The organism is Mycolicibacterium lutetiense (assembly GCF_017876775.1).
GTDB classification, from domain to species: Bacteria; Actinomycetota; Actinomycetes; order Mycobacteriales; family Mycobacteriaceae; genus Mycobacterium; species Mycobacterium lutetiense.
In genome coordinates, this window is the sequence record NZ_JAGIOP010000002.1 from 2910480 (window position 1) to 2967268 (window position 56789).

Annotated in this window: 57 protein-coding genes (2 of these 57 cut by a window edge); 38 read left to right on the top strand and 19 right to left on the bottom strand. The window is 65.6% G+C overall.

Features of this window, described 5'->3' with window-relative positions; genetic code table 11:
- Positions 1-241: the beginning of a cytochrome P450 gene (locus JOF57_RS23360; protein ID WP_209920584.1), read on the bottom strand. It extends 1097 nt beyond the left edge of the window; only the first 241 of its 1338 coding nucleotides appear in the window; it begins with the start codon at positions 239-241; its stop codon lies beyond the left edge, outside the window.
- A 156-nt stretch (positions 242-397) separates the two neighbouring features.
- Between JOF57_RS23360 and JOF57_RS23365 the strand changes: the two genes are divergently transcribed.
- The gene (locus JOF57_RS23365) at positions 398-1009 is read left to right on the top strand and encodes a TetR/AcrR family transcriptional regulator (RefSeq protein WP_209920586.1); all 612 of its coding nucleotides are present in this window, start codon (positions 398-400) and stop codon (positions 1007-1009) included.
- Between the two features lie 107 nt (positions 1010-1116).
- Here JOF57_RS23365 and JOF57_RS23370 read toward each other — a convergent pair whose 3' ends face one another.
- The 3 genes from JOF57_RS23370 to JOF57_RS23380 all read right to left on the bottom strand — a co-directional run bounded on the left by JOF57_RS23370 (position 1117) and on the right by JOF57_RS23380 (position 3654).
- Complete coding sequence (locus tag JOF57_RS23370) at positions 1117-1560, bottom strand: FHA domain-containing protein (RefSeq protein WP_209920589.1); 444 nt, start codon at positions 1558-1560, stop codon at positions 1117-1119.
- Between the two features lie 64 nt (positions 1561-1624).
- The gene (locus JOF57_RS23375) at positions 1625-3280 is read right to left on the bottom strand and encodes a SulP family inorganic anion transporter (protein WP_209920592.1); all 1656 of its coding nucleotides are present in this window, start codon (positions 3278-3280) and stop codon (positions 1625-1627) included.
- On the bottom strand, positions 3277-3654 hold the full coding sequence (locus JOF57_RS23380; protein WP_209923662.1) for an ArsR/SmtB family transcription factor: 378 nt from the start codon (positions 3652-3654) through the stop codon (positions 3277-3279). Before JOF57_RS23380 ends, JOF57_RS23375 begins: the two co-directional genes overlap by 4 nt.
- A gap of 74 nt (positions 3655-3728) precedes the next feature.
- Between JOF57_RS23380 and JOF57_RS23385 the strand changes: the two genes are divergently transcribed.
- The 7 genes from JOF57_RS23385 (at position 3729) to JOF57_RS23415 (ending at position 11535) form a co-directional block, all read left to right on the top strand.
- Positions 3729-4148 carry a DUF5313 domain-containing protein gene (locus JOF57_RS23385; RefSeq protein ID WP_209920594.1) on the top strand — a complete coding sequence of 140 codons (420 nt, stop codon included), beginning with the start codon at positions 3729-3731 and terminating at the stop codon, positions 4146-4148.
- Positions 4149-4286: 138 nt separating this feature from the next.
- Complete coding sequence (locus JOF57_RS23390; protein WP_209920597.1) at positions 4287-4502, top strand: hypothetical protein; 216 nt, start codon at positions 4287-4289, stop codon at positions 4500-4502.
- A 57-nt stretch (positions 4503-4559) separates the two neighbouring features.
- Complete coding sequence (gene lysE, locus JOF57_RS23395) at positions 4560-5159, top strand: L-lysine exporter (protein WP_209920600.1); 600 nt, start codon at positions 4560-4562, stop codon at positions 5157-5159.
- 91 nt (positions 5160-5250) lie between these two features.
- Positions 5251-6171 (top strand): alpha/beta fold hydrolase, encoded by a 921-nt coding sequence (locus JOF57_RS23400; protein WP_209923664.1) that lies wholly within the window; start codon positions 5251-5253, stop codon positions 6169-6171.
- Positions 6172-6444: 273 nt separating this feature from the next.
- Positions 6445-8484, top strand: a complete 2040-nt coding sequence (locus JOF57_RS23405) for a toprim domain-containing protein (protein ID WP_209920602.1) — start codon at positions 6445-6447, stop codon at positions 8482-8484.
- A 16-nt stretch (positions 8485-8500) separates the two neighbouring features.
- The gene (locus JOF57_RS23410) at positions 8501-10645 is read left to right on the top strand and encodes a DNA gyrase subunit A (RefSeq protein ID WP_209920605.1); all 2145 of its coding nucleotides are present in this window, start codon (positions 8501-8503) and stop codon (positions 10643-10645) included.
- A gap of 80 nt (positions 10646-10725) precedes the next feature.
- The gene (locus tag JOF57_RS23415; RefSeq protein ID WP_209920608.1) at positions 10726-11535 is read left to right on the top strand and encodes a DUF1906 domain-containing protein; all 810 of its coding nucleotides are present in this window, start codon (positions 10726-10728) and stop codon (positions 11533-11535) included.
- Between the two features lie 128 nt (positions 11536-11663).
- On the opposite strand, the gene JOF57_RS23420 is transcribed toward JOF57_RS23415, so the two are convergent.
- Entirely contained in the window at positions 11664-13295 is a 1632-nt protein-coding gene (locus tag JOF57_RS23420; RefSeq protein WP_209920610.1) for a 4Fe-4S binding protein, read from the bottom strand.
- A gap of 639 nt (positions 13296-13934) precedes the next feature.
- Between JOF57_RS23420 and JOF57_RS23425 the strand changes: the two genes are divergently transcribed.
- The 3 genes from JOF57_RS23425 (at position 13935) to JOF57_RS23435 (ending at position 17425) form a co-directional block, all read left to right on the top strand.
- On the top strand, positions 13935-15851 hold the full coding sequence (locus JOF57_RS23425) for a flavin-containing monooxygenase (RefSeq protein WP_209920613.1): 1917 nt from the start codon (positions 13935-13937) through the stop codon (positions 15849-15851).
- Between the two features lie 2 nt (positions 15852-15853).
- Positions 15854-16879: an alcohol dehydrogenase catalytic domain-containing protein gene (locus JOF57_RS23430; protein WP_209923666.1), complete on the top strand. Its 1026-nt coding sequence runs from the start codon at positions 15854-15856 to the stop codon at positions 16877-16879.
- A 123-nt stretch (positions 16880-17002) separates the two neighbouring features.
- Positions 17003-17425: an organic hydroperoxide resistance protein gene (locus tag JOF57_RS23435; RefSeq protein WP_209920616.1), complete on the top strand. Its 423-nt coding sequence runs from the start codon at positions 17003-17005 to the stop codon at positions 17423-17425.
- A gap of 20 nt (positions 17426-17445) precedes the next feature.
- Here the strand turns inward: JOF57_RS23435 and JOF57_RS23440 are convergent, their stop codons facing one another.
- Positions 17446-17760 carry a heme-binding protein gene (locus tag JOF57_RS23440; RefSeq protein ID WP_209920618.1) on the bottom strand — a complete coding sequence of 105 codons (315 nt, stop codon included), beginning with the start codon at positions 17758-17760 and terminating at the stop codon, positions 17446-17448.
- 38 nt (positions 17761-17798) lie between these two features.
- A complete protein-coding gene (locus JOF57_RS23445) occupies positions 17799-18098 on the bottom strand; it encodes a hypothetical protein (RefSeq protein WP_209920621.1) in 300 nt (99 codons plus the stop codon).
- 173 nt (positions 18099-18271) lie between these two features.
- On the opposite strand from JOF57_RS23445, the gene JOF57_RS23450 reads away from it, so the two are divergent.
- The 7 genes from JOF57_RS23450 to aac(2')-Ib all read left to right on the top strand — a co-directional run bounded on the left by JOF57_RS23450 (position 18272) and on the right by aac(2')-Ib (position 23162).
- Entirely contained in the window at positions 18272-19222 is a 951-nt protein-coding gene (locus tag JOF57_RS23450; RefSeq protein ID WP_209920635.1) for an ABC transporter substrate-binding protein, read from the top strand.
- Positions 19223-19234: 12 nt separating this feature from the next.
- The gene (locus JOF57_RS23455) at positions 19235-19939 is read left to right on the top strand and encodes a queuosine precursor transporter (protein ID WP_209920637.1); all 705 of its coding nucleotides are present in this window, start codon (positions 19235-19237) and stop codon (positions 19937-19939) included.
- Positions 19940-20013: 74 nt separating this feature from the next.
- Complete coding sequence (locus JOF57_RS23460) at positions 20014-20685, top strand: 5-oxoprolinase subunit B family protein (RefSeq protein WP_209920640.1); 672 nt, start codon at positions 20014-20016, stop codon at positions 20683-20685.
- 17 nt (positions 20686-20702) lie between these two features.
- Complete coding sequence (locus JOF57_RS23465) at positions 20703-21587, top strand: 5-oxoprolinase/urea amidolyase family protein (protein ID WP_209920643.1); 885 nt, start codon at positions 20703-20705, stop codon at positions 21585-21587.
- A gap of 159 nt (positions 21588-21746) precedes the next feature.
- Positions 21747-22025 carry a transposase gene (locus JOF57_RS23470; protein WP_209920646.1) on the top strand — a complete coding sequence of 93 codons (279 nt, stop codon included), beginning with the start codon at positions 21747-21749 and terminating at the stop codon, positions 22023-22025.
- 5 nt (positions 22026-22030) lie between these two features.
- A complete protein-coding gene (locus JOF57_RS31065) occupies positions 22031-22447 on the top strand; it encodes a hypothetical protein (protein ID WP_234938232.1) in 417 nt (138 codons plus the stop codon).
- Positions 22448-22571: 124 nt separating this feature from the next.
- The gene (aac(2')-Ib, locus tag JOF57_RS23480; protein ID WP_209920649.1) at positions 22572-23162 is read left to right on the top strand and encodes an aminoglycoside N-acetyltransferase AAC(2')-Ib; all 591 of its coding nucleotides are present in this window, start codon (positions 22572-22574) and stop codon (positions 23160-23162) included.
- A gap of 468 nt (positions 23163-23630) precedes the next feature.
- On the opposite strand, the gene JOF57_RS23485 is transcribed toward aac(2')-Ib, so the two are convergent.
- Entirely contained in the window at positions 23631-23846 is a 216-nt protein-coding gene (locus JOF57_RS23485; RefSeq protein WP_209920652.1) for a YbaB/EbfC family nucleoid-associated protein, read from the bottom strand.
- A gap of 135 nt (positions 23847-23981) precedes the next feature.
- Here JOF57_RS23485 and JOF57_RS23490 point away from each other — a divergent pair, with 135 nt between their 5' ends.
- Positions 23982-24179, top strand: a complete 198-nt coding sequence (locus JOF57_RS23490) for a hypothetical protein (protein WP_209920655.1) — start codon at positions 23982-23984, stop codon at positions 24177-24179.
- Positions 24180-24211: 32 nt separating this feature from the next.
- On the opposite strand, the gene JOF57_RS23495 is transcribed toward JOF57_RS23490, so the two are convergent.
- A complete protein-coding gene (locus JOF57_RS23495; protein ID WP_209920658.1) occupies positions 24212-24439 on the bottom strand; it encodes a hypothetical protein in 228 nt (75 codons plus the stop codon).
- A 667-nt stretch (positions 24440-25106) separates the two neighbouring features.
- On the opposite strand from JOF57_RS23495, the gene JOF57_RS23500 reads away from it, so the two are divergent.
- From JOF57_RS23500 to JOF57_RS23515, 4 genes are all read left to right on the top strand, one after another.
- A complete protein-coding gene (locus JOF57_RS23500; protein ID WP_407666597.1) occupies positions 25107-26531 on the top strand; it encodes a nitrate/nitrite transporter in 1425 nt (474 codons plus the stop codon).
- Positions 26532-26565: 34 nt separating this feature from the next.
- Positions 26566-27717, top strand: coding sequence for a uroporphyrinogen-III synthase (locus tag JOF57_RS23505; protein ID WP_209920660.1), 1152 nt, complete (start codon positions 26566-26568; stop codon positions 27715-27717).
- Positions 27714-28409 (top strand): sirohydrochlorin chelatase, encoded by a 696-nt coding sequence (locus tag JOF57_RS23510; RefSeq protein ID WP_209920663.1) that lies wholly within the window; start codon positions 27714-27716, stop codon positions 28407-28409. The genes JOF57_RS23505 and JOF57_RS23510 overlap by 4 nt, the downstream gene beginning before the upstream one ends.
- Positions 28410-29081: 672 nt before the next feature.
- A complete protein-coding gene (locus JOF57_RS23515) occupies positions 29082-29333 on the top strand; it encodes a transcriptional repressor (RefSeq protein ID WP_209920666.1) in 252 nt (83 codons plus the stop codon).
- On the opposite strand, the gene nirD is transcribed toward JOF57_RS23515, so the two are convergent.
- From nirD to JOF57_RS23530, 3 genes are all read right to left on the bottom strand, one after another.
- Positions 29318-29689: a nitrite reductase small subunit NirD gene (gene nirD, locus JOF57_RS23520; protein ID WP_209920669.1), complete on the bottom strand. Its 372-nt coding sequence runs from the start codon at positions 29687-29689 to the stop codon at positions 29318-29320. The genes JOF57_RS23515 and nirD overlap by 16 nt on opposite strands.
- Positions 29686-32286 (bottom strand): nitrite reductase large subunit NirB, encoded by a 2601-nt coding sequence (nirB, locus tag JOF57_RS23525; RefSeq protein ID WP_234938234.1) that lies wholly within the window; start codon positions 32284-32286, stop codon positions 29686-29688. The genes nirD and nirB overlap by 4 nt, the downstream gene beginning before the upstream one ends.
- Positions 32287-32399: 113 nt before the next feature.
- Positions 32400-33812 (bottom strand): aminotransferase-like domain-containing protein, encoded by a 1413-nt coding sequence (locus JOF57_RS23530; RefSeq protein ID WP_209920672.1) that lies wholly within the window; start codon positions 33810-33812, stop codon positions 32400-32402.
- On the opposite strand from JOF57_RS23530, the gene JOF57_RS23535 reads away from it, so the two are divergent.
- The gene (locus JOF57_RS23535; RefSeq protein ID WP_209920676.1) at positions 33811-34719 is read left to right on the top strand and encodes a DMT family transporter; all 909 of its coding nucleotides are present in this window, start codon (positions 33811-33813) and stop codon (positions 34717-34719) included. The two genes, JOF57_RS23530 and JOF57_RS23535, sit on opposite strands and share 2 nt — an antisense overlap.
- A gap of 30 nt (positions 34720-34749) precedes the next feature.
- Here JOF57_RS23535 and JOF57_RS23540 read toward each other — a convergent pair whose 3' ends face one another.
- Together JOF57_RS23540 and JOF57_RS23545 are read right to left on the bottom strand one after the other, a co-directional pair.
- Positions 34750-35238 (bottom strand): hypothetical protein, encoded by a 489-nt coding sequence (locus JOF57_RS23540; RefSeq protein ID WP_209920679.1) that lies wholly within the window; start codon positions 35236-35238, stop codon positions 34750-34752.
- Between the two features lie 111 nt (positions 35239-35349).
- Positions 35350-36108 (bottom strand): isocitrate lyase/PEP mutase family protein, encoded by a 759-nt coding sequence (locus JOF57_RS23545; protein ID WP_209920682.1) that lies wholly within the window; start codon positions 36106-36108, stop codon positions 35350-35352.
- Between the two features lie 198 nt (positions 36109-36306).
- Here JOF57_RS23545 and JOF57_RS23550 point away from each other — a divergent pair, with 198 nt between their 5' ends.
- The 12 genes from JOF57_RS23550 (at position 36307) to JOF57_RS23605 (ending at position 46965) form a co-directional block, all read left to right on the top strand.
- Positions 36307-36603 (top strand): Rv0250c family protein, encoded by a 297-nt coding sequence (locus JOF57_RS23550; protein ID WP_209920685.1) that lies wholly within the window; start codon positions 36307-36309, stop codon positions 36601-36603.
- Between the two features lie 52 nt (positions 36604-36655).
- The gene (locus JOF57_RS23555; protein WP_209920689.1) at positions 36656-37477 is read left to right on the top strand and encodes a succinate dehydrogenase subunit SdhC; all 822 of its coding nucleotides are present in this window, start codon (positions 36656-36658) and stop codon (positions 37475-37477) included.
- 62 nt (positions 37478-37539) lie between these two features.
- Positions 37540-39447, top strand: coding sequence for a fumarate reductase/succinate dehydrogenase flavoprotein subunit (locus tag JOF57_RS23560; RefSeq protein ID WP_209920692.1), 1908 nt, complete (start codon positions 37540-37542; stop codon positions 39445-39447).
- Positions 39448-39449: 2 nt separating this feature from the next.
- Complete coding sequence (locus JOF57_RS23565; protein ID WP_209920696.1) at positions 39450-40199, top strand: succinate dehydrogenase/fumarate reductase iron-sulfur subunit; 750 nt, start codon at positions 39450-39452, stop codon at positions 40197-40199.
- Positions 40200-40386: 187 nt separating this feature from the next.
- On the top strand, positions 40387-41391 hold the full coding sequence (locus tag JOF57_RS23570; RefSeq protein ID WP_209920699.1) for an AAA family ATPase: 1005 nt from the start codon (positions 40387-40389) through the stop codon (positions 41389-41391).
- Positions 41392-41400: 9 nt separating this feature from the next.
- Positions 41401-42291: a DUF58 domain-containing protein gene (locus tag JOF57_RS23575; RefSeq protein ID WP_209920702.1), complete on the top strand. Its 891-nt coding sequence runs from the start codon at positions 41401-41403 to the stop codon at positions 42289-42291.
- The gene (locus JOF57_RS23580) at positions 42291-42764 is read left to right on the top strand and encodes a hypothetical protein (RefSeq protein ID WP_209920705.1); all 474 of its coding nucleotides are present in this window, start codon (positions 42291-42293) and stop codon (positions 42762-42764) included. The genes JOF57_RS23575 and JOF57_RS23580 overlap by 1 nt, the downstream gene beginning before the upstream one ends.
- Positions 42755-43828 carry a hypothetical protein gene (locus JOF57_RS23585; RefSeq protein WP_209920708.1) on the top strand — a complete coding sequence of 358 codons (1074 nt, stop codon included), beginning with the start codon at positions 42755-42757 and terminating at the stop codon, positions 43826-43828. The genes JOF57_RS23580 and JOF57_RS23585 overlap by 10 nt, the downstream gene beginning before the upstream one ends.
- A complete protein-coding gene (locus tag JOF57_RS23590) occupies positions 43825-44862 on the top strand; it encodes a vWA domain-containing protein (protein WP_209920711.1) in 1038 nt (345 codons plus the stop codon). The genes JOF57_RS23585 and JOF57_RS23590 overlap by 4 nt, the downstream gene beginning before the upstream one ends.
- Entirely contained in the window at positions 44859-45890 is a 1032-nt protein-coding gene (locus JOF57_RS23595; RefSeq protein ID WP_209920713.1) for a hypothetical protein, read from the top strand. Before JOF57_RS23590 ends, JOF57_RS23595 begins: the two co-directional genes overlap by 4 nt.
- Positions 45887-46738 (top strand): hypothetical protein, encoded by an 852-nt coding sequence (locus JOF57_RS23600; protein ID WP_209920726.1) that lies wholly within the window; start codon positions 45887-45889, stop codon positions 46736-46738. The genes JOF57_RS23595 and JOF57_RS23600 overlap by 4 nt, the downstream gene beginning before the upstream one ends.
- A gap of 65 nt (positions 46739-46803) precedes the next feature.
- Positions 46804-46965 carry a hypothetical protein gene (locus JOF57_RS23605; RefSeq protein ID WP_209920729.1) on the top strand — a complete coding sequence of 54 codons (162 nt, stop codon included), beginning with the start codon at positions 46804-46806 and terminating at the stop codon, positions 46963-46965.
- Between the two features lie 36 nt (positions 46966-47001).
- Here JOF57_RS23605 and JOF57_RS23610 read toward each other — a convergent pair whose 3' ends face one another.
- Positions 47002-47487, bottom strand: a complete 486-nt coding sequence (locus tag JOF57_RS23610) for a flavin reductase family protein (RefSeq protein WP_209920732.1) — start codon at positions 47485-47487, stop codon at positions 47002-47004.
- 77 nt (positions 47488-47564) lie between these two features.
- Here JOF57_RS23610 and JOF57_RS23615 point away from each other — a divergent pair, with 77 nt between their 5' ends.
- Positions 47565-48227: a GAP family protein gene (locus JOF57_RS23615; RefSeq protein ID WP_209923669.1), complete on the top strand. Its 663-nt coding sequence runs from the start codon at positions 47565-47567 to the stop codon at positions 48225-48227.
- 12 nt (positions 48228-48239) lie between these two features.
- Here JOF57_RS23615 and JOF57_RS23620 read toward each other — a convergent pair whose 3' ends face one another.
- The 4 genes from JOF57_RS23620 to JOF57_RS23635 all read right to left on the bottom strand — a co-directional run bounded on the left by JOF57_RS23620 (position 48240) and on the right by JOF57_RS23635 (position 55727).
- The gene (locus JOF57_RS23620; RefSeq protein WP_209920735.1) at positions 48240-49994 is read right to left on the bottom strand and encodes an AMP-binding protein; all 1755 of its coding nucleotides are present in this window, start codon (positions 49992-49994) and stop codon (positions 48240-48242) included.
- A 48-nt stretch (positions 49995-50042) separates the two neighbouring features.
- Positions 50043-51179: an acyltransferase PE gene (gene pe / locus JOF57_RS23625; protein ID WP_209920738.1), complete on the bottom strand. Its 1137-nt coding sequence runs from the start codon at positions 51177-51179 to the stop codon at positions 50043-50045.
- Positions 51180-51248: 69 nt separating this feature from the next.
- Positions 51249-54239 carry an MMPL/RND family transporter gene (locus JOF57_RS23630; protein ID WP_209920740.1) on the bottom strand — a complete coding sequence of 997 codons (2991 nt, stop codon included), beginning with the start codon at positions 54237-54239 and terminating at the stop codon, positions 51249-51251.
- 66 nt (positions 54240-54305) lie between these two features.
- Positions 54306-55727: a condensation domain-containing protein gene (locus JOF57_RS23635; RefSeq protein WP_209920746.1), complete on the bottom strand. Its 1422-nt coding sequence runs from the start codon at positions 55725-55727 to the stop codon at positions 54306-54308.
- 283 nt (positions 55728-56010) lie between these two features.
- Here JOF57_RS23635 and JOF57_RS23640 point away from each other — a divergent pair, with 283 nt between their 5' ends.
- Positions 56011-56789: the 5' portion of a type I polyketide synthase gene (locus tag JOF57_RS23640; protein ID WP_209920762.1), read on the top strand. Its footprint extends 10261 nt past the window's final position; only the first 779 of its 11040 coding nucleotides appear in the window; it begins with the start codon at positions 56011-56013; its stop codon lies beyond the right edge, outside the window.

Consider the following 56789-nt stretch of genomic DNA (forward strand, 5'->3'; position numbering starts at 1 on the left):
GGCCGGTCACCGTGTTGCACGACGAGAACGATTCATGGTCGCCGAGCACGGCCAACGCCTCGTCGTATCCGGTGACGACCACGACGTCTTGTGACGGTTCGTGCAGCACGGGGTTGGCGGTCCGCATGCGCTCAAGGACCGGGTAAGGGTCCTTGACCAGCGTGGAGTCATGGAAGAAGTCGACGCCCTCGAGTGGGGACGTCTCGTGCGAAGTCTGCTGCGGTGCGGTGTTCAACGGCATGGAGTGCTCCTCGACTGGGCTGAGGCAAGCTGACCCACTTGGCACAGATTTACTGACCAAACGTACAGCTGGTTACTGACCAATCGTACAGGCATATACTTTACGAATGGTCAGCCTGAGGGAAATTGTTAGCAAAGCTACATTTAGGGCGCCCCGGTGAACGGTCCCGCACCGGGCGCCGGCGGCACGACCCGCCAGAAGTTGATCGACGCCGCCATCGAGCTGTTCAGGCAACACAGCGTCGCCGGTACCTCGCTGCAAATGATCTCCGATGAGCTCGGTCTGACGAAATCCGCTATCTACCACCATTTTCGTACTCGCGACGAGCTGTTGAGCACCATCATGGAGCCTGTCATCGGTGAGCTCGTCGAACTCGTGGAGACTGCCGAAGCCCAACGCGGGAGTCGCGCACAAGCCGAATCGATGCTCGCCGGCTATGTGGCCCTCGCGGTATCGCACCGCGACCTGTTCCCCATCCTCACCGGCGACCCCGGCGTTGCCGAACTCCTACGCCAACAACCGCAATGGCGCGCGATCGTGAAACGCCAAGCGAATCTGCTCGCCGGCGCCGAACCCGGTGCGGGCGGCCAGGTGCGCGCCGCCATCGTCATGGCCGGCATCTCGGCGGCCGTCGGCGTGGACTTCGACGGCGTCGATGACCGCGAGCTCTACGACCAACTGGTCACCGCGGCCAGGCGCACACTCAACCTCCGACCACCAAGGCCGGGGACGCCGAGCGACACAACGCCAGGTCCGACTTCCCGCTGAAGTGGGACGCGGCGCCAAACATCATCTGCCGCTGTCAATTGTCAAACTCGATGGCGGACAAGCTTTTCCATCCAAATGGCGAACCTGAGAACGAGACGATTGCAGCACTATGTGGGTAGGTCAGGTTGCGGTTGGCAGGTGAAAGTGAGCCGGAATTTGCCGATCTGTATTTCATCACCGCTGGATAGAGGTCGGGATTGGATCTGGACGCGGTTGACGTAGGTGCCGTTGAGGCTGCCGACGTCGACCACCCAATATTCGCCGTCGAGCCAGCGGAATTCGGCGTGGCAGCGGCTGACCGTGATGTCGTCGAGAAACACCGAAGCGTCGGGGTGACGGCCGGCAACGGTGACGGGATGGGGCAGCTCGAACCGGCCGCCCATCTGGGGACCGCGGGTCACCACCAGCGCACCCGAGCCGAGGCCGGCCCCCGATTCTGCTGTCGCCGTGGACACGGCGGGGCCCGCGGCCGGGCCGTCGGGGGCGCGGTAGACAGCGGCGGTGTGTACGTCCGCGTCCTCGGAGGCGGAGGGGTGATCGGTATCGTTCATCGAGGGTTCCTTTGTCCTGGTCGGTGAGGTCGCGATCGGCTGGGTGGGCGCCGACCCAGTGACCTCAGGTGGGCGACGTGGGCTGGACATTGGTGTGGGTGCGGGCGTGGGCGATGGCGTCATCGAGGGTGTCGATGAGGTGTTTCTCGTGGCGCAGCGATTCGATGATGCCGACGTTGGTGAGCAGGTCTCGATGCTCACGTTGCACACCTTTGATGATGACGGTGATGCCACGGGCTTCGAGGTCCTCGGCGATCTGCGCCAAGGTGTGGGCGCCGGTGGCATCGAGCATGCCCAGTTGGGACAGCCGGATGATCACCACCGTGGTGTCGGAATGGTGGGCATCGACGATGGAGGCCGAGATACGTTCTGCGGCACCGAAAAACATGGCTCCGTCAAGCCGAAGCACGGCGATCTGCTCATCACCGGGCAACGGTGGACCGGGTAAGTCTTCGCGGACAACGCTGCTGCGGCGTGCCAGGGTGCGCAACGCGAACAGCGCAGTGGCCGCGATACCGATCTCGACGGCCTGGATCAAATCGAAACACACCGTGACTGAGGCAGTCAGCACAAAGGTCGCCGCGCCGGAGCGGCTGGACCGCAGGATCTGCATCACCGTGTGCCACGAGATCATCCGGCACGACGTCACCATCAACACCGCCGACAGCGCAGCCAACGGGATCGCCCCGACCGGGCCGCTGACCAGGTAGACGACCGCGAGCAGCAGTATCGAGTGCACGATGGCCGCCGCCCTGGTTCGCGCCCCGGATCGCACGTTGACCGCGGTACGCGCGATCGCGCCGGTCGCGGGCATCCCCCCGAACACCCCGGAGGCTACCGAGGCCAGTCCCTGACCGATCAGTTCGCGGTTGGGGTCATAGGGCCCGGTCGATGACATGGTGGCTGCCACCCGCGCCGAGAGCAGCGATTCGATCGCGGCCAGCGCGGCAATCGCTAACGCGGCACCGAACAGCGTATGCAGCACAGCCAGATCGGCGTGCGGCCACACCGGCACCGGCAACTGTGACGGCAGCGCGCCGATAGCGGTGGCCGGCAGGCCGAAGCCGGCTACCAGGACGGTGGCCGCGATCACGGCCAGCAGCGACGACGGCGCCGCCGGGTGCAGCCGCGGTAGGACCAGCATCAGCGCCACCACCAGGGCCACGACGACCAGTGCCGGTCGCGCCGCTACCCAGGTTGCGTCGGAGGCGACCGCGGCCGCGGCGATCAGCGGGGACTCCCCTTGCGGAACAGGCTGCCCGAGGGCGGACGGGACCTGCTGCAGGAAAATGATGATAGCGATGCCGAGAGTGAAGCCTTCGATCACCGGCCACGGGATGAAGGTCACCGTCCGGCCCAGGCCCGTGATGCCGGCGATCACCACGATCACCCCGGCCAGCACCGTGACCAGCGCGACACTGCCCAGCCCGTAATGGGTGACGATCGGTGCCAGCACCACGGCCATCGCTCCGGTCGGGCCCGATACCTGCACATGCGAGCCGCCGAACACCGCGGCCACCACCCCGGCCACGACTGCGGTGACCAGTCCGGCGGCCGCTCCCACTCCGGAACTGATACCGAACGCCAGGGCCAACGGCAGTGCCACTACCCCGACCGTGAGACCGGCCATCGCGTCGCGGCGCCACGATCGGGCCAGGCCCGTGTAGTCCGCGCGCCTGGGCAGAAGCCGGACGACGCTGTCACGGGCAGCGCCCATCATTGCGGTGTTCCGATAGGTGGTAGTGAACCGACGGCCTCGAGCTGATCACGCTGAGCCGCAAGGGTATCGGCCAGGAACGAGCGGGCGATGAGTAGCAGTTCGGCGATCTTCGGGTGCGCAAGGGTGTAGTACACCGCGTTGCCGACGCGGTGCCCGCTGACCACGTGATGACGTTTGAGAACCGCCAGATGCTGCGAGAGCAGGGTCGGTTCGATATCGCTGGCAGCCAGGATCGCACTGACCGGGGTCGGGTCCTCGCTCATAGACAGGATCTCCAGCACCCGGATCCGCGCCGGGTGCGCCAACGCTTTGAACAGGTTGGCCTTGATCTCGTACAACGGCCGCTCGCGACCATCCAGAACACTGCCGACCACCACAGCACCCCTACTCACGATTGATGGATTGAGGAGATTCGCAATCCATCATAGATGGGCGTTACTCTTCGGCCATGTCCCGTGGTGACACTCAACGAACGAAGCCGGGCCCGCTGCAGTACATCGGGTATTGCTACGGCAAGCGGCTACCCGACTCGATGCGCGATTGGGTGGCCAACGACCTGGCGGGTCCAGGGGCCACGGTCCGGATGATGGCCCGCGTCGCGATCCCCGCGATCCTCGTGCTGGCGCCTATCTGGTTCATCCCGATGTCGCTCTACCTGCACGCCAGCATGACCGTGCCCATCTTCATCCCGTTCGTCTACTTCTCCCACGCGCTGAACAAGATTTGGCGGCGTCACATGCTCGTCAAGCACGGCCTCAACCCGGCCCTCATCGACGAGCTCTCACGCAAGAAGAATGCGCACATTCACCAGGCCTACGCCGAACGCTACGGACCCCGCTCCGGCCCGCACAGCAGCGGCCACATCTGAGGTCGCAAAATTGCGCGGCCCGTCGCAGGCTCGGGCTGGCATCGCAACCTGTCTGGCTGACGGCCCTGGGCATGTGTGCAGGTTCAAGTTCAGTGACGTCGTGGCACGTTCGGTGTCGGCGGTGACGGAGTGCACAAGGTGACGATGCGCGGGAAGGTGGCAGCGGTGGTCGCGATTCGGGTTGTGGTGGCAGATGATTCGCCAGCGCGGGCAGTGCGGGCCGAGGCCCTGCGCGGTAGTGGGATGCGGCTGGTGGGAGAGACCTCCGACGGGTTGGCCGCGCTCGAGCTCATCCGGGCACATCGTCGACGAATCTCGACGGTGACCATCAGCGGCATCCATAAGCACTGCTAATGCACATGAAGAATCATTAGCTGTACTTGATCTCCGCGCGTCCATAGCCTCGAACGCATGGCTTCACCTGTGCTCATCGGATTCCTCAGCACTATGGCGTTGATCGCCGCGATCGGCGCACAGAACGCCTTCGTGTTGCGTCAGGGCATCCGTGGGGAGCACATCGTCGCTGTCATCGCGTTGTGCACGGTCTCCGACCTGATCCTGATCGCCGCCGGCATCGCCGGCGTCGGCGCCCTGATCACCGCACACCCCGACGCCATGGCGGTAGCGAAGTTCGGCGGCGCGGCCTTCCTGATCGGCTATGGCGTGCTCGCCGCGCGTCGCGCGTTCCGGCCGTCGACGCTCAATCCGTCCGAGCGCACCCCGACTCGCCTGGCCGAGGTGCTGGTCACCTGCGTGGCACTGACCTGGCTGAACCCGCATGTGTACCTCGACACCGTGGTGCTGCTCGGATCGCTGGCCAACGAACATCACGACCAGCGCTGGCTGTTCGGTGCGGGCGCGGTGGCGGCGAGTGCGGTGTGGTTCACCGGACTTGGTCTTGGAGCCCGCCGACTGGCCGGACTGTTCGCCACGCCGATGACCTGGCGCATCCTCGACGGGCTGATCGCGGTGATGATGATCGCGCTCGGGACGAGCCTCGCGGTGTCCTGAGCGCCGTTCGCCGGTGCCCCTCGAATCACGATTCGCCGGGGCGGGTCTCGATCCGTTTCCGGCGATGAGACAGAATCAGCAGGTGAACCGTATGTTCCGGCGTGGAGTGCCCTCAGAGGTCCCCCACCCGACGGCCAATGCGCCGACGTGGTTCACCGCCGCGCTGGAACAGACGGCCGAACACTCGACAATCGATGTCGACGGCTGCGCCATCCATGTGCGGACCTGGGGCGATCCGGATAATCCGCCGCTGGTGTTCGTCCACGGGGGTGGCGCCCACTCCGGCTGGTGGGATCACATCGCCCCGTTCTTCGCCGCCACCCATCGAGTAATCGCTCCCGATCTCAGCGGGCACGGCGACAGCGGCGCCCGCACCGAATATGCCCTGTCGATCTGGGCGCGGGAGGTCCTCGCCGCATCGGAAGCCTCCGGATCCTCGGCGCGGCCCACGATCGTCGGCCACAGCATGGGCGGCTGGGTCGGCGCCTCGGCCGCCACCCGCTACGGCGCACAGATCGACAGCATCCTGGTCATCGATTCGCCGCTGCGCGATCGCGCCCCGGAGGAGGTCCGGTTGCGCAACCGTCGCCGCGACACCGCCGGGTACTCCACCGAAGACGAGATCCTGGCCCGATTCCGGGCGGTACCGAAGCAGGATGTGACGCTGCCCTACATCGGTCACCACATCGCCGTGCAATCCGTGCGCAAGACCGACGACGGGTGGGTGTGGAAGTTCGACCCGGACATCTTCGGCGGCCATCTCATGGACGAGACGTCCACCGACGAGGAGCTCCTGGAGAACACCTTCGCCCGAATCCCCTGCCGGGTCGGGTATTTGCGGTGCGAGGACGGGGTGGTTCCGCCCCAGATGGCCGCCCAGATCCGGTCGATGCTGCAACTACGCGGCCCGTTCGTCGAACTCGCCGAGGCCGGCCACCACCCGATGTTGGATCAACCGCTCCCACTGGTGGCGACCATCCGGACCCTGTTGGAGTTCTGGTCGATCACGTAGCACCCAGCGAACCGGCAGCCGAGGTGGCTGCCACCGATCAAGTCCGACGATGATCATGAATTACAGTCATCTCAATCCCAGATGACTTTTGTCAGTGCGCGGATCAGCCCGGCACAATCCCCGAGGCATCGAGTGATGATTCGGCGCCCATTCTTTCGGCCGTGGCTGTCGGAGGCTGTCTGCCTCCCAGGGGAGAATGTTTAGGCCGCCCGCCCACAGCGAGCGGTTGGAACCGATCGCTCCGGCATCGGCCCTGGTGGGAAAGGACCAGCAGTGAGTTACAACGCCGCAGACATCACCGAGCTCGACGATGTCCAGCACACCCGCCTGCGGCCGGCGGTGAACCTGGGTCTCGACGTGCTCAACACGGCGTTGCGCGAACTGGTGGACAACGCGATCGAAGAGGTCGCCGATCCCAGCCACGGCGGGTCCACGGTCACCATCACCCTGCACGCCGACGGCTCGGTCAGCGTCGCCGACGACGGTCGCGGCCTGCCCGTCGACTCCGACCCCACCGGCAAGAACGGCATCGTCAAGACCCTGGGCACCGCGCGAGCCGGTGGCAAGTTCTCCGCGCACACCGACGCCACCAGCACCGGCGCCGGTCTGAACGGCATCGGCGCCGCGGCCGCGGTGTTCATCTCCGCGCGTACCGACGTGACCGTGCGCCGAGCCGGAAAGACCTACCTGCAGAGTTTCGGCGGCGGCTACCCCGGTGTGTTCGAGGGCTCCGGGGGCCAGGGGTTCGACCCGAACGCGGAGTTCACCCGCTCGGACACCCAGAAACTGCGCGGCACCGGCAATCGCAAGCCCGACGCCCACGGCACCACGGTGCGCATCCTGTTCGACCCGACGGTGGTGCCGGACTCGACCGTCGACATCGGCGAGGTGCTGCTACGCGCCCACGCCGCGGCACGGATGTCGCCCGGTGTGCACCTGATCGTCGCCGACGAGGGCTGGCCCGGCACGGAGATTCCAGCGGTCCTGCTCGAACAGTTCAACGGCCCGTGGGGTACCGACACCCTGCTGGATCTGATGTGCACCACCACAGGCAACCCGGCACCCGGCGTGCGTGCCGTCGTGGAGGGCCGCGGTGAGTACACCACCGGCCGCGGCCCGACCCCGTTCCGCTGGTCGCTGACCGCGGGTCCGGCCGAGCCGGCCACCGTGGCCGCGTTCTGCAACACCGTGCGTACCCCGAACGGCGGCTCGCACCTCACGGCCGCGATGAAGGGACTGTCCGAGGCCCTGGCCGATCGTGCCTCCCGCATCCGCGACCTCGGTCTGGCCAAGGGCGAGGACGGCCCGGAACCACAGGACTTCGTCGCTGTCACCGCCCTGGCCGTGGACACCCGCGCACCGGACGTGGCCTGGGACTCACAGGCCAAGACGGCGGTGTCCTCGCGGTCGCTGAACGTGGCAATGGCCCCGGATGTCGCACGCAGCGTGACCATCTGGGCGGCCAACCCCGCCAACAACGACGCCGTGTCGCTGTGGACGAAGCTGGCGTTGGAGTCCGCCCGGGCCCGGCGCAGCGCCGAAGGCGCGAAGGCCCGGTCCCGCGCGGCATCGAAAGCCAAGGGGCTGGGGACGAACCTGTCGTTGCCGCCGAAGCTGCTGCCCAGCCGGGAGACCGGCCGCGGCTCGGGCGCCGAATTGTTCCTGTGCGAGGGCGATTCCGCGCTGGGCACGATCAAAGCGGCGCGCGACGCCACGTTCCAGGCGGCCTTCCCGCTGAAAGGCAAGCCGCCCAACGTCTATGGGTTCGCCCTGAGCAAGGCGCGGGCCAAGGATGAATTCGACTCGATCGAACGCATCCTGGGCTGCGGCGTGCGTGATCACTGCGATCCGGAACTGTGCCGCTACGACCGGGTCCTGTTCGCCTCCGACGCCGACCCCGACGGCGGCAACATCAACTCGAGCCTGATCTCGATGTTCCTCGACTTCTACCGGCCCCTCGTCGAGGCCGGGATGGTCTACGTGACGCTGCCGCCGCTGTTCGTGGTCAAGGACGGTCAGGAGCGGATCTACTGTCAGGACGAGTCCGAGCGTGACACCGCCGTGGCGAAATTGAAGGCCACCTCCAAACGCAAGGTGGAGGTGCAGCGCAACAAGGGTCTCGGTGAGATGGATGCCGACGATTTCTGGAACACCGTCCTGGATCCGCAGCGCCGCACCGTGATTCGGGTAAATCTCGACGACGGTGAAGCCAAGCTGCACCACACCCTGTTCGGCGGGCCCCCGGAGGGCCGGCGCACCTGGATGGCCGACGTTGCCGCCCGCGTCGACACCGCAGCGCTCGACTTGACCTAGGACGTAGGAAAACACTGTGACTGCCACCCTGGACCTCCCTGAGCAGAATCCCGACCTGGTGCTCGACCAGAGCGCCGATGACTACTGGAATCACTACCAGCTGACGTTTGCGCTCTACAGCGTCAGCGACCGCGCCATCCCCTCAGCCTTCGACGGGCTCAAGCCGGGTCAGCGCCGCCTGCTCTACCAGATGCACGAATCGAAACTGCTGCCCGGCAACAAGCCGCAGAAGTCCTCGAAGATCTGTTCGGCGGTCACCGGTAACCTGCACCCGCACGGCGGCGCGTCGATGTACGGGGCCGCGGCGCTGATGGCCGCCGAGTTCCAGCGTGTGAAAGTCATTGACGGACAAGGTGCGTTCCCGCGGATCCAGGGTGACATTCCCGCCGCAGACCGCTACACCGAGATGCGACTGTCGGCTCCCGGTGCCGCACTGACCGCCGAACTCGACGACCACGCCGTACCCATGGTGCAGACGTTCGACGGCGAGTGGACCGAGCCGACGATGCTGCCGGCCCAGTGGCCGGTACTGCTCTGCAACGGCGCCATGGGTATTGCCGAGGGCTGGGCCACCAAGGTGCCCGCGCACAATCCGCGTGAGGTGATGGCCGCCTGCCGGGCCCTGCTGGCCCGGCCGAACACGACCGACGACACGTTGATGAAGCTGATCCCCGGCCCCGACTGGGGCTGCGGAGCCACCGTTATCGGCACCAGCGGCCTGCGGGAGTACATCACCACCGGCCGCGGCCTGTTCACAGTGCGCGGCACGGTGTCGGTCGAAGGCAAGAACTGCATCATCACCGAGCTGCCACCCGGCGTCGCGAGTAACACTGTGCAGGACCGGATCCGGGCAATGGTCGAGTCCGGCGAGCTGCCCGGAGTGGCCGACATGTCGGACCTGACCGACCGTCGCAACGGGCTGCGCATCGTCGTCACCGCCAAACGCGGCCACAGCGCCGAGACCATCCGCGAGCAACTGCTGGCGCTGACACCGCTGGAGTCCACGTTCGCCGCCAGCCTGGTCGCCCTCGATGAGGACCGGGTACCGCGCTGGTGGTCGGTACGGGAACTGATCTCCGCATTCCTGCACCTGCGCGACTCGGTGGTGCTGCACCGCAGCGAGTACCGACTGGAGAAGGTCACCGCGCGCCGGCATCTGGTGGCGGGCCTGATGAAGATCCACCTCGACATCGACGCTGCTGTCGCGGTCATCAGAGGTTCCGACACCGTCGACGATGCCCGGCAGGGCTTGCAGAAGCGGTTCGAGATCGATGAAGAGCAGGCCAATTATGTTCTGGCACTGCAGCTTCGAAGGTTGACCAAGCTCGACGTGATCGAGTTGCAGGCCGAAGCCGACAAACTCGACGCCGAGTTCGCCGAACTGACCGAACTGGTATCCAACCCCGATGCGCGCCGAAAGGTGATCGACAAGGAGCTGGTGGAGACCGCGAAACTGTTCAAGGGCCCCGAGTTCGACCGGCGCACCGTACTGGACTCCGAAGCCACCCCGACCAGTTCAGGTGCCGACGAGGATGGTCCCCGCGAGCGAAAGGTCAACACCTCCTGGCGCCTTGACGACCGCGGCGTGTTCTCCGACAGCCACGGCGACCTGCTCACCTCGGGTCTGGGCTGGGCGGTGTGGACCGACGGCCGGGTCAAGTTCACCAACGGCAACGGCTTGCCGTTCAAGATCCGCGATATCCCGGTGGCGCCGGACATCACCGGGCTGCTGCGCTCCGGGGTGATGGCGCCCGGCCATCACCTGGCGCTGGTGACGCGGCGCGGCAAGATCCTGCGCATCGACCCCGCCGCGGTGAACCCTCAGGGTGCGGCCGGCAATGGCGTGGCCGGCGTGAAGCTGGCCGGCGACGACGACACCGTGATCGCCGCGCTGCCGATCAGTTGCGCAAACGGCGAGGCCATCTTCTCGACGTCCGAAAAGAGCTGGAAGGTCACCGAAGTCGCCGATATCCCCGTCAAGGGCCGCGGCGGCGCAGGCGTCGGGTTCCACCCGTTCGTCAAGGGTGAGGACGCCCTGTTGTCGGCGGCGATCTCAGCGACCGGGTTCGTCCGCGGACGGAAAGCCGTGCGGGCCGAGAACCGCGCGAAGTCCTCGGTCAAGGGCTCGGGCAGCGATGTGACGCCGACACCGTCAGAGTGAGGGCGATCTTCAAGATCACGAATGGAGTACGGCCCGCGAGGCAACACTGTTAACAACAGTCACTTTGTTAACATCGCGACATGCAGGACTCGCCTGGGCCCAGCGGCCTGCGCCGAGCAGGTCCGGTCACCCGGCGTGACCTGCTGCGCTACGCCGCCGCCGCGTCGGCGGTCGCGGGCCTGGGCGCGGTAGCCGCTGGTATCGACCCGCCCAGGGCGGCAGCCGCCGCCCCCACGCTGATCGACTTCGCCATGCGGCAGATTCCAGCGCAGCACATCCGGGCCGCAGGCCACTCCGGGGTGATCAACTACGTCTCGACGTCGCGCCCGGGCTCGTCCATGGGCGCCAAACCGATCACCCTGCCCTACGCCCAGTCACTGACCGCCGCCGGATTGGTCATCGTCAGCAACTACCAGTACGGCAAGCCCGGCGGTACCGCTCCCTCGGACTTCACCCGCGGGTACGCCGGCGGCGTCGCCGACGCCCGCACCGCGTGGCAGCTCCATACCGCGGCAGGCGGTGGCCGGAGTGCACCGGTCTTCTTCAGCGTCGACGACGATATCGACCACAACACCTGGAACAACGTCGCGCTGCCGTGGTTTCGTGGAATCAATTCGGTGATCGGAGTGCAGCGCACCGGCATCTACGCGGGAATCAGACCGTGCCAGTGGGCAATTGCCGACGGCGTTATCGGGAGGTCGGGAACGCCCGGCCGCGCGTGGGCGTGGCAGACCCGGTCCTGGTCTGGCGGTCAGGTCCACCCTGCCGCAGTGCTCTACCAACGCATCGTGAGTACCGCCTCGAATCCCGGCCCACTCGTCGGCGGACTCGAAGTCGACGTCAACGATGCCCTGGCCCAAGATGTCGGCCAGTGGAACCTCCATCCGTAGGAGCACACATCAGGCCGGGGCGAGGCGAGCCTCCCACGGCAGCGCCTGCTCGAGCTGAGCCGCCAGCTTGAGCAGCAGCGATGACGCTGGCCATGGATGCTCGGCCCATGTCGAGGCCCGCTGTCGTCTCAGCCGACGACGTCCAACATCTGATCCCGCCGAACCATCTTGACCCGTGGCCGCCCGGTTCCTGCGCCGAGTTCACGTTCGGCGGCGTCTATGGCACGCCAGCCTTGCCAGTCGACACGGCGGATGCCGCGCTGTGCGATCAGCCGATCGATGTCGACCCGATTTTCGATTGCCCTGGACAGCCGACCAGCCCGGAAGTCCTCCCACAGGTTGGCCACAGTTTCTTCGGCGCACGCGCGATTTGTGCCGATCACGCCGCGCGGTCCGCGCTTGATCCAACCGGTCACGTACACGCCGCTCTGGGAGCTGCCCTGTTCGTCGACGACACGGCCGTTCACGTTGGGGATTCGACCGGCGGCGTCGTCGAACGGTACGCCCGCGACCGGCGCCCCCAAGTATCCGATCGACCCGATGACCAGACCTGTCTCGATCGTCTCGGAAGTGCTCTCGTCTCCACCGACCAGCGCGCCCGATGCGTCGAAGGAGTTGCCGACGACCCGCAGCGCCTCGACTCGTCCGTCCCCCACGATTTCGACCGGTGCGGTCATGAAGCGGAAAGTGACGCGCCTGTTGCCCGCCGTCGTTGGCTTCTCGGCGTACTCGCGGGCAATCTGCAGTTTGAGTGCGGTCTCGTCGTCGTCACCGGCAGCGGGCTCCAGATCGTCGCTATCGATGACCACGTCGATGCCGGGTAGATGGCCCAGAGCGAGAAACTCTGCCGCCGAGAACGCGCCATGGCGTGGTCCGCGTCGACCGAGGATGACGACTTCCTCGGTCGCGCTGGCGGCCAGCGCATCGAGCGTGTGCTCGGCGATATCGGTGCCGCGCAATGCATCCGGCCCGCAGAGCAGAACCCTGGCGATATCGAGGGCGACGTTGCCGTTGCCCACGATGACCGCACGCCCACCGGACAGATCGAACGAGGCGTCAGCATTGTCGGGGTGGCCGTTGTACCAGGCGACGAAGTCCGCCGCGGAGACACTGCCGGGAAGATCCTCGCCAGGCACCTCCAGAGCACGACTTTTCGATGCACCAACACCGTAGATGACGGCGTCGTGGCGCGCGGCAAGTTCGTCGTGGGTGATGTCCGTGCCGATTTCGACGTTGAAGTGGCAACGCAGTCGCGGGTTGGCCAGCGCGGACCCGAACATTTCGGTGATCAACTTGGTTCGCTGATGATCGGGCGCCACGCCGGCCCTGATGAGACCGAAGGGGGTAGGCAGACGCTCGTAGACATCGACTTCTGCTCCTTCGATGTCAAGCAGTTCGGTGACGGCGTAGCAGGCCGCGGGTCCGGATCCAACGACGGCGACCCGTAGTGATCCAGGCTTGACTCTCTCCCGCTTGCGCGTATTCAACATTGGCTTGGCATCCAATGGGTACTTTGCAAAGTAGTCGGCGTTGATATCGCGGTAGCGCTCCAGGTGCGATGGCAGATCGTCTTCGTAGTAGATGGCGTCGACCGGGCATTCCACCTCACACGCACCACATTCGACGCATGTGTCTGGGTCGATGTAGAGCATCTGCAAACCGGAACCGTGTAAGTCGCCGTCTGGACGGATGCAGTCGACCGGGCAGACCGCGATGCAGCTCGCATCCTTGCAGCAGTTCTGTGTGATCACGTAGGTCATGGCTGGCGCTGCCCTTCAATAGTATTCATGTCAAGGACTCACACGACGTACCGGAGATCGGTGAGATTCGGTGAAACCGTCCAGAACAGACGTGCAGCCGTCTGTCGCGGAATGCATTGAAGCGCACCACATCTGGTCAGCGCCGCTACTCCAGGAACCTCTGGGGACGTCCCCGTCGATCACGGCGGCCCCGTGTTTCGTGGTCCACCGTGGACGTCGTATGAGCACCCCTACATGCCAGCACAGCGGCCGTCTCGTAGTCGATCCCCCAGTTGGGTTATCCCAATGCAGCCCAGTCGGGCGTGCCTGCAAAGCAGCTACCCTGGAGAACGCCAGCGGCACGCCACACCGTGTCCGGCTCCTACCGCATCGGTGAAACCACGAACGCTGCTGCTCGGTCTGAAACCAGACATGCCGCTGCGGCCATCACCGAATGCTCGCCACCCGTTTCCTACGAGAGCACGGAATCCACCAGACAAACTGGCCATCCTTCTAGCAACATCGGTCGTCGACATTTACATCGGACCGCCGTCCTATGGCCGGTCTACCACCGCAGTCGGGTGGCCGATTCACCCCGTCCGCCACACCCCGCGAAGCACCCCTTGCCACATAACGCTACGCGCAGTAGCGTAACGCCGCGTGACCCGAAGCTTCCACGTCGGCCAGCCGTTCACCACGCCCGATGCGGATATCGCAGCGGTGCTAGAGCAGGTCAGCGTCCCGACGCTGCTGCTCTCGCTCGTGCACATCACTGGCGACCCGCGATACATCCGCGAGTTCAAACAGGCCGGCCTGTTCCTCAACGAAGTCCAGGGCTTCATGAGCGAAGAGGACAAGGCCCGCGCTCGTGAGGTGGCCCTGCCGATCATCGCCGACTACCGCGACCGCGGTTGTCCGGTCCCCGAACCGCTGCCCGCCGAACTGGTCAGGGAGATGCTGGATTGGGCGGCCTGCGAGCCGGTCGACGAGGACAACCTGCCGCTGGTCCTAGAGGAACTCGACCTCGAAGGCATCGACCCGCGCCGGCCCGCCGCGCTGCAGGACACTCAGGACTTCAGCGTCGTCGTGATCGGCTGCGGGGAATCCGGAGTCCTGGCCGGCGTACGCCTCAAGCAGGCCGGCATCGACTTCACGATCGTGGAGAAGAACGCCGGACCCGGTGGAACCTGGTGGGAGAACAGCTATCCCGGCGCCCGTGTCGACGTGGCCAACCACTTCTACTGTTACAGCTTCGAACCCAGCAACCACTGGGACCACTTCTTCGCCGAACAGCACGAACTGCGCCAGTATTTCCGCGACGTGGTGGACCGCCATGAGCTGGAACCGAACATCCGGTGGAACACCGAGGTGGTCTCCGCCGCATGGGACGGCGGGATGTGGAACGTCACCGTGCGCTCGGCCGCCGGCACCGAGACCCTGCGGGCCAACGCGGTCATCACTGCCGTCGGCCAACTCAACCGACCCCAGATCCCCGACTTCCCCGGCGCGGAAACCTTTGCGGGACCGGCATTCCACTCCGCGGCGTGGGACCACGACGTCGACGTCACCGGCAAGCGGGTCGCCCTGATCGGCGCCGGTGCCAGCGGCTTCCAGATCGCCCCGGCCATCGCCGGCAAGGTCGAACACCTCACCGTCTTCCAGCGCACCGCGCAGTGGATGTTCCCCAACCCGATGTACCACGAGCCCGTCGCCGACGGGGTGCGCTGGGCGATGGAGCACCTGCCGTACTACGGCCGCTGGTACCGCTTCCTGCTGCTGTGGCCCGGAGCCGACAAGGGCCTGGACGCCGCCCGGGTGGACCCCGACTATGACGACCAGGGCAACGCGGTCAGCGAGATCAACGCCATCGCCCGCATCATGTTCACCGACTGGATCACCACCCAGGTCGGCGACGACGCCGACCTGCTGGCCAAGGCACTGCCCGACTATCCGGCCACCGGCAAGCGCACCCTGCAGGACAACGGCAGCTGGCTGGGCACCCTCAAGCGCGACAACGTGGACCTGATCCGCACCCCGATCGAACGCATCACCCCGACCGGGATCGTCACGACGGACGGTGAGACGTACGACGTCGACATCATCGTGTACGCCACCGGTTTTCGTGCCACCGACGTGCTGTTCCCGATGACCATCACCGGGCGTGACGGCATCGACCTGCACGACGCCTGGGGACAGCGTCCCTACGCCTACCGCGGCATCACCGTGCCCGGTTTCCCCAACTTCTTCATGACGTACGGCCCGGGGACGCACCTGGCCCACGGCGGCAGCCTCATCCTCAACTCCGAACTCCAGATGCGCTACATCAACAAGTGCCTGGAGCATCTGGTCACCGAGGGCCTGCAGACCATGGAGCCACTGCCCGAGCCGACGAAGGAATGGCACCGGCGCTCGCAGGAAGCGATCCGCCAAACCGTGTGGGCACAGCCCTCGATCAAACACTCGTATTTCAAGAATGCTGACGGTGAGATCCACACCGTCAGCCCGTGGCGGCTGAGCGAATACCGTTCCGCCATCAACGAACCCATCTGGTCAGACTTCACAGTTAAGGAGGCGTGAGTATGCGCGCAGTCGTCGTCGACGGTGCCGGCAAGGTCAGCGTCGAAACCCGGCCGGACCCCGTCCTGCCTGGTCCCGACGGGGCCGTCGTCAAGGTCGAGTCCGCCTCGATCTGCGGATCGGACCTGCACTTCCTGGAGGGCCACTACCCGATCGTCGACCCGGTGGCGGTCGGACATGAGGCTGTCGGCACGATCGTCGAAATCGGCCCGGAGGTCACCGGATTCGCTGTCGGCGACCGGGTACTGGTGTCCTCGGTGGCGGGATGCGGGCATTGCAGCGGCTGCGCCACCCACGACCCGATCCGCTGCGTACAGGGCCCGCAGATCTTCGGCACCGGATTCCTCGGCGGAGCCCAGGCCGAACTTCTCGCGGTACCGGCGGCGAACTTCCAGCTACTGAAGATGCCGGAGGGCATCACCACCGAGCAGGCCCTGCTGCTCACCGACAACCTCGCGACCGGCTGGGCGGCAGCCAAACGCGCGGACATTCCGGTCGGCGGCTCCGTCGCGGTGATCGGCCTTGGCGCGGTCGGCATGTGCGCCCTGCGCAGCGCCATCACCCTCGGTGCGGCAAAGGTTTTCGCGGTCGACCCGGTGGAGGCCCGGCGCGAACGTGCAGAAGCCTCGGGAGCCATCACGTTCGCCCCGCCCTCGGCACAGGCGATCCGGGAGGCCACCGGTGGGCTCGGCGTGGACGCCGTCATCGACGCGGTGGGCATGGACGCCTCGATCAACGACGCCATCGACGCCGCCCGTGCCGGCGGCACCGTTTCCATCGTCGGTGTGCACGATCTGCAGCCCTACCCGATGCCCGCGCTGGGCTGCCTGCTGCGCAGCCTGACCATCCGCTTCACCACTGCGCCGGTACAGCAGACCTGGCCGGAACTGATCCCGCTACTACAGGCCGGCCGCCTCGACGTCGACGGAATCTTCACCACCACGATGTCGCTGGACGAGGCCGCCGACGGCTATGCCAAGGCGTTCTCGCGCTCAGGTGAGCACCTGAAGGTTCAGCTCAAGCCGTAGCGCTGGGTCAACCGGAGATTACGGCGGGCGTCATGTCCGGGCGGATGGAATGCGTGCCGCCCGGCGTTCATCTCTAACGCATCCAATTGGATCGGATCCGTTGTCTCACCGAGGAGAACCGCAGTGACCACCAGCCAGACCGACAATGTTCTCTACACCGCCCAGACCCACACCACCGGCGGGCGACAAGGCGAGGCCTACAGCTCCGACGGCAACCTCGACATCCAGCTGACCCCGCCCGGCGGCGACGGCTCCGGCACCAACCCCGAGCAGTTGTTCGCGGCAGGCTGGTCAGCGTGCTTCCTGAGCGCCATGGGCCTGACCGCAGGCAAGCACAATGTGAAGCTGCCCGCCGAGACCGCCGTGGACGCCGAGGTAGACCTGCTCAACACCGACGGGGCGTTCTCACTGCGGGCGCGGCTGAACGTCACCATCCCCGGTGTCGATCGGGAAACCGCCCAAGCCATCGCCGATGACGCGCACCAGGTCTGCCCGTACTCCAAGGCGACCCGCGGCAACATCGCCGTCACCATCAGCGTGGCCTGACCCCTACGGCGGCCCGGCGATTACCCGCAGCGGTTGCGGAAATCAATCGCCGGCTGCCGGATTCCCGTCAGCTCGGCACGGATCTGCGGCTTGTCCTCGAGGTAGACCCGCACCGCATCAGCCATCTGGTCATTCGACTGACCCTTGAGGCTGGTGAAGAACGCGTTGACGTCGGGATGGGTGAACAAATACGCCGATGTGGCCGCGCGGACCCCGGCCATCACACCGGCCAGGTCGGCGGAGGTGCAGTTCGGCTCTTCTGCCGCAGCGACAGGCGCACCAACAGCCAAGAGCGACAGGCTGATTGCGCCGGCGGCGATCACTCGGGTGAACATCGTGGCTCCTAAGTCGACTCGGATAACTGAGCTGAGGCTCACGGGCGTCCGGGACGGTTAGGGCGCCAACCGCCGCCACCACCGCCGCCGCCATTGTCAGGCGGGCCGGGGTCGATATTGATGTCCAGGCCCCAGTCACCGCAGGACCAGGCGTCGGTGCAGTAATACGGGTAGTACGGCCCGGCCTTCGGCGCTTCCGGTCCCCCACCGCGGACGGTGCCCTGTGCACACACCGTGGAGCCACCGGCATCGACGCAATCGGCGGCTGCGGGTGGTGCAACGGAGACGGCGATCGGGATGGTCAAACCGGTCAGACCGAGCAAGACTGGACGCCACATGCTCCGCATGGTCACTCCTTCATCGGTCCCCGTTGGGCCGGGAATAGAACCCGGAACCACCCAATTAGGCGCGATCGACAATAACCCTCCGATGCTGCTGGCGCATGCCGAAACCGGCGCGCGGGGATCACCGGCACCTTCACCATCGGTAGCTAAACGGTTACCCTGGCTAAGTGCCGACAACCTGGTCCCGGCGAGGCTTTCTCACGGTCACCGCTGGAATGGCCCTGGTCGCCGCATGTAGCACGCAAAAGCCCGGCGTCGTTGCGAAAGACGGCTCGGTGACCGTCCGCCACCTCTTCGGAGAAACCACTATCCCGGGACCACCGCAACGGGTCGTCAGCGCGGGATTCACCGAACAGGACGACCTGCTGGCCCTCGGCGTCGTCCCGGTCGCGACAACCGAGTGGTTCGGAAGTGAGCCGTTCGCGGTATGGCCTTGGGCGCAAACGAAACTCGGGGCCGCCCAACCCACCGTGCTCAGCCTCACCGACGGGATCCAGGTCGACGCGATCTCAGCGCTCAAACCCGACCTGATCGTGGCCACCAATGCCGGACTCGATGCCGACACCTACGCCAAACTCTCCGAGATCGCCCCGACGATCGCGCAGACCGGACCGGACGCATTCTTCGAACCATGGCGCGACCAGGCCACCCTCATCGGCCAGGCACTGTTCCAGAACGACGCGATGACGGGGCTGATCGCCGGCGTGGACGACAGGTTCAAGACGGTGGCCACCAACAACCCGCGGTACGCAGGCCGGAAAGCCATGCTGCTCGGTGGCACCTTGTTCCGCGACAGTGTGCAGGCCGAGACGGGATGGCGTACCGAATTTCTCGCCCAGATGGGCTTCGTCGTACCGCCGGCCCCCGACCTGATCCCGCGCTCGGACTTCGCCGCCGTGCTCGACGCCGCCGATGTGCTGATCTGGACCACCGAGAGCGATGCCGAGCGCGACGCCCTGCTGGCCGATCCGGGGATCGCCGAACTCAAGGCCACCGTCCACAAACGGCACGTTTTCACCCCCAAAGACCTGTCCGGCGCCATCGCATTCGCCTCGCCGCTGTCCTATCCCCTGGTGGCCGACCAACTGCCGTCCCTGCTCAACCGGGCGCTGACCTGACAAGATGACCGGGTGACAAGCCCCCAGGAACCCTCCGAGCACCGCGGCACCGCCATCGTCGGCTCGGCCTACTATCCGGTGCTCGTCGCGGTCTTCACCGCCCTGGTGATCATCTCCAACGTGACCGCCACCAAGGGCGTCGCCTTCGGACCGATCATCGGCAACTGGTCGATCATCACCGACGGCGGGTTCATCGTCTTCCCGCTCACCTACGTGATCGGCGACGTGCTCTCCGAGGTATACGGGTTCAAGGCCACGCGCCGTGCCATCTTCCTGGGGTTCTCCATGAATGCCCTTGCCGCACTAGCATTCTGGGTCACCGTCTATTTACCCGCGGCGGACTTCTACCCCAATCAGGAGCACTTCGAGAACATCGTCGGTGCCTACACCCAATTGATCGTGGCCGGCCTGGCCGGGTTCATCGTCGGGCAGACCATCAACGCCTGGGTCGTGGTCGCCATCAAGGAACGCACCAAGGAGAAGCACCTGTGGGCCCGCCTGGTCGGTTCCACCTTCGCCGGCCAACTCGGTGACACCCTGGTCTTCTGCGGTATCGCGGCCAGCGCGATCGGCATCAACACCTTCGGCGACTTCGTCACCTACGCCGCGCTGGGCTGGATCTACAAGACCGCGGTCGAGGTGATCATGCTGCCGATCACCTACCGCGTGATCGCCGCCATCAAACGTCGAGAGCCCACTTATCAGGCCGCCGTGTGAGGCTTCGATAAGGCTCCTCTGGCAAGGTTCATAGAGCCGGAGCTTTCTTAGCTACTCACGGGTAGCTTCAGGTCATGAGTGTGACATCAGAGGTGATGGACGCGACGGGACCCAGCCTGAGCCCCGGTACCGCTCGCGACTACGGCGATCAGGCTCTGCTGCTCGAGTTCGACAGCACTGCCGATGTTTTGGCGTGGACCGCCACTCTCACGGCGGCCCAACTGCTCGGTGTGGTCGATATCGTGCCGGCGTCACGCACGATCTTGATCAAGCTGGCCGATCCCCGCTATCAGGCACCCACGCGGCAACGCCTGGGCAAGTTGCGGCTCCAACCCGAGGTAGCCCCGGTCAGCCCGGTCGGCGGGGCCGACGTGACCATCGACGTGATCTACGACGGCGCCGACCTGCACGACGTCGCGGCACTGGCCGGGCTGACCCCGGAACAGGTGATCGCGGCACATACCGGCAGCCCGTGGCAGGTCGGATTCATGGGGTTCGCACCCGGATTCGCCTACCTCGTGGGTGGTGACGAACGACTACAGGTACCGCGCCGGGCCGAGCCTCGTACCAGCGTCCCGCCCGGGGCAGTGGCACTGGCCGGCGAGTTCAGTGGCATCTACCCGCGGCAGTCACCCGGCGGCTGGCAGTTGATCGGGCGCACCGACGCAGTGATGTTCGACGTTCATCGAGACCAACCGGCGCTGCTCACCCCGGGTACGTGGGTGCAGTTCCGGGCCATCGGCTAGTCGGCGAGGAGCACACCATGACGACGAGATTGGAAGTACTGCGCACCGGACCGTTGGCCCTCGTCGAGGATCTCGGCCGCCCCGGCATGGCCCACCTCGGTGTCACCCGCTCGGGTGCCGCCGACCGTCGGTCCCACACCCTGGCGAACCGCCTGGTCGCCAACCCCGGGGAGCACGCCACCGTCGAAGTGATGTTCGGCGGGTTCTCCGCCCGGGTGGTCGGCGGCGACGTCTCGATCGCCGTCACCGGCGCCGATACCGACCCGGCCGTCAACGGTATTCCGTTCGGCACCAACAGCATTCACCACGTTCATAACGGCGAGGTGATCTCGCTGGGCGCACCGCACTCGGGCCTGCGCAGCTACCTGGCGGTCCGCGGCGGCATCGCCGTCGAACCGGTCCTGGGTTCACGGAGCTACGACGTGATGTCGGCGATCGGGCCGGCACCGCTGCAACCCGGCGACATCCTGCCGGTCGGCGAGCACACCGCCGACCTGCCCGAAACGGATCAGGCCCCGGTCGCCTCGATCAGCGACGACGTGCTGGAACTCAATGTGGTACCCGGCCCGCGCGACGACTGGTTCGTCGACCCCGATGTCCTGATCCGGACCAACTGGCAGGTGACCACCCGCAGCGACCGGGTGGGAATGCGCCTCGTCGGCATGCCGCTGTCATACCGCTGGCCGGACCGCCAGCTGCCCAGCGAGGGCGCGACCCGCGGAGCAATCCAGATACCGCCCAACGGTTTTCCGGTGATCCTCGGGCCCGACCACCCCGTCACCGGCGGCTACCCGGTGATCGGTGTGGTGACCGACGAAGACATCGACAAGCTGGGTCAGGTCCGCCCCGGGCAGACCGTGCGACTGCACTGGGCGCATCCGCGCCGACCGTTCGAGGGGTAGTCCCCGCCAAGCCGAATGTGAAGAAGATCGTGAGTTTTCCGAGGAAACTCGCGATCTTCTTCACTCTGGCGTTACGGGAATCGGCCCGCCGGCGGCGCGCACTGTGGGTGGATCTGCAACCGCTAGCATCCGTACTACGTCTGTAATACACTTTTTGGCATGGCGCTGACCTGGGAGTCTGATCGCGACGACCACCTCGCCCGCCACGGCGTCACGACAGACCAGGCTGACGAGGCGTTCGCGCATGAGGACGCGCTGACGATCAACCCCGACTACGGCAGCATCTCCGGCCTCGGTATCCGCACCATCGGCTACTCGGCCAGCTTCGGCGACCTGCTCAGCGTGCTGAGCTACTTCGACAACGACGGTGTCCAGCAGGGCACCACCGCGTTCCGCGCAAACCGCAAGGACCGCCGTTACTACTTCGGACAGGAGTGAGCACCATGAGCCACAAACTGAGCAACGAGGAGCTCCGCGCCCTGATGGACGAAGAGGCCCGCGCTGCGGAGGCCGCTGCGGCCGAGGACATCGACGACGGGGCGCCGCTGCCTGCGCATGTGAAGGCGAGCCGGCCGAACCGGGCACGCAGCAAGGTGCTGCAGGTGCGGTTGAATCCCGACGAGATGGAATCGCTGGAGATGATCGCGTACGTGCGGCATCAGCCGGTGTCGACGGTGGCGCGTGAGGAACTGTTGTCCCTGATCGAACGGTCTAGGCGGCCGGCGCCGGAGGGTGAGACGGTGGCCGATCTGCTGGATCAGATGGAGGCAAGGATTGTGGCGCTGCGGCAGGTGCAATTCGAGGGTAAGCGAACCCTGTCCTCGTTTGCGCGGCCGGATGTCCCGCGCCGGGTGGATTGAAGGCACCCAGATGACGGCACCACCTGGGTAGTTGCGGATGCGATAGTGCTCACCCCGGCCTGACACTCTCGCCGGCGGCCAGCAACGTAGAGACACCGGCCCCCGGCACTGGTAGAAATTTGGTGTGCCCATCCAGGATGTCAGTGCACCACGCGTCAGCGGCGGGATTCTGCACACCGCGCGTCTGGTTCACACCTCCGATCTCGACCACGAGACCCGCGAGGGCGCCCGACGCATGGTCATCGAGGCGTTCGACGGCGATTTGACCGACGCCGACTGGGAGCACTCGCTCGGCGGCATGCACGCGTTCATCTGCCACCACGGCGCCCTGATCGCGCATGCCGCGGTGGTCCAGCGGCGCCTGATCTACCGCGACACCGCACTGCGCTGCGGTTACGTGGAAGCCGTGGCGGTACGCGAGGATTGGCGCGGCCAAGGCTTGGCCACCGCCGTCATGGACGCCGTCGAACAGGTCCTGCGCGGCGCCTACCAACTCGGCGCACTAAGTTCGTCGGAGGCCGCCAGGGAGATGTACCTCGCCCGCGGGTGGGTGCCCTGGCAGGGCACGACGTCGGTGCTGCGGCCTGCGGGTGTGACGCGCACACCCGAGGACGACCGATCGCTGTTCGTGCTGCCGGTCGATCTGCCGGCAGGCCTGGAACTCGACACCGCCGCCGAGATCACCTGCGACTGGCGCGACGGGGACGTCTGGTAAGCGGGCTGACCTCGTAGTTCTGCCCCATTGGTCCGCCTGGATGATGGGGCGCCGCAACAGCCTCGACTCATTCTCCACAGCATCGTCGGAGGCCCGCCATAGGATCAATTCGCATTGATGTGCGCGCGCACGCCCGAGTTGAGGAGTATCAGGCACACGAAACCCGACGACCCCATCCGGGGGATGCGCCAGACTTAGAGTTAGCTTAAATAGTGTCTAGGTCTCATCTGCCCGCCAAGGGCGCCGAAAAAGCTCTTGGCTGAAGCCAAGATCCTTCGATGGGGGTCGCGTGAATTCCGGCAATGCCTCAGCTGTGACGTTGTGCAGGGATGTCGCGGTGAAAGCGATCGGTGCCTTCGAGGTCCTCAAGTAGGCGTTGTCGGTGTTGTTCTAGAGGCTCGAGTACTTCAGCCACCTTTGCTGCTGCGTTGAACGAGGCCTGCTGTGTGGCTGCGACGATGAGACGGCTCAACCGATCACGATCCTGTACTGGGTGTCGTCGGCCAGGTCGATGTCAACGAGGTCGCCGGAGGCGTTGACCCACGCGCGAACAAGCCCGTTGTCGGATACACCGTCAACGCGGCCGATGGCGTCGATGGCTTGTCGCGCTTGCCGGAACGCTTCGGCTTGACCTTCGAGGCTGTCGAGGTCGAGGTCTGGGTCGAAACCGTGGTCGTCACTCATTCGGGCAGCCGTTCCATGGCACGGCGTGCTTCCTTACGGATCGACACGTCGCGATGGGTGAGGTAGGGCTCAATCCGGGCTCGGACACCGTGTGCCTTCATCTGGATCAGGGCGCGAATCGAAAAGTACGTGAACGTGTCGAGAAACCTGGACGTCACGGTGCGTGAGCCGTTTGCCGGTGACGCGATCAACATCCGGCTCGAACATCGAGAAGGCCAAGCGATAGACATCTTGGTGCCGTATCGGACAACTGGCGACGGCATCACGATCGATGGCCAGGCGATGACAGCGGCGGTCGATGTCGCCCGGTTGTGGCCGACCAGTTCACCGTGACATCGCTACCACCGGTGAGCGGTCACCGCAGTTCATAGCAGGGGCGCGACGCTGAAGCCGAAGTCGGTGAGTGGTTCAACGGTGATGGTTCCTGAGTCTCCGATCGGAGCGAAGACGATGACAGTATCGGCTAGGTCTGCCGACGCGAAAGCCCGAATTGTCTTGTAATGCGCCAAGTCCTGGCGCATGGTGGGTTCGTTCTCCCATTCGCCGATCAGCAGCGGGATGGCTCCGCCCCCCGAGCCAGGGACGCGGGACATGCAGGATGCGTAGTTTTCGACATTCGGAAATCGGATCTTCCCGTCTGAGATGTTCGACACCGACCCGTCTGCGCAGACGGCCGCCGACCACTCCTCACGATCTCCGGATACCTGACCGGCTGCAGAGGCCGGGTGGCCGCCCGTGACCCTCTCCAAGTTGATCCAACCTGCCACCGCCGCGACGGCGACGACAGACACCGGGATCGCACCTACAACTAGCGTCACGGTCCGCACACGTCGCGCACGCTGCGCGTTGGCGGGCACGCTAGGAACGGCGGTACTGCGGTTGTAGCCATCCGGAGTCTGACCAGGCCCCGGATCAGACTGGGGCAGCGGCGGGTACCTCATGCACCTCACCGTATCGGCCCCGGAGCAGGCTGCTCGGGATTCAACCGGAGCCGACAACAATCTGGCTCGATGGTCAATGTGAACCATCCAGGGTTTGATGCACACCTACTTTTGGGGGAAGGATGATTGCATCATGCCGAAGAAGGCAGTCAACTCCGCTGTATCGCCGATGGTCCCGTGTCGTGCGCTTGCAGCATGCACCGCGATCACGGGAGTAACGATTCCCTCACGCCCCCTGCGCGGCGCACGTGAGCGGAATTTCACGGCCGGGTCACCGCACGGCGCATCCGGGCAATAAACGCTCCCTAGCGTGTGCGCCATGCCCACTCTGCGGAAGTCGAAGCGCGTCACCAACTGGGATCCAGAGGACACGCTGGCCTGGGAAGCCGGAAACAAGTACATCGCGCGCCGGAATCTGACCTGGTCGGTGTTCGCCGAACACGTCGGCTTCTCCGTCTGGTCCATCTGGTCGGTGATGGTCCTGTTCATGCCCGAGGCCGTGTACGGCTTCACAGCCGGGGACAAGTTCCTACTGGGCGCCACCGCGACGCTGGTGGGCGGATGCCTGCGCATCCCCTACACACTGGCCACCGCGACGTTCGGGGGTCGCAACTGGACCGTGTTCTCCGCCTTCGTGCTGCTGATCCCAACGGTGGGCACCATGGTGCTGCTGGCCAACCCCGGCCTGCCGCTGTGGCCCTACCTGCTGTGCGCGGCCCTGGCCGGTTTCGGCGGTGGCAACTTCGCCTCGTCGATGACCAACATCAACGCCTTCTACCCACAACGCCTCAAGGGCTGGGCATTGGGCCTCAACGCCGGCGGCGGAAACATCGGCGTGCCGATGATCCAGCTCGTCGGCCTGTTGGTCATCGCCACCGCGGGCAACCGGGCTCCGTACTGGGTGTGCGCCGTCTACCTCGTCGCGCTGACCGTCGCCGGTATCGGCGCGGCGCTCTACATGGACAACCTCGAACAGCACAAGATCGACCTGAAGGCGATGAAATCCATACTCGCAGAACGCGATACCTGGGTGATCTCGCTCCTCTACATCGGCACCTTCGGATCCTTCATCGGCTTCGCCTTCGCCTTCGGCCAGATCCTGCAGATCAACTTCGCCGCCGGCGGCCAGACTCCGGCTCAGGCATCCCTGCATGCCGCACAGATCGCCTTCATCGGCCCGCTGCTCGGCTCACTGTCCCGGGTGTACGGCGGCAAGCTGGCCGACCGGATCGGCGGCGGCCGGGTGACCCTGGCGGTCTTCGGCGGCATGATCCTGGCGGCCGGACTGCTCCTCGCTATCAGCATGTACGACGATCACACCGCCGCTGCGGCCAACGGCCTGATGATGATCGGCTACGTCATCGGATTCGTCGCCCTGTTCCTGCTCAGCGGCCTGGGCAATGGCTCGGTCTACAAGATGATCCCGTCCATCTTCGAGGCCCGCAGCCACTCCCTCCAGGTCAGCGAGGACGAGCGGCAGCGGTGGTCCCTGTCGATGTCGGGTGCACTGATCGGATTCGCCGGCGCAATCGGCGCCCTTGGCGGTGTCGGCATCAACCTGGCCCTGCGGCAGTCCTACAGTTCAACGGCATCAGCCCCTTCATTTTCTATGGCGTTCTGGATCTTCCTGGCCTTCTACGTGCTGGCCTCGGCATGCACCTGGTGGCGCTACGTCCGCCGACCTGCTGCGACAGGCGTCACAACCGCCCCCGAAGACCGACATGCCTCGGCAATGGCCGGGTAATCACTTGGAAACACAAGGTCCGTTCACTGGTCCCATGACCGAGCCTGACTGGGCACCGCTAACCGGCTTTCGCGTGGCAGTGACCTCTGCCCGCCGTGCCGATGAGCTGAGTGCGCTGCTCACCAGGCGCGGCGCGACGGTGACCACTGCGGCCGCCATCACGATGGTTCCGCTACCCGACGACGATGAACTACGCGCCCACACCGAGTCGCTGATCGCCGAGCCACCGGACATCGTGGTGGCCACCACGGGGATCGGCTTCCGCGGCTGGTTCGCCGCGGCAGACGGGTGGGACCTGGCCGCCGAACTCACCGACGCGCTGGGAAAGGCCCGCATCGTGTCCCGCGGCCCGAAGGCCACCGGGGCGTTGCGGGCCGCGGGGCTGCCCGAGGAATGGTCGCCCGAGTCGGAATCCTCCCGGGAGGTGTTGCGCTACCTCGTCGAACAGGGTGTGGCGGGGCAACGGATCGCCGTGCAGTTGCACGGGGCCACCGACGAGTGGGACCCGTTCCCCGAGTTCCTCGACGAGCTCCGGAATGCGGGCGCCGAAGTGGTGCCGATCCGGGTCTATCGCTGGCATCCCGCGCCGCGCGCAGGCGAGTTCGACCAGATGGTCGCCGGGATCGCCGAACGGCGTTTCGACGCAGTCAGTTTCACCTCGGCCATGGCGGTTGCCTCAGTCCTGATGCGGGCCACCGAGATGGGTATCGCCGACCGGGTGCTGTCAGCGTTGCGCACCGACGTCCACGCCATGTGCGTCGGCCCGGTCACCGCACGGCCGCTGGTCCGGCTCGGGGTGCCGACCTCGGCGCCCGAGCGGATGCGGTTGGGCGCCTTGGCTCGTCACATCACCGATGAACTGCCTCTGCTCCAGGCGCGGACCGTCCGGGTCGCCGGACATTCGCTCGAGATCCGGGGCACCTGCGTCCTGGTCGACGGCACGGTCAAGTCGCTGTCGCCGGCCTCGATGTCGACCATCCGGGCACTGGCGCACCGGCCCGGTGCGGTGGTGTCGCGGTTCGATCTGCTCAGTGCACTGCCGGGCACCGGGACAGACACCCACGCTGTGGAGACCGCGGTGCTGCGCCTTCGTACTGCATTGGGAGACAAGAACATCGTCTCCACGGTCGTCAAACGCGGTTACCGGCTTGCCATCGACGACACCGAACTGGCTCGAGCCCGATGAGCCTGGTCCTGGTCGCACACGGAACCCGCAAGCCGGGCGGTGTGGCGATGATCGGCGATCTCGCCGCGCGGGTGTCCGACCTGTTGGGCCGGCCGGTACACGTCTCGTTCGTCGACGTCGTGGGCCCGACCCCGAGCGAGGTTCTGGCGTCCCTGCCCACGGACTGCCCGGCGGTGGTGGTGCCCGCGTTCCTGGCTGCCGGGTATCACGTCCGGGTCGATGTGCCCGCCCACGTGGCGGCCAGTGAGCACCCGGCCGTCACCGTCACCACGCCGCTAGGGCCCTGCCCTGGCACGGTCCGGGTTCTCGCCGATCGGCTCATCGAATCGGGATGGCGGCCGGGCGATTCGGTGATACTCGCGGCAGCTGGAACTTCCGACAGGAGTGCCCAGTCCGACCTTCGGCACACCGCTGCGCTGCTGTCAGCGATGACCGGCGACCGCGTAGAACTGGCCTTCGCCGCCACCGGCGCGCCGAGCGTTGCCGAAGCCGTCGCCGCGCAGCGCCGCCGCGGCCATCGCCGCGTAGCTGTGGCGTCCTATCTGCTCGCCGATGGACTTTTCCAGGACCGGCTGCGTGAATCCGGTGCCGACCTCGTGAGCGAACCGCTCGGCACCCATCCCGGCATGGTCCGGCTGATTGCAAACCGGTTCCGCCGCGCTGGAGTACTGAGCCTGCCCGCGGCGGCGTGAGCTGACCGACTGGGCAACCCGCGGCACGACCAGCACCACCAGCACGAGCGCGCCGCCGGCACCCGCAATCGAGAACGCCGCGGACCGTCGCGCACCGACCAGTGCCGAACATTGCTCGACGTAATCGCTGGCCAGGAATCCCGGCCCGGCGAGCGTGTGCTGATCCAGGTTCAGCCGGTCCTGCTGGGCGGCGACCCGGTAATCCGGACGCGCTCCGTTACCGCACGGGATCGGTTGACCGGCGCGATCCACGGCATCCAAACCCAGGGGCACCAACGTTGCCCCGAGTGCGCCCAGCATCGCTGCCGCCCCCACCAGATTCAGTACCGAACGCGCAAACATCCCTTGTCAGCCCCTCCGACGACGCTCCTTGAGAGGGAGTCCAAACACACTCAGCGAACCATTCTAGTTAGCCAGCAAGAGGTGCACCACACGTTTGGTGACATTCACCAATGGTGCAATTCTGGCAAATTTTCCGGCGAAACCACCTCTGTACAGGTAGTTAACATGGCAACAAATTTCCCGATCGTTTGCCGGCAGCTTGTCGTGTCAGATCCGACCCGAATACTCAGCTATCGTTGTCGCGAGCATCGGGCGATTCGGCGGGAGTGCAGGTAAAAGTGCAGGTGACAACGACGGTGGGCGCTGCCTGCCAAGGCGGCGTACTCGGCCGTGCGGCCCGGTAACCGGGTCCCGGCCGAACGTCTGCGTGAACACCTGCTGAATGCTCTGGAGCGCACATCCCGGCCGATGACGACCGCACAGCTACGCGACGATATGCACGAGCATTTTCGTGCACCGGTGGTGATCGAGTCGGTGTACCGCAATCTGACGGTGCTCGAACGACGCGGCGCCGTGGAGCGCTTCAGGCTGCAGGGGCGTGACGCCCACTGGAGCCGGGCGGCCGATCAGGCCGCGAGCTGAACGAACCCGCCCGGCGTCACCCTGGTCCGGTAGACCGGTATCGCCACGGCGCTGTCGTCGAGGCACCGACCGTCATCGAGCGCAAAGGCCTGTTTCTTGATCGGCGACTGCACCGTCGCGCACCCGCCACGATCACCCACGATCCCCCGGGACAGCACCGCCGCACCGGAGAACGGGTCGACATTGCCCACCGCGTGCAACGAGCCGTCATCGAGACGGAACAACGCCGCCTGCGAACCGTCGGGCAGCAGCACCGCGACGCCCCGGCAGGGCATCAGAAAGTCATAGCGGCAGGCTGTCGTCCATCCCGAGAACGGGGGGTTGTACACGTCCGTGCCGTCGTCGAGCAGTGTCATTTCGCCTCCTGGATGATCGCCGGCATACCCAGCTCTGTTGCGCTCCTCGCGGGCGCGAAGTCCGTAGCGCCCGGCACCTTCCGGCCGGCCCGCTCGGTGAATGTGATCGTCGGATCGTCCACGTCGGGCGCATTGACGAACGAGACGAAGCGCGACAGCTTCTCCGGGTCCTCGAGCACGCCCTTCCACTCGCAGGCGTAGCCGTCGACGTGGCGCTCCATGGCCGCCTCGAACTCGGCTGCCAGGCCGAGGGAGTCGTCGCACACGACATCGCGGAGGTGGTCGAGCCCGCCATCAAGAGATTCCAACCAAGGGGCCGTCCTTTGCAGGCGGTCAGCGGTTCGGATGTAGAACATCAGGAAGCGGTCGATGTAGCGGATCAGCGTCTCGTCATCGAGATCGCCGGCCAGCAGCTGCGCGTGCCGCGGTGACATCCCGCCGTTACCGCACACGTAGAGGTTCCAGCCCTGTTCGGTGGCGATGATGCCGACGTCCTTGCTCTGTGCTTCCGCGCATTCGCGTGCGCACCCCGACACTGCCATCTTGATCTTGTGCGGTGAGCGCAGACCCCGGTAGCGCTTCTCGATCTCGACGGCCATGTTCACCGAATCCTGTTGCCCGTACCGGCACCAGGTGCTGCCCACGCAACTCTTCACGGTGCGCAGCGACTTCCCGTACGCCTGCCCGGATTCCATGCCACCTTCGACCAGCCGTCGCCAGATCTCGGGCAGCTGTTCGACGCGCGCACCGAACATGTCGATGCGCTGACCGCCGGTGATCTTGGTGTAAAGATCGAAATCCCTTGCGATCTCACCGATCAGGATCAGCTGATCGGGAGTGATCTCACCGCCGGGCGACCGCGGCACCACCGAGTAGCTGCCGTTCTTCTGGATGTTGGCCAGGAAGTGGTCGTTGGAGTCCTGCAGCGAGGCCTGCTCACCGGAGAGCACGTGGTCGGAGCTGGTGGAGGCCAGGATCGATGCGACGGTGGGTTTGCAGATGTCGCAACCCTTTCCGGTACCGAACTGCTCGATCAGACCCGAGAAGGTCCGGATCTCGGTGGCACTGACGATCTCGAAGAGTTCGGCCCGCGACTGGCTGAAGTGCTCACACAACGCCTTGGACTGCTCGACTCCCTCGGCCTCCAGCAGCTGCTTGAGCAGCGGCACGCAGGACCCGCACGACGTGCCGGCCAACGTGCACTTCTTCAGGCCGGGGACATCGGTGCAGCCACCGCAGATGGCTTCCTTGAGATCACCTTTGGTCACGTTGTTGCAGGAGCAGATCTGCGCAATATCGGGCAGGGCACTCACACCGAGAGCAGAGGCCCCAGCCGCGCCTTCAGCGGCCGGCGCTATCAACGACAGCGGGTCGCCGGGCAGCTCGCTGGCAACCATCGGACGCAGCACCCCGTAGGCCGACGCGTCACCGACCAGGATGCCGCCGAGCAGCGTCTTGGCGTCATCGGAGAGGACCAGCTTGGCGTAGGTATTCTTCACCGGATCATTGACCACGACGTCCAGGCAGTTGGGCGTCCGCCCCTGGGCATCGCCGAAGCTGGCCACGTCCACGCCGAGCAGCTTGAGCTTGGTGGACATATCCGGCTCGGGGAACTCGGCCGCGCCACCGAGCAACCGGTCGGCGACCACCTCGGCACTGGTGTAGCCGGGGCCCACCAAGCCGTAACAACGGCCCTCGATCGCGGCCACCTCGCCGATCGCGTAGATGCTGGGATCGCTGGTGACACACGACAAGTCGGTCATCACGCCGCCGCGCTGCGCGATGTCGAGTCCCGCTTGACGGGCCAGCTCGTCGCGGGGACGCACCCCGGCCGCGAACACGATCACGCTGGCGTCGACGCTGCTGCCGTCGTTGAGCGACACCCGCACCGAGTCATCGATCTGGGATTTCTTCAGCGGCTTGTGCCGCTGCACCGGGTGAATGGTCTCGGTGCTGACTCCGGTGTGTACCTCGATGCCGAGACCCCGGATCATCCGGTTCAGCAGTGCGCCACCGGCCGGGTCCAGCTGGGCCGCCATCAGGTGCGGCGACATCTCCAACACGTGGGTCGCCAGCCCGAACCCGCGCAACGCATTCGCGGCTTCCAGGCCGAGCAGGCCACCGCCGATCACCACACCGACGGGCGTTTTCGAGTCGCGGGCGGCCTGTGCGCCGGCCCGGATGGCGTCCAGGTCGTCCAGCGTTCGATAGACGTGGCAGTGCGGCAGGTCGTGGCCTGGCACCGGCGGCACGAAGGCATACGAGCCGGTGGCCAGTACCAGCGCGTCGTAATCGATGCTTTGACCGTCGACAGTCCGCACCGTGCGGGCCTCCCGGTCGATCTCGGCCACCGCACAGCCCAGCCGCAGGTCGACCCGGTCGTCGCCGGCATAGTCGTTGCCGGGCAGCGCCAGCCGGCCCCGGTCCCAGTGTTCGGTGTAACCGGTCAGGCCGACCCGGTCATACGCGGCGTCAGCTTCCTCGGACAACACGGTGATCCGCCAGGTGCCCGCGGCGTCACGGGACCGCAGCGCCTCGACGAAGCGGTGTCCCACCATGCCGTGTCCGATGACCACGACGTTCTGTGTTGACGACATACGGCGAGATTAGGAACCTGAAGTTGCCGAAATGTCGCCCCGTGTGAATCGCCCGTCACGGTGTGCTCACGGCCCGCGCGCCGCGCATGTGAGATTGCGGTCCGGTGCGCCGGTCAGCCCGATTGATGCGCCAGCGCCCGGCCGATGACCCGGGCAGCCTCGTCGAAGCGCTGTGGATCGGGCCCGCAATAGTTGAGACGCAGGTACGGCCCGGAGGGCTCGGCGGGAAACCATTCATCGCCGGCCGCGACCAGCACCGACTCGGCCTCACACTCACGCACCAGGCGCTGCAGGTCGATCGCATCGGGCAGGCGCAGCCACAGGTGCAGACCGCCGCGAGGCACCTGCTCCAACTGGGCGCCGGACGCATGCTCGGCCAGCGCGGCGATCAGATGGTCACGCCGGGCCCGCAACTGCTGGCGCAGGTCGCGTAGGTGGGTTCGCCAGGCCGGCTGGGTCACCACATCCAGCGCAGCGGCCTGCAACAACCCACTGACGTACATCGACTCCGCACCGCGATCGGCCAGAATCCGTTCGCGCGCAGGACCTCTGGCCACCATCGCCGCCACCCGGACAGACGGCGACACACTCTTGGTCAGCGACCTCAGATAGATGACGTGGCCCGCGTCGTCGGATGCCGCCACCGGCCGGGACGTGCTGTCGATACCGAAGTCATGCGCCCAGTCATCCTCGATCAGGAAGGCGCCGTGACTGCGCACCACCTCGAGCACCTGGCCGGCCCGTTCTGGATCCCATTGGGCACCAGTCGGATTGGCGAAATTCGGTTGGGCGTAGAAGACCCGGGCACCGCTCTCGGCGAACGCACGCGAAAGTTCCTCGGGCTCAGGTCCGCTCGGCCCGCTGGGCACCGGAACCAACCGGACACCGCAGTGGGCCGCCGCCAGAATGGCCCCCCAGTAGCTGGGCGATTCGATCAACATCGGCTGCCCGAACCCGACCAGGGCACGAAAGATGGAACTCAGACCGCTCTGACTCCCCGGCAGCACGATCACCTCACGTGCCGTCGGCGCGGTCACCCCGGCACCGAACGCCTCGGCCAGTTCCTGGGCGAACCAGGCCTGCAGGTCGGGACGGCCGGGTGCAGGCGCCGGGTGCAGCGCGGCATCCCCGCGGGCAGCCCGCGCGAATGCGGTGCGGACCAACCGCTGCGGAAGCAGTTCGCGGACCGGATAACCGGAGTGCAACGCGATCACGTCAGGCGCGACACCACGCAGCGGCGTCGACAACGCCGGGATGCGCGCCTGCGGGGACCGCAGCGCCGCGGTCTGCCAGCCATAGTCGGGCAGGCGCGCGCTGCGCACTGCCCGCACGAACGTCCCGACCCCCGACCGGCTCTCCACCAGGCCCAGGCTGCGTAGCGTGCGCATGGCCTTGGCCACCGTCACCGGACTAGCTGCATACTCCGCCACCAGAGCGCGGTTGGACGGTAGCTGCGCACCCGGCGGCGCGGTGGTGATCCACTTTCGCAGGCCGGACACGATCCGCTCAGTGCTATCGTTATCCATGTTGATACAGAGTAGCGCTACTAGAAATAGTCCGCATGCGCTATCGTCCTCCGGATTGTGGTGGGGACTGCTGGGCGTGACAGCCTTCTCGTTCACCATCGTGTTCACCAAGATCGCCACCGGCGGATTATCGCCGCTGTTCATCGGTGCCGGCCGCGCCGTCGTCGCCGCGGCCATCGCGGTGGCCGCCCTCTCCCTGACCCGGCAGGCACTGCCCCGGGGCCGGCAGTGGGCGCGGTTGGTCGTGGTGGCGGCCGGCGTCGTCGCGGGGTTCCCGCTACTGACCTCGTATGCGCTCACGGTCGTCCCGGCCAGCCACGGCGCCATCGTCGTCGCCCTGCTTCCCGCCGCCACCGCGGTCTGCGCGGTTCTGCGCGGACACGAGCGCCCGCCGGCCGCGTTCTGGGGATTGGCCGCCGCCGGGTCCGTGGCGGCAGTGGTGTTCGCCATGGTGCACGGGGCCGGACTCCGCCACCTGAGCTGGCCGGACCTGCTGCTGTTCGGGGCGGTCCTCGCCGCGGCCGTCGGGTACGCCGAAGGCGGGTTACTGGCCAGAGAACTGGGCGCCTGGCAGACCGTGTCCTGGGCCCTGGTGGTCGCGGCGCCGGTGATGCTGGTCCTGACCGCATGGACCGTCGTGCAACAACCGCCGCAGGCGACGCCGGCACAGTGGGCGGCGTTCGGCTACCTCGCCGCCGTCAGCATGTATCTGGGCTTCTTCGCCTGGTACCGCGGTCTGGCCATCGGGCCGATGACCCAGGTGAGCCAGGTGCAATTGGTCCAACCGGTGCTCACCCTCGGCTGGTCCGCCCTGCTACTGCACGAACGGCTGACCTGGTCGACGGTGCTCGGCGCCGCCGCCGTCATCGGGTGCGCGGCGCTGACTGTCCGCGTCCGCCTCCGGTGATTCACCGGAATCCGTCGGTATTCGGTGGGATCAGAAATTCACCGGGTAGTCCGAGGTGTAGACGTCGCTGCGGATCCGCCCCGGGGCCGGAGGCCCCTCGACCACCACCCAGGCCTGCGTGGCATCCGAGCTCAGCGGCCCGGCGACCGTAACGGTCCCCGTCCCGCCGGCGTCGGTGTGCAACATGGCGCCCGCCACACCGGGATCTCCGACATTGCACGTCGCCACCGACGGCCGTGGCAGCTGGATGAGCCTGACCTGGTAGTCGGTATCGGGGCGGGCCGACTGCAGCGACACCTCCGCACCTACATGAGAGCCATCGACACCGATGCTGGCCCGACCGGAGCCGAAACCCGACCCCATGCCGTCGCGAAACAACCCCTTCGCGAAATCACACCCGCGGATGTAATTCGACAACGGCACCATCGTCGTCGCCCCGGCCGGTGCCGCGCCGATCCCACCCAGCACCACCCCGCCGGCCACCGCCAGTGCCACCGTGCTTCTTGTGCGCCACGCCATCGCCCGCATCCCGCCTACTCGACATAACAGTGGGCCATTATTGACACAGATCACCCGCCGAGAACCGGCAGTTCGCGTAAAACGCCGGACCGGCCTGGCTGATCGGCGTGCTTACCGCCAGCGCCGCAGGATCTCCTTGGCCCGCGCGCTCAGCGCGGCCTGCAGGAACGGCCCGAAGGTGATGCGTCCCACGCCCAGGTCGGCCAACGCGGCGAGGTCGGCGCTATCGGCCGGAACGGTCACGCTGACCGGCAACGGCACCCCGGAAACGAAGCGCCCCAAGCCTTCCGGATCGCTCAGGCCGGCGGGGAACAGCGAATCGGCACCCGCCGCGGCCGCCTCGGACAGCCGGGCGATCGCACGGTCCACCCGATCCGCGGCATCTCCGTCCTTGCGCAGAAAGAGGTCGGTGCGCGCATTGATCACCACATGCACTCCCGCGGCGTCGGCCGCCGCACGCAGTTGCCCCACCAACTCGGCGTGCTCGGCCGGGCTGCGCAGCCGCTTATCCTCCTTGTGCACGGTGTCCTCGAGGTTGAAGCCGACCGCACCGACGTCGAGCAACCCCTCGATCAGCCGCTCCGGCCGCTCGCCGTAGCCGGATTCGATATCCACCGAAACCGGCACGTCGACCGCGTCGATGATCTGACGCACACGGGTCAGCAGGTCGTCGAACGACATCACCTCGCCATCGGCCTTGCCGATGGAATCCGCCAGCGGGTGGCTACCCACCGTGAGCGCGGAGAACCCCTCGCCGACAGCCAGTCGGGCCGACCACGCGTCCCAGACCGTGGGCAACACAACGGGGTTGCCCGGTTGGTGCATCGCCAGCAGCGCCGCGGCCCGCTCCTGCAACGTCGTCTCACTCATTCGATCCTCCAGGTGCTCCGATGATCTTCGGCCGGTCGCGAAGCCAGCGAAAACCACAGTACGACCCGGCCCGAAAGACATACCCCGACGTGCAGAGACCAACCAGATGGACGTGATGTGCATCACGCCTCGATCGTGATGTGGCTAGCATTGGGTGTCGTACTGTGAGCCCTGACACCTTCAGCCCGAGGAGGTCACTTGTCCACCACTACCGAGTTCTCTGAACTGCACAACCTGATCGGCGACATGCGTCGTTGCGTCACCACGTTGGCGTCCAAGTATGGGGATTCCCCTGCTATGCGCCGCGTGGTCAACGATGCCGAACGGATCCTCAACGACATCGAGCGGTTGGACATCGACGCCGAAGAGTTGGAGATGCGTCACGGCGTGACACGCCAAGAACAGACCCGCGAGAAGATCGGCATCCCCGATACCCAATACGCGAGCGAGTTCTGGCAGGACGTCGCCGACGAGGGCCTCGGCGGATACCGCTGAGTCCGCGGGCGTCTGACGCCCGAGAAAACAACTGAACCTCAGAAAGGGAACCGTGAGCGCACCCACCGCTGACCGTCGTGCGACCGGGGTCTTCTCGTCCACACGAGCGCAGATCCCCCAACGCACCCTACGGACCGACCGGTGGTGGCAAGCACCACTATTGACCAATCTGGGGCTCGCGGCATTCGTCATCTATGCGACGGTCCGGGCGTTCTGGGGAAGCGCTTACTGGGTAGCGGATTACCACTACCTGACGCCCTTCTACTCGCCGTGCATCAGCACGGCGTGTGCGCCCGGATCGAGCCACCTCGGCCAGTGGGTCGGCGAACTGCCCTGGTTCATCCCCATGGCATTCATCTCACTGCCGTTCCTGTTGGCGTTCCGGCTGACGTGCTACTACTACCGCAAGGCGTACTACCGGTCGGTGTGGCAGTCACCGACCGCCTGCGCCGTGGCCGAGCCACACGCGAAATACACCGGCGAGACCCGACTTCCGCTGATCATGCAGAACATGCACCGGTACTTCTTCTACGCTGCGGTGCTCATCTCACTGCTCAACACCTACGACGCGATCGTCGCGTTCCATTCGCCCTCCGGCTTCGGATTCGGGCTGGGCAACATCGTCCTGGTCGGCAACGTCATCCTGTTGTGGATCTACACGGTGTCCTGCCACTCCTGCCGGCACGTCACCGGCGGCCGCCTCAAGCATTTCTCCAAACACCCTGTCCGGTACTGGATATGGACACAGGTGAGCAAGCTCAACACTCGCCACATGCAGTTCGCCTGGATCACGCTGGGCACCCTGGTCCTCACTGACTTCTACGTCATGTTGGTCGCCAGCGGCACCATCTCGGATCTCAGGTTCATCGGCTAGCCGGCCGGCTGAATTCATAGGCGACAAGCACATACACGTGAAAGGGCGAGCGGGGTATTTCCATGGGTGAACTAGAGCGGCACACTTACGACGTAGTCGTGATCGGTGCCGGCGGGGCTGGACTACGCGCCGTGATCGAGGCGCGCGAACGCGGCCTGCGGGTGGCGGTGGTGACCAAGTCGTTGTTCGGCAAGGCCCACACCGTGATGGCCGAAGGCGGCTGCGCCGCGGCGATGCGCAACGTCAACACCAAGGACTCCTGGCAGGTGCACTTCGGTGACACCATGCGCGGCGGCAAGTTCCTCAACAACTGGCGGATGGCCGAACTGCACGCGCAGGAAGCCCCCGACCGGGTGTGGGAGCTGGAGACCTACGGCGCGCTGTTCGACCGGACCAAGGACGGCCGGATCAGCCAGCGCAACTTCGGCGGACACACCTATCCGCGCCTGGCCCACGTCGGTGACCGCACCGGCCTGGAGATCATCCGCACCCTCCAGCAGAAGATCGTCTCGCTGCAGCAGGAGGACAAGGCCGAACTCGGTGACTACGAGGCCCGGATCAAGGTCTTCCACGAGTGCTCGATCACCGACCTCATCAAAGATGGCGATCGCATTGCCGGCGCGTTCGGCTACTACCGCGAGACCGGCAACTTCGTGCTGTTCGAGGCCCCCGCGATCGTGCTGGCCACCGGCGGTATCGGCAAGTCGTTCAAGGTGTCGTCGAACTCCTGGGAGTACACCGGCGACGGCCACGCCCTGGCCCTGCGCGCCGGATCCAGCTTGATCAACATGGAGTTCATCCAGTTCCACCCGACCGGCATGGTCTGGCCGCTGTCGGTCAAGGGCATCCTGGTCACCGAGGGTGTACGCGGTGACGGCGGAGTGCTGAAGAACTCCGAGGGCAAGCGGTTCATGTTCGACTACATCCCCGCGGTGTTCAAAGGCCAGTACGCCGAGACCGAGGAAGAAGCCGACCAGTGGCTCAAGGACAATGACTCCGCGCGGCGCACCCCTGACCTGCTCCCCCGCGACGAGGTGGCCCGCGCCATCAACTCCGAGGTCAAGGCCGGCCGCGGCTCGCCACACGGCGGGGTCTACCTCGACATCGCCTCGCGCATGACCACCGAAGAGATCAAGCGCAGGTTGCCGTCGATGTATCACCAGTTCATGGAGCTGGCCGAGGTCGACATCACCAAGGACGAGATGGAAGTCGGCCCCACCTGTCACTACGTGATGGGCGGCATCGAGGTCGATCCCGATACCGGTGGCGCGGACACCCCCGGATTGTTCGCGGCTGGCGAATGCTCGGGTGGCATGCACGGCTCGAACCGGCTGGGCGGCAACTCGCTGTCCGACCTGCTGGTGTTCGGCCGTCGGGCCGGCCTCGGCGCGGCCGACTACGTGCAGGCACTGCCCGAGCGGCCCAAGGTAGCGGAGGCCGCTCTCATCGAGGCCACCGAACTGGCGTTGTCCCCGTTCGAATCTCACGCCAACCCGGAGAATCCGTACACGCTGCACGCCGAGTTGCAGCAGTGCATGAACGACTTGGTCGGCATCATCCGCAAGTCCGAAGAGATCGAGGAAGCACTGGCCAAGCTGGCCGAGCTGCGGACCCGCGTGCACAACGTCAGCGTCGAGGGCGGTCGCGTCTTCAACCCGGGCTGGCACCTGGCCATCGACATGCGCAACATGCTGCTGGTCAGCGAGTGCGTCGCCAAGGCCGCCCTGGCCCGGACCGAGAGCCGGGGCGGACACACCCGCGACGACTACCCGGACATGGACGCGGACTGGCGCCACACCCTGCTGGTGTGCCGAACCTCCGGTGAGGATCAGGTCGTGCCGGATGTGGCGGTGACGCCGGAACAGCAGCTACCCATGCGGGAGGACCTGCTGGCCACGTTCGAGCTCTCCGAACTCGAAAAGTATTACACCGAGCAGGAATTGGCCGAGCACCCCGATCGGAAGGGCTGAGCATGAGTGCCTACAACGCGAACCTGCGGGTGTGGCGAGGCGACGACACCGGAGGCGAACTGCAGGACTACACCGTCGAGGTGAACGACGGCGAGGTGGTGCTCGACATCATCCACCGGTTGCAGGCCACCCAGGCAGGCGATCTCGCAGTGCGGTGGAACTGCAAAGCCGGCAAATGCGGATCCTGCTCGGCAGAGATCAACGGCCGCCCCCGGCTGCTGTGCATGACCCGGATGTCGACCTTCGACCCGGACGAAACCGTCACCATCACGCCCATGCGGACGTTCCCGGTGATGCGCGACCTGGTGACCGACGTGTCGTTCAACTACGAAAAGGCGCGCCAGATCCCGTCATTCACGCCGCCCAAGGATCTGAAGCCCGGCGAGTACCGGATGCAGCAAGAGGACGTCGAGCGCAGCCAGGAATTCCGCAAGTGCATCGAGTGCTTCCTGTGCCAGAACGTCTGCCACGTGGTGCGTGACCACGAGGAGAACAAGGAGGCGTTCGCCGGCCCGCGGTTCTTCATCCGGCTTGCCGAGTTGGACATGCACCCACTCGACGTCGCGGACCGCAAGGATCTGGCGCAGGAAGAAGCCGGCTTGGGCTACTGCAACATCACCAAATGCTGCACCGAGGTGTGCCCGGAGAACATCAAGATCACCGACAACGCCATCATCCCGATGAAGGAACGGGTGGCCGACCGCAAGTACGACCCGATTGTGTGGTTGGGCAACAAGCTGTTCCGCCGATGAGCGCTTGCGCGAAGAGAAAATAGCCGCATGAGCGCTTGCGCGAAGAGAAAATAGCCGCATGAGCGCTTGCGCGAAGAGAAAATAGCACAGCTAGTTTCACACTCGGCGCAAAAATTTGGTGTGCCCACCCACCGGAAACCGTTGCTAGGCTCAATTCGCATCAAGCACGCGTCGACGGGGGAAACGTATGCAGTTGTCCGGACCTCAGCTGTCCCGTGAGGACCTCCAACGGGTCGGAGGGACGGTCCAGCACCTGCAGAACGCACTGTCGGCCAAGATCGTCGGGCAGAAAACCCTGCAGCAGTCCCTGCTGATCGGCCTCATTGCCTCCGGCCACGTCCTGCTGGAGAGCGTTCCCGGCCTGGCCAAGACCACCGCGGCCAAGACCCTCGCCGAGAGCCTGGCCGCGCGTTTCCAGCGCATTCAGTGCACCCCTGACCTGCTGCCCAGCGACATCACCGGCGGTCAGATCTGGGACCAGAAGAACGGTGAGTTCAAGGTCGCGTTCGGTCCCGTGCACGCCAACATCGTGTTGCTAGACGAGATCAACCGGTCCTCGGCGAAGACCCAGAGCGCGATGCTGGAAGCCATGGAGGAGCGTCAGACCACCATCGGCGGAACGGTTTACCCGCTGCCGAACCCGTTCCTGGTGCTCGCCACGCAGAACCCGATCGATCAAGAGGGCACGTATCAGCTGTCCGAAGCACAGATGGACCGCTTCATGCTGAAGGACATCCTCACGTACCCGACGGCCGAGGAGGAAGAGGAAGTCGTCGCCCGGATCGCCGGCGGGGTGTTCGACGCGCACCCGGAATCCGGGAACGGGCAACTCGATACCCAACGGGTGCTCTGGCTGCAAGCCATGTTCAAGCGGGTGTTCATCGACCGCTCGATCGTCAGGTACGCGAGCTACATCGTGAACGCGACCCGACACCCCAAGAACTATCTGGAACCCCAACTCTCAGACCTCATCCAGTTCGGCGCCAGTCCCCGCGCCACCATCGCCCTCTGCCGGGCGGCCTGCGCCCACGCTCTACTGGAGGGCCGGCCGTACGCCGTACCCGATGACGTCAAGGCAGTAGCCAAACGTGTTCTCCGGCACCGGATCATCCTGAAGTTCCAGGCCTCGGCCCAAGGCATCACCCCGGAGTACCTCGTCGACGGCCTCCTGCACCGCGTCCCGACGCCGTAGCGAGCCACGATGGGGGACATTCTCAACCGGGTCCGCGCCCAGCTCAATTTCGATCCTCGGTCCGTCGGGATGCGCCTGCGGTCACACCGGGTTCTGGAGGGCGGCCACACCTCGCTGCAGTTCGGCCGCAGCGACGATTTCGTCGACCTACGTGAGTACGCCCTCGGCGACGACGTCCGCGACATCGACTGGAGGGCGTCGGCGCGCAATACGCACCTCGTGGTCCGGCGGTACGTCGCGGAGAAGGCCCAGGAGTTCCTCCTGATCGCCGACACCGGTGCAAACCTGCTCGCCCCCGCCCCCAGCGGGGAGAGCAAACGGGACCTCGCGATTCTCTCCCTCGGCGCAGTCGGCCTGGTCGCCTCGGCACAGGCAGACAAGATCAGCCTGGTCTACGGCGATGACCGCGGATCGTCCATCGAGCCGGGCAAGACCGGGGAGGACCATCTCGAGCAGCTGCTGACCCTGCTCAGCCACCTCAACATCGAGGTCGGCAACCCGTCCAACATCGTCAGGCAACTCGAGTTCGTCGCCGCCACACTGGACAAGCGCTACTCCATCTACATCGTGTGCGACCAGCCTTCTGTCACACCGGAACTAGTCGCGGCCGCGATGACCGTGCGGGGGCGCAACGCTATTCATTGGATCCTCATCGAAGACCTCGACATCCTCGGCCAACCGCACTCCGCCGACGAAGTGCTCGATGTGGCGACCGGCAGAGCACTACTGACGCCGTCGGTGCTGGGCACCAAGGTGCTGGACTCGTACCGCCGCGCCGAGGCCGCGCGGACGGCCGAATGGCAGTCGTTCATCGCGCAGCTCGACAGTCCGTGTGTCCGGATCTCGTCGCGGGCCGACATCGCCCCCGCCCTGTCCGTGCTGTCGGAGGGACGACGCTGATGCACGACTCGATCGACTTCCTGTTCCCCCCGATGCCCTACCCGGTGTGGTGGGTCATCGGCGCAGCGTTCCTCGTGCTGCTCATCATCGGCTGGATCGTCGGGGTGATCGTGTGGACCCTGCCCATCGAGGCACTCCGGCGGATCCCCGTCATCCGCGACATCAGCTACAAGGTGCTGCGGTTCAAGTTCTCCCGATCACTGACCAAGGTTGAGCAACAGCACCACGAGGGGCGGCTCTCCACCCGCGATGCATTCCACGAGATCAGCCGAATCTTCAGGAATTTCATCGACTTTCGTACCGGATTCTCCGCACGCAGGATGACGGCGACCGATGTCGCGCACAGCCCGTTGGCCGGTCCTGCACTCAACGTCCTGGCCATGACCTATCAAGGTCAGTTCGACGAGGCCGATCCGCGCACTGTACCCAGTGTGGTCGCGGCAGCACGGACGGCGGTGCTGACATGGGCTTGAAATGGCCCCTTCTGCTGCTCCCGATCGCCATCGGCATCGGCGTCGCGGTGTGGTACGCCATGCGGCGCACGCGCTTCGGCTGGCAGGGCGAATTGCCTTACCTCGCACGGTCGTTCCGGATTACCACCCTTCCCGAATACCAACGGGCCCTGCGGCTGCACGAACGCCTCTCCGTGGCGGCATTGGTGATGGCGATCATCGCTGTCTTCATGCTCATCGGCGCCACACTTCGACCGGCCAAAACCTATGAACCGCAGCTGGCCGGGTCGGACACCCCGAACGTCGACATCATGTTGTGCTTCGGGCCGCTCTACAACATCGGCATGTCCGACAGCGTTGCCATCAGCCAGTTGATGACCATCCTGGACGACAAGGTGGATGGCTTCGGCAACCAACGCATCGGGATGACCAAGGAGTTCTACCGCAACTTCCCGGTCACCTCGGACCTGCCGTGGGTGTCACAACGCCTGGCCGAGATCGGCGAGGTCGCCCAGGCGGCTTCCGCCAAAAACGATTCTTCCGCGGCATTCTCCTCGGACACCGAACTGTTCAACCGCTATTCCTCCCACGCCACCATCAACGACACCATCGCGATGTGCGCAATGGGTCTGCCCGCAGTCGGATCGGACAACGGCCGTGGCCGGGCAATCGTCTACATCGGCGGCACCAAGACCTACTCTGACACTCCCCCGACCTACTCCGACGCGATGCTGGCCGGAATCGTCAAGGACTCGAAGATCCAGGTGAACACCATCGTCCCGGGAACCCATCCGGGCGAGTTCGTGGACAAGCTGGTCAAGGATTCCGGTGGCCGCCAGTACCTCTACACCGAGGTGGGCGGTATCACCGGTGACGACGCGACGCCCAGGAAAACCGAGAATCAGAAAGAAGAACTGTCGAACGCGATCGACAAGATCCTGTCGAATCCGCCGCCGTCGACTCTTGATGAGCAGCGCAAGGAGGAAATGCACCCGTTCCAGTGGGATGTGCCCGACCTTCTGCTGCAGATCGCGTTGATCGCGGCTATCGCGCTCGCCGGAGCACGGCTGGGGATGCGACTGTGAAACTCAGTGTCGCCCCGGTGTTCCCGATCTGGCTCATCATCGTGCTCGTGCTCGTGGCCGTCGCCCTGCGGATCGCCGCCGCCATCGCCACAGCCCGCCGTCGGGGGCGGATGCCCGACGGCCGAGAGTGGCTGCGAATGGGGATGGCGCTCGTGGCCATCGTGTGCGTCGGACTGGCCGCTACCCGCCTCGGCGACGAGTCCAACGCCGAGCGTCCACCGCGGCTCACCACCACCGCCGAGGAATCCAACATCAACGTCTTCCTGGTCATCGACCGCTCGGCGGGCATGAACGCCAGCGGCTTCGGCCGCTCGGCCGGCGCTGACTACGGCGACAGCGAAACCCGCCTGGAGGGCGCCATGCAGGACGCCCAGGTGGTACTGACGAAGTACCCGGATGCCCGGTTCAGCGTCATCTCCTACGCCGACACTGCCCGCGTCGACTGGCCGATCTCCCGTGATGAGTGGAGCCTGGCCCCGTTCCTACAGAACTTCAAACCCTACGGCGAGCGGTCGAAAGATGCTGTGGTGAAAACCGATGTCGCAGCGTCGAATTCGCTCCTCCGAGAGCAACTCAACGCGGCCTCGCGCACGTATCCCGGGTCGGCGAACCTCGTTTTCATCTTCGGCGCGGGCAGCGACTCGGACGATTCAGCGTTCGACATCCCCCTGGCCCAGGTATCGGGTGGCGCGGTGTTCGGCTACGGAACCAACGACAGCAAACCGCGCATCTTCGCAGGCCCGAACTACGACACAGTCGACGTCCCGCTCAACGATGAGGCGCTGACCGCAGCGGCCGAAAGCCTCGGAGTCCCGTTCCACATGCGGGAAAGCGGGCTGTTCGACGCCGACGAGCTGCCCTCTGCGGTGACCCAGGCCGTCCCCGCCGACCCGGTCAATCCCAAAGTCCCGCACCCGGATCGAACTGAGTTCTACTGGTTCTTCGCCGCGATCGCGGCAGCGCTGTTCGGCGTCGAACTGTACGGGCTGGCCGGTCATTGGCTGCGACGCAGAAGGGGGACGGTACAGAAGTGACGCAAACGCTCCCGCCCGCCGAATCCAGCGAGGCACAAGAGACCGGGCACGAGAAGCTGACTGCCGCCCGGCCCAGCCGACTGCAGTTGCGGCGCAAGCTTCTGCTCTGGTCGATTCCCGTACTGGTGCTGCTGCTCCTGCTCGCGGTCAAGATCGCCAGCGTCGGCATCCTCGGCAACAAGCTGCCCGGTCAGTTCGCGGCCCGTGACGATGCGGCCATGCAGAACACGCTCGAGTGGATCGATGTCGGCAATATCGGGCGGGGCTTCCGGGAGAAGTTCGCCCAAGGTGACCTGCTGATGCTCCGCGGCGATGTCCCCGGGGCCTTCGAAGAGTTCAAGGCCGCGCACGAGAAGGAACCGGGCGCCTGCCCACCACGAGGCAACTTCACCCTGATCTCCGAGAAGCTGAGTGACAGCGAACTCAAACAGGGCAATTTCACCAAGGCGCGAGAAATCCTCACGCCCGCGGTGGAAGCCGCCAAGGGCGACCCCGGGTGTTTCACGAAGTTCCCCTCCGCGAGCCCCGACATCCGCGCGTTCGTGAGCGAAACGCCCGAGCGGCTGTCCAACAAGCTCGCGGCCCTCAAGGGCGGTGCCCTCACCAAGACCCCCGACGGCTATGACTACAAGCGTGCACCTGGCGGGGGAATCGACTTCACCGAGTCCAAGACCGGACCCTGCCCGTATCCAGACGACGAGGCCCAGATGAAGGAGTGCATCACGCTGCGCGACCAGGAGGTGGCAAAGAAGACCGAGGCGGCACGGCAGGCCAAAGAGCAAGAGGACAAGGCCAACCAACAGCAACAGCCGCCGCCTCCCCCTGATCCCAACCAGCCGCCCGCACCCGCGACCCCGACCCCGACGCCGGGTCCAGGTCAGGGTCCGGGCGCCGATGCGCCGCTGGAATACCCTGACCACGTGGAGTTGCGGCCGCCCGGCGACGGTCCGGGCTTCTGCGATCCGGACGGAACGCCGCTCGGCCACTTGACCTCGGCCATGTGCGAGACTGCAGGACCGCAGCCATGAGCGGGGACAACGGGGCGCCGAACCCGTGGTCGTATTCGGTGACGGCCGGCGATGCGAGCCCCCGGAAGTTGTCCAGGCGGACGATGATCCTGAGCGGCGTCGGCATTGCTGTCGTGGTGCTGCTGGTAGCCGCGTTGGTGGCCTGGTTGGCCTGGCCACGGTCGGCGCCCATCGAGCAGGCGGACACACCCGAAAAGGGCAGGCCCCTGCTGAGCGACAAACCGCCGACGATGATCCTCAACGCGATCGACTTCAACTCGCTGTATCCGCCGGGCTACACCGAATTCGACCATACGAAGATGGACCGGGGTTCGGGTTCCTCGTACGACCCCGATCGCGAGTACAAGTCGACGTCGGAACCAACCGGCTGCACCTCGGACGATGACCCGATCTACGACGCCAAATGGGACTTCGTGGCCGACGACAAGGATCCGGAGCGATACAGAGACTCTCGCATCTCACGGCTGATGTATCCGGTCGACGACCCCGGCGGCAACAAGGAAGACACGCAGTCCTTCTCGCTCACGGTGTTCGTGTCCAAGGACCCGACCAGCCTCGACTTCGGCCGGCAGTGGTATGAGCGCTGTAAAGACGCCAAGATCACCACCGTTGTCAGCAAGCACGGTCAGGTCATCGAGACGAAGACACGAACCCTGAATCATGTGGTGATTGCCGCACCGGAATCGGCCGCCGATGACTCGTTCGCGCTGACAACCACTGAGAAAGAGAAGTGCGACTACTACGGGCTGGTCCGGGGAATGATCGTCAACGTGTCGTGCCCACCCGCACAGAAGGACGCCGGCGCCCAGTTGTTCCGCAAGGTCATCATCGGTCTTCAGGAAGTCTGAGCCGCTGGGCGAAGTTCGGCGCGTAGGCTCGTGAAAGCAGCCAATCAGCGTCGAAAGGCAGCTTGATGAGCATGGGACAGATCCACAGCGTCAACGAGATCCGGACCGCGATCCGGGAACTGTCGGCCCGAGCCGACCTGGCCCGTAAAGAGGGCCGCCCGGGTGATGCCGGCGAGATCGAACAGCGCATCGCCAAATATCGCGACGAACTGGCCGCACGACCCTGAGCCGGGTGTGATCCGGAGCCCGCAGACGCCGGGAAGCTAGGCGCCGAGCTTGCGGAACGTGCTGCGGTGGAACACGATCGGTGCCACGTCGGCGTTCACCGTGATGCCGCTGACGCGCAGCACCACGATGGTGTGATCGCCGGCCTCCACCAATTGCTCGATGGCGCTCTCCATCCACACGCTGGTTCCGTGGATGAACACCGCGCCGGATTTCCGCGACTCGGTCTCCAGCCCGGCGAACCGGTCCCCCGTCTTGGCGGCCAGGGTGCGGGCCGCATCGTCATGGGCTTCGCCCAGCACGCTGATCCCCAGCGACGGGAGATCCTTGAGCTTGGGCCAGGTGGTCGAAGAGTTCTGCACGCAGAACGACACCAGCGGCGGGTCAAGCGACACCGGCACGAAGGTGCTGGCAGCCAAGCCGACCAGAGCGCCCTCTACCTCGGCAGCAATCGCGATGACACCGGACGGAAAATGGCCGAACGCCTCACGCAATGACGTCGGGCTCAGTTCTGTTGCACTCATAACACCTCCATCTTCACACAGTGCCCGCTCACCCCTCACCCGCCCGCTCGTACACCGCCGGTAAGTTGGCGCCCATCATGTGGATTCCGCTTCTGGTGATGGCCGCCGCCGTCAGCCTGGAGCCGTTCCGCATCGGCATGACCCTCGTGATGCTCAACCGGCCGCGACCGCTGCTGCAACTGCTGGTGTTCCTCATCGGCGGTTTCGCGATGGGCACCGCGGTCGGCATGGTCGTGCTGTTCATCCTGCGGCCCGCCCTCGGTTCGGCCCATTTCACTCTTCCCAGAGTGCAACTCGCGGTCGGCGCGCTGGCGCTGCTGGCTGCGGCCGTCCTGGCGGCGGGAAGGCCGACGAGCATGCTGGGGCCGAAACCCGACCGGGAGCCCGGACCGCTCATGGCCCGCATCCGGCAACTGCTGGGCGGTCAGTCACTGTGGACCGCAAGCGTTGCAGGCCTCGGCATCGCACTGCCGTCGGTCGACTATCTCGCCGCGCTCGCGCTCATCGTCGCCTCCGGCGCCGCGGCAGCCACCCAGGTGGGCGCCCTCCTGCTGTTCAACGTCGTGGCATTCGGGCTCGTGGAGATCCCGCTGATCTCCTACCTGGTGGCCCCGGAACGCACCCGCGCCACCCTGGCGTCATTGCACGACTGGCTGCAGATACAACGTCACCGCAAAATCGCCGCGGTGGTGGCCACCGTCGGCTGCGTGCTCGTCGTCGTGGGGTTCGTCGGGCTGTAGTACGTCAGCCGCTCAGGCGTCCAACCGAGCGAACTCGTCCTGTCGATACTGCTCCGCGCAGGCCGCCCGGCGAATCTTGCCGCTCGTGGTCGTGGGGATCGACCCGGGAGGCACCAGGACGAGATCCCCGACATTCAAACCGTGCGCATTCGATATCGCGGAGGTGACATCGCTCTTGATCGTGGTCAGCCAGTGCCCCGCCTCGACCGGGGACTCGCCTCGCTTCTTGAGCTCGATGACGGTGACCAGCTTCTCGGTGCTGTTCTCCGTCGTCGAGATGGCCGCGACCCGGCCACCGGTGATCTGCTGGACCGTCGCCTCGATGTCCTCGGGGTAATGATTGCGCCCGCGGATGATCAGCAGATCCTTGATCCTGCCGACGATGAAAAGCTCTCCGCCGGAGACGAAGCCCAGGTCGCCGGTTTTGAGCCAAGGCCCGTGGACCGTGCCCGGCGAGGGATCGACGAGGGTGGCGCCGAAGCACTGCTGCTCCTCCGGTGGCCTGCTCCAGTATCCGGCCGCGACGTTGTCGCCGTGCACCCAGATCTCGCCGACCGCGTCCGGTGCGCATTCCCGGTTGGTGTCGACGTCGACGATCCGCACCACGGGCGACTGCGGCAGCGCGTACTGCACCAGCGCGGTCCCCGCTCTGGCAGCACAGCGGCGCGCGCGGCCCGCTGCCAACTCGTCGACATCGAAATAGAAATCGTCTGCCGACTCAGACCACGCGCCGGTCGCCACGAAAACAGTGGCCTCCGCCATCCCGTACGACGGGCGCAGCATGTGGTCGGCGAAGTTGAAGTGAGCGAACCTGTCGGCGAACCGCTCCAGCGACGCTGGCTCCACGCGCTCGGCGCCATTGATGATGCCCACCACCCCGCCCAGGTCCAGCCCGGCGAGATCCGCGTCCTTCGTCTTGCGGGCGGCGAGGTCGAAGGCAAAATTGGGCGCGGCCGAAAAAGCATTGGGATTCTCGGCCAGCGCCCGGATCCACCGGGACGGCTTCTCCAGGAACGCAATCGGGCTGGTCAACGCCGCACGTAAGCCACCCAGAATCGGTGCGCACACACCCAGTACCAACCCCATGTCGTGGTAGAAGGGCAACCACGACACGACCCTGGCATCCAGTGCCGACCTGGACTGCGGGTCCGTGAAGAAGCAGCGCATCAACTGCTCGAAATTCACCTGCAGGTTGCGATGGGAGATCATCACGCCGGTCGGCAGCCGGGTAGAACCCGAGCTGTACTGCAGATACGCCGTGGCGGGGAACTCGATTGTGCCACTGTCGAACCCGTCGGCTCCAACCTCGGCGTCCAGGTTCAACGAGTCGATCGCAACGAGCTTCGGCGCAGTGTTCATCCGTGACTGATCCACGTAATCGCCGACATCCTCGGCCACTGCGGATGTCGTCAGAACAACCGACGGCTTCGTATCCATGAAGACCGCACTCACACGGTCATGACTCGAACCGCGATGAGGCATGGGGAGCGGAACCGCCACGAATCCGGCCTGCATGGACCCGAGGAACGCCACGATGTACTCAAGGCCCTGCGGGGCCAGGATCACCGCCCGGTCACCGACGGAGCCGTGAAGGCTGATCTCACGTGCCGCGTTCATCGTCCGGCGTGACAGCTGCGACCACGTCAGGGTCTCGTCGACGCCCGCCGGATCGGCGGCGTAATCGGTGAAGGTGAAGGCCACGTCGTCGGGGCGCATGCTCGCACGTGCGTGCAGCATCGAGAGGATTGAGGACTGGGGGGTAGGCATCACGTCACGTCCGTAACTCGTCGAAATCCATCAGCTCGGCAGGCGCCGTCAGCCCGCGCCCTGCGGGTTCAGCACCGACAGCGCGGCGTTGGCCAGCTCCGACATCGGGTCGGTGCCGCCGCCGAACGTCGCGTCGTTGGCGGGTGCGGTGACCTCCGCGGGGTCGAAACCGTGCACCGGGTCCACGGTGATCGGGGCGGTCGCCGGGTCGTCGTTGCGCGAATAACCCGCGTTCACCCGGGGCAGCAGTATCGCGTCCAACTGATTCAGCGTGTCCTGGTCATATCCGAGGTACTTGAAGGGCAACACCAGCGGAAGATGCTCTTCGGGTACCAGGTACGTCGTTGTCGTCGCGCCCTTGGAGTTGACCGTCGTCCTGATGTTCTGCGGCGGGACGTTGCTCGGATTGGTGAATGCGATCGCGGTGTGACCGGTCGCCAGGCCGGCGACCGCATTGATCACGCTCATCCAATTGTCGGGCCGGTCCGGCCAGTCGGCGATGCTGTCGTAGGCCGAGACGAACTGGTCGGTGTGGTACTGGCTCTCCACGGGCGCCGGGACGCGGTAGTCCATGAACGGTACGACGCTGCCGACCGGAAAGTTCTGAGTCAGGAAGCTCTCCCCGAAGGCGTGCTTGGCGATCGGGTCGCCGAACGTCGCGAAACTCAGCTGGTCCGGTGGCGGGGCAGTCGGATCGTTGGCCAGACGCGCCTTCACCGCGTTGAGCACGAGCGCTCCCTCGGACAGCCCCATCGCTCGTCCCTTACCGCCCTTGCGGATGGCGGCGTCGAGGTTTCCTTCACCCTCGTCGACCGACTCGCCGATGCTGGGACCGTCGAGGCCCAGACCGGGATAGATCTGCTCGCCGATCGGACCGATACCGGGGAAGAGACGTTCCAGGGTATGGCCCTGAACCTGCCCTGCCGGGTAGTCGACCTTCACCCGTTTCATGCCGGGGAACCACTGCTCACCCGTCATCCGGATGTACTCGTCATAGGGGATGCCGAGGACGTGGGCACCACCCAGGGCGTACGCGGTCCCGGGGTCTGCCGGCGCCGGGGGCGGCGTACCGCCGGTCGACGTTCCGGGGGCCTGTGTGTCATCGGCGGCTGCCGATCCAACGCCGAAACATCCTGTGACACCGGCAGTTACCAGGACCGTCAGTCCTGCGAGTAGCTTCTTCATCTCTGCACCTGCCCGATTTGCTTCGTTTCGAGTTTTCCATACATCACGCGTGCCCGCTTCCCGCCGTGGTCACGGACTCGTCGCCGGTGTGCGCAACGACTTCTGGTCGCCCATTCGTGACGGCCACCAGTTGGCCTTGCCGATGAGCGCAGCGATGGCCGGCACCGTGATGGTGCGCACCACGAAGGTATCCAGCAAGATGCCGACGCCGATCACGAAGCCGCCCTGCACCACCATGCCGATACTGGAGAACATGAGACCGGCGACCGAGGCCGCGAAGATGAGGCCCGCTGCGGTGATCACCCCTCCGGTCGAACTCAGGGTGCGAATGATGCCGTACCGAATGCTGTGCGGAGACTCGTCCCGCATTCGCGACACCAGGAGCATGTTGTAGTCGGCTCCCACCGCGACCAGCACCACGAAGGCCAAAGGTGGCACGCTCCAATGCAATTGCTCGCCGAGTAGCGACTGGAACACCAGGACGCTGATGCCCAGTGCAGCCAGATAGGAGATCACCACCGACGCGACGAGGTAGATCGGAGCGACGATCGAACGCAGCAGCAACATCAGAATCAGCATCACCACGACGAGGGTCCCGATGATGATGAACCGGATGTCCTGCTGGTAGTAGTCACGGGTATCCCGCAGCCCGGCCGGGAAACCGCCCATCGATATCGAGGCGTCGGCGAGCGTGGTGTTCGGCTGTGCACCCCGGGCGATGTCCTGGATCTGGTTGACCTGGTCCATGGCCTCGGGACTGAACGGGTTGAGCTTTGTCTGCACCAGATACCGCACCGACCTGCCGTCCGGCGAGACGTACGCCGCGGAGGCCTTCTTGAACTCCTCCATGTTCAGCACCTCGGGCGGGATGTTGAACCCGGCCTGCGCCGGATCTGCCGCGTCGTTACGCATCGTCAGCAGAAATCCCGAGGCCTGGTCCAACCCGGCGGAGATCACCTTGATCTGCTTGACGAGTTCGTCCACGCCACCGGCCACTTCGCGACTTCCACCGGCCAGGCGGTTGGCGCCGCTCTGCAAGTCCTTCAAGCCCGACTGCGGACCGCCTGCCTTGTTCATCCCCATGGCATTGGCCGCCTTGGTGACGCCGGCGAGTGCCGCGTTCAGCTTCTTGACCGTGGCGTTGAGAGTCTGCCCGCTGCCCCCCTGGAGCTGGTGCGCCAGATCGTTGATGTGGTCGAGGCTGCCGTCCTGGTTCTCGTCCATGAGCCGTTGCATCTGGATACGGCTGTCACTGCACGAGGGGTTGGCATCGCAGACCGCATTGCCGTTCAACGCCATCAGGACCGGCCCGATCCAGGCAAACATGTTTTTGACGGCAGCGAAGTTGACGCCCATGGAGTTGGACAACGCGTTGATGCTGTCGACCAGCTTGGCCGCGGTGTCGACGTCCCGCACCAGCTTGTCGCCACCGTATTCGGTGCGCGCGGAGGAGAACGCATCGACCGCACTCTGGAGACTGGGCGCAATCTGGTTGATCTGGGTGCGCACGTCCGCGAGGCTGTCGGCCAGCGTGTCGGCCCCGGTCGCCAGTCGGTTGAGGTCGCTCGAACGCTGGTCGATCTGGGTGGAACCGTCGGCCAGCCGGTCTCCGACGATGCCGGCCTGGAAGGTCGCCCGGAATTCCGCGGGTACCTCCCCCAGGGGCCGGGTGATGCCGCTGACCAGACCGACGTCCGGTAGCTGGGCGACACGCGAAGCCAGCTGCTCCAGGTCTGCGAGAGCCCTCGGGGTGCGCAGGTCGTGCGGCGACTGGATGAGGATGTATTCGGGAATGGACTGGGCGATGGGGAAATGGCGTTCCACCGCGGCGTACCCGATCGAACTCGGCGCCGACGACGCCACCACCTTGCGATCGTCATAGTTGTAGCGGGCAAAGATTGCGGCGCCGGCCAGCAGGGCCAACACCAGAAGGCTGGCGACGAGATGCGGAACCGGTCGGCGAACGATGCGGATACCGGAACGCCGCCAGAACCGGGCGGTCAGCTCGCGCCGCGGCTTGACCCAGCCGCGGGGCCCGACCAGGGCCAGGATGGCCGGTAACAGGGTCATTCCGGCCAGATACGCCACGCCGATACCGATCGCGGCCGACACCCCGACAGTTTTGAACACACCCATTTTGGTGAAGCTCAGCAGCAGGAACGTGAGCCCCACCGTCGCGGCAGATGCGGAGATGACCTTCCCGATCGACATCATCGCGGCCCGGACCGCCTGGTCGAAATCGTTGTCCGATCGCAGATAGTCGTGATAGCGGCTGATCAGAAAGACCGCGTAATCCGTGCCGGCACCGGCCATGATCGCACTCAGAAATACGACGGACTGGTTCGACACACCCGCGCCGGTCAGCTGCGAAAATCCCGCCACCAGTGCCTGCGCGATGAGCAGGGACGACCCGATCGTGATCAACGGCAGCAGCATCGTGACAGCGCTGCGGTAGACCAACAGCAACACGGCCAGGACCAGGACGGCGATCGCGATCTCGATCGGCAGTCGATCGTTCTCCCCCGCCACGGTGAGATCGGCGGCGGTGGCCGCCGGACCGGTGAGGTGCACGGCCAGCGGACTGCCGGCTGTGCTGAGTTTGACGATGTCGGAAACCCGGTTGAACGAGTCCATCGCCCGCGGTGTGCCCAACTCACCCACCAGGCCCACCGGAAGTACCCAGGTGGTCTTGTCCTTGCTGGTCAGGAACTGTCGCAGTTGTGGGGTGCCGATGAAATCCTGAACGCTCTCGACATCTTTCACGTCGTCGCGCAGCGCGTCCACCAGCTTGCGGTAGGTCGCCTCGTCCGAGGAGTCCAGCCCGTTCTCGTTGATCAGGGCCACCAACAACAGGTCGTTGTTGCCCGATTCGTGGAACGCCTCGGTCATCTTCTGGGCGGTGATGCTCGACGGCGCATCGTTCGGCAGGATTGCCAGCGGGTGCTTCTCGGCCATCTCGCCGAGGGAGGGGAACGTCAGCGGCAGGGCGATCAGCAGTGCGGCCCAGGCCCCGATCACTGCCCAGGGCCACCGCACCACAAAATCGGCTAACCGTCGCATGTTGCCCTCACCTTCATCTCGAAGGTGGAGCAAAGCGGAAAATTCATGACCATTGTTTGCTCTCCGCTACGCGACCCGGCCCCAGTGCCCGCTGTCAGCAACTCGTGACGACACCGATTTCATCGCCTCGAGGTAGCGGGTTACCGACTTCTCGGCGACCGGGTTGTCGGGATGCATGATCGCCATGACCGTGCCCTCCCCGTACCGGAAGATATAGATCGTCAATTGGTAGGAGAACCGGTTGTCCGGATACATACCGATGTTGTTCGCCAGTCCCATGTCACCCGCCGCGAGGATGGCGTTGAGCGGCGCAGCCCCACCGTGCAGAAAGTTCGATACCGGGAAGTTCGGCTGTGGCCAGTTCAGCCAAGGTGCCAACTCCAGCACGCGGTAATACGGAACTCTTGCCATGTCCAGGCCCGAATCGAAAGACTGCTGCGCCGCCCAGGCGGCGTCGCTGAACGAGGTCGCCGCCACCGGAACGGTGATCGGTATCAGTCCGGTGAACCAACCCTGTGTCATGAAATTGTCGCCGGCTGTGCGGGAATCCCTCGGCGTGAGGCCGTAATACGTGAGCGCACCGGTGAACTCGTGCTCCACCAGGCCGAGGCATGCAAACAACCCACCGACAAAGCGGGCGCCGGCCGCCGCGCATGCACCCTCGAAACGCTCCGTCTGCGCCGGATCCAACAGGACCTCAGTGGACCAGGCGCTGCTGGTCGACTCGTTCGGATTACCCAGTGGCAGTGGGAATTCCGGAAATCCGTCCCGGTTGTTCTCGGCGAAGTCGATCCAGGCACGCACGCCCGGCGATTCCAGGGTCAACGCCGATGTGTATTCACGCTCGCGGATACAGAAATCGTCGAAGCTACCGGCGTCAGGAAGCGTGAGGGCCTGACCGCTGCCGCTCATCGCGGAATACATTCCGTTGGCTTCCATCATTGTGGTGCCGATCAACGTCGCGTCTCCGTGGACGTGATCCATCGCAGCAAAGAAAGTGAAGTGGTTCTCGTTCTGGATGATGCCGAACGTAAAGCAGCCCCATTCCAGGGGATTCGGTATGGCCACAACGTGATCGTGAATTTCGTCGACGGTCAAGTTGCCATGGTCGACCGGCACAAACTCGATATCGGACGGGTTCTCCATTGCATGCCTGACGAATTGGCCGTCATCGCCTTCTTTGAACCAACTCCGGAATGTGTCGTGCCTGCGCAGGTAGGTATTCACCGCGTGATCCATGGCGGAGATGTCACATTGCCCAGCAACCTCACAGCTAGCGATGATCTGCCGTGAGAAGTTCAATCCCGCAGCTTTACGCCGGCTGTAATTACGCAGATGTTGGCCCTGCATGTAGCTAACCGGCACCGAGCTGACCGGTGCGTTTCTTGCCGTTTCCTGAGCCGCGGCCGTCGGATGCCAGGAGGTCACCGAGCCAGGACTCAGCGACCATTCATCAAGTGCGCCAACAGTTATCTTACCGATCCGCAAAACTCAGGCCCTCCCAGTAGTGCTCTGCGCGCGGCCGCTTCCGGGCCGGCGGGACCCCCCAGAGCAACAACATACCTGCCGATCCAGGGAGATGGCCCAGGGAGCTTGCCGAGGGAACTTTGACAGGGGAAGCAGAGGGCAACGCGGGGAACCTTGACAGGGCAAGGGGAGTCGCGCGCGCCACAGGTTCGCGTGCAATAGTGGGTCGGGTTGATCTTCAGGCGCTTTCGGGGGGATGCGCGGAGGTGTATTTTCTGCACGCCAATGCGAGGAGGCCAACGGGATGAAATCCGTTGCACATCCGAACGACCAGTCCGCACGCTTTGCCATCGTTGGCTACGCTGCACGCTTTCCAGGCGCCCCGGACGCCGACGGCTTCTGGGACCTGCTGCGGACGGGACGCGAAGGGATCTCGGACGTACCCGAAGACCGCTGGGACGTCGAAGAATTCTTCGATCCGGAGCCCGGCGTACCAGGCAAGGTGGTGACCCGCCGCGCGGGTTTCGTCGATGACGTAACCGGATTCGACGCGCCGTTCTTCGGCATGTCGACACGCGAGGTCAGGTTGATGGACCCGCAGCATCGACTCCTGCTGGAAACGGCCTGGCGCGCGGTGGAACACTCGGGTACCGCACCAACCGCATTGGCTGACACCAACACTGGCGTGTTCGTGGGTCTGGCCACCCACGACTACCTCGGAATGGCCTCTGACGAGCTGACCTACCCCGAGATCGAGGCCTACATGGCCATCGGGACGTCGAATGCCGCGGCCGCCGGCCGGATCAGCTATCGATTAGGTCTGCAGGGCCCCTCGGTCGCCGTCGATACCGCATGCAGCTCGTCGCTGGTGGCGATCCATCAAGCGTGCCAAGCACTCCGCTTGAACGAATGCGACCTCGCCCTGGCCGGCGGTGCGAACGTCCTGCTCACGCCCGCCACCATGATCACCTTCTCCAGTGCGCACATGCTGGCGCCGGACGGCCGGTGCAAGACGTTCGACGCGGCCGCCGACGGCTATGTGCGCGGCGAGGGCTGCGGCGTCATCGTCATCAAACGCCTCGA

What these genes read in the sequence shown, in the direction of transcription:
- JOF57_RS23605 (WP_209920729.1), top strand. Translation starts at nt 46,804, where the DNA reads ATGAGCATGGGACAGATCCACAGCGTCAACGAGATCCGGACCGCGATC.
- JOF57_RS23495 (WP_209920658.1), bottom strand. Translation starts at nt 24,439, where the DNA reads ATGTCCCGCGTCCCTGGCTCGGGGGGCGGAGCCATCCCGCTGCTGATC.
- JOF57_RS23580 (WP_209920705.1), top strand. Translation starts at nt 42,291, where the DNA reads ATGCACGACTCGATCGACTTCCTGTTCCCCCCGATGCCCTACCCGGTG.
- JOF57_RS23370 (WP_209920589.1), bottom strand. Translation starts at nt 1,560, where the DNA reads ATGAACGATACCGATCACCCCTCCGCCTCCGAGGACGCGGACGTACAC.
- JOF57_RS23560 (WP_209920692.1), top strand. Translation starts at nt 37,540, where the DNA reads ATGGGTGAACTAGAGCGGCACACTTACGACGTAGTCGTGATCGGTGCC.
- JOF57_RS23385 (WP_209920594.1), top strand. Translation starts at nt 3,729, where the DNA reads ATGTCCCGTGGTGACACTCAACGAACGAAGCCGGGCCCGCTGCAGTAC.
- JOF57_RS23610 (WP_209920732.1), bottom strand. Translation starts at nt 47,487, where the DNA reads ATGAGTGCAACAGAACTGAGCCCGACGTCATTGCGTGAGGCGTTCGGC.
- JOF57_RS23440 (WP_209920618.1), bottom strand. Translation starts at nt 17,760, where the DNA reads ATGTTCACCCGAGTGATCGCCGCCGGCGCAATCAGCCTGTCGCTCTTG.
- JOF57_RS23415 (WP_209920608.1), top strand. Translation starts at nt 10,726, where the DNA reads ATGCAGGACTCGCCTGGGCCCAGCGGCCTGCGCCGAGCAGGTCCGGTC.
- nirB (WP_234938234.1), bottom strand. Translation starts at nt 32,286, where the DNA reads ATGTCGTCAACACAGAACGTCGTGGTCATCGGACACGGCATGGTGGGA.
- JOF57_RS23510 (WP_209920663.1), top strand. Translation starts at nt 27,714, where the DNA reads ATGAGCCTGGTCCTGGTCGCACACGGAACCCGCAAGCCGGGCGGTGTG.
- JOF57_RS23530 (WP_209920672.1), bottom strand. Translation starts at nt 33,812, where the DNA reads ATGGATAACGATAGCACTGAGCGGATCGTGTCCGGCCTGCGAAAGTGG.
- JOF57_RS23570 (WP_209920699.1), top strand. Translation starts at nt 40,387, where the DNA reads ATGCAGTTGTCCGGACCTCAGCTGTCCCGTGAGGACCTCCAACGGGTC.
- JOF57_RS23500 (WP_407666597.1), top strand. Translation starts at nt 25,107, where the DNA reads ATGCCCACTCTGCGGAAGTCGAAGCGCGTCACCAACTGGGATCCAGAG.
- JOF57_RS23540 (WP_209920679.1), bottom strand. Translation starts at nt 35,238, where the DNA reads ATGGCGTGGCGCACAAGAAGCACGGTGGCACTGGCGGTGGCCGGCGGG.
- pe (WP_209920738.1), bottom strand. Translation starts at nt 51,179, where the DNA reads ATGAAGAAGCTACTCGCAGGACTGACGGTCCTGGTAACTGCCGGTGTC.
- JOF57_RS23445 (WP_209920621.1), bottom strand. Translation starts at nt 18,098, where the DNA reads ATGTGGCGTCCAGTCTTGCTCGGTCTGACCGGTTTGACCATCCCGATC.
- JOF57_RS23545 (WP_209920682.1), bottom strand. Translation starts at nt 36,108, where the DNA reads ATGAGTGAGACGACGTTGCAGGAGCGGGCCGCGGCGCTGCTGGCGATG.
- JOF57_RS23485 (WP_209920652.1), bottom strand. Translation starts at nt 23,846, where the DNA reads ATGAGTGACGACCACGGTTTCGACCCAGACCTCGACCTCGACAGCCTC.
- JOF57_RS23615 (WP_209923669.1), top strand. Translation starts at nt 47,565, where the DNA reads ATGTGGATTCCGCTTCTGGTGATGGCCGCCGCCGTCAGCCTGGAGCCG.
- JOF57_RS23575 (WP_209920702.1), top strand. Translation starts at nt 41,401, where the DNA reads ATGGGGGACATTCTCAACCGGGTCCGCGCCCAGCTCAATTTCGATCCT.
- JOF57_RS23565 (WP_209920696.1), top strand. Translation starts at nt 39,450, where the DNA reads ATGAGTGCCTACAACGCGAACCTGCGGGTGTGGCGAGGCGACGACACC.
- JOF57_RS23505 (WP_209920660.1), top strand. Translation starts at nt 26,566, where the DNA reads ATGACCGAGCCTGACTGGGCACCGCTAACCGGCTTTCGCGTGGCAGTG.
- JOF57_RS23535 (WP_209920676.1), top strand. Translation starts at nt 33,811, where the DNA reads ATGTTGATACAGAGTAGCGCTACTAGAAATAGTCCGCATGCGCTATCG.
- JOF57_RS23465 (WP_209920643.1), top strand. Translation starts at nt 20,703, where the DNA reads ATGACGACGAGATTGGAAGTACTGCGCACCGGACCGTTGGCCCTCGTC.
- nirD (WP_209920669.1), bottom strand. Translation starts at nt 29,689, where the DNA reads ATGACACTGCTCGACGACGGCACGGACGTGTACAACCCCCCGTTCTCG.
- JOF57_RS23400 (WP_209923664.1), top strand. Translation starts at nt 5,251, where the DNA reads ATGTTCCGGCGTGGAGTGCCCTCAGAGGTCCCCCACCCGACGGCCAAT.
- JOF57_RS23630 (WP_209920740.1), bottom strand. Translation starts at nt 54,239, where the DNA reads ATGCGACGGTTAGCCGATTTTGTGGTGCGGTGGCCCTGGGCAGTGATC.
- JOF57_RS23430 (WP_209923666.1), top strand. Translation starts at nt 15,854, where the DNA reads ATGCGCGCAGTCGTCGTCGACGGTGCCGGCAAGGTCAGCGTCGAAACC.
- JOF57_RS31065 (WP_234938232.1), top strand. Translation starts at nt 22,031, where the DNA reads ATGAGCCACAAACTGAGCAACGAGGAGCTCCGCGCCCTGATGGACGAA.
- JOF57_RS23420 (WP_209920610.1), bottom strand. Translation starts at nt 13,295, where the DNA reads ATGACCTACGTGATCACACAGAACTGCTGCAAGGATGCGAGCTGCATC.
- JOF57_RS23375 (WP_209920592.1), bottom strand. Translation starts at nt 3,280, where the DNA reads ATGATGGGCGCTGCCCGTGACAGCGTCGTCCGGCTTCTGCCCAGGCGC.
- lysE (WP_209920600.1), top strand. Translation starts at nt 4,560, where the DNA reads ATGGCTTCACCTGTGCTCATCGGATTCCTCAGCACTATGGCGTTGATC.
- JOF57_RS23470 (WP_209920646.1), top strand. Translation starts at nt 21,747, where the DNA reads ATGGCGCTGACCTGGGAGTCTGATCGCGACGACCACCTCGCCCGCCAC.
- JOF57_RS23585 (WP_209920708.1), top strand. Translation starts at nt 42,755, where the DNA reads ATGGGCTTGAAATGGCCCCTTCTGCTGCTCCCGATCGCCATCGGCATC.
- JOF57_RS23620 (WP_209920735.1), bottom strand. Translation starts at nt 49,994, where the DNA reads ATGCCTACCCCCCAGTCCTCAATCCTCTCGATGCTGCACGCACGTGCG.
- JOF57_RS23600 (WP_209920726.1), top strand. Translation starts at nt 45,887, where the DNA reads ATGAGCGGGGACAACGGGGCGCCGAACCCGTGGTCGTATTCGGTGACG.
- JOF57_RS23460 (WP_209920640.1), top strand. Translation starts at nt 20,014, where the DNA reads ATGAGTGTGACATCAGAGGTGATGGACGCGACGGGACCCAGCCTGAGC.